The sequence below is a fragment of the Paenibacillus plantiphilus genome (assembly GCF_927798095.1).
Taxonomy (GTDB): Bacteria; Bacillota; Bacilli; order Paenibacillales; family Paenibacillaceae; genus Paenibacillus_Z; species Paenibacillus_Z plantiphilus.
The window spans coordinates 57,672-115,342 of record NZ_CAKMMF010000007.1 but is presented as its reverse complement, the minus strand read 5'-3'; the positions used below and the strand labels follow the sequence as shown (position 1 = coordinate 115,342).

General features: G+C 48.4%; 39 protein-coding genes (1 of these 39 only partly in view). 5 read left to right on the top strand and 34 right to left on the bottom strand.

Going from position 1 to position 57,671, the window contains the following annotated elements; translation table 11 throughout:
* The 13 genes from L6H65_RS08155 to L6H65_RS08095 form a co-directional block, all read right to left on the bottom strand.
* A protein-coding gene (locus L6H65_RS08155; protein WP_236340004.1) for an S-layer homology domain-containing protein crosses the window boundary here: on the bottom strand, positions 1-3,315 show its 5' portion. The gene continues 456 nt to the left of window position 1, outside the view; the window shows 3,315 of its 3,771 coding nt (coding positions 1-3,315); the start codon lies at positions 3,313-3,315; its stop codon lies off the left edge, out of view.
* A 185-nt stretch (positions 3,316-3,500) separates the two neighbouring features.
* Entirely contained in the window at positions 3,501-4,733 is a 1,233-nt protein-coding gene (locus tag L6H65_RS08150; RefSeq protein ID WP_236340003.1) for a Fic family protein, read from the bottom strand.
* Between the two features lie 126 nt (positions 4,734-4,859).
* On the bottom strand, positions 4,860-6,086 hold the full coding sequence (locus tag L6H65_RS08145) for a Ger(x)C family spore germination protein (protein ID WP_236340002.1): 1,227 nt from the start codon (positions 6,084-6,086) through the stop codon (positions 4,860-4,862).
* Positions 6,083-7,552 carry a spore germination protein gene (locus L6H65_RS08140; RefSeq protein ID WP_236340001.1) on the bottom strand — a complete coding sequence of 490 codons (1,470 nt, stop codon included), beginning with the start codon at positions 7,550-7,552 and terminating at the stop codon, positions 6,083-6,085. The genes L6H65_RS08145 and L6H65_RS08140 overlap by 4 nt, the downstream gene beginning before the upstream one ends.
* A gap of 15 nt (positions 7,553-7,567) precedes the next feature.
* Positions 7,568-8,665 carry a GerAB/ArcD/ProY family transporter gene (locus L6H65_RS08135; protein WP_236340000.1) on the bottom strand — a complete coding sequence of 366 codons (1,098 nt, stop codon included), beginning with the start codon at positions 8,663-8,665 and terminating at the stop codon, positions 7,568-7,570.
* Positions 8,666-9,107: 442 nt separating this feature from the next.
* The gene (locus L6H65_RS08130) at positions 9,108-9,791 is read right to left on the bottom strand and encodes a Crp/Fnr family transcriptional regulator (protein WP_236339999.1); all 684 of its coding nucleotides are present in this window, start codon (positions 9,789-9,791) and stop codon (positions 9,108-9,110) included.
* A gap of 127 nt (positions 9,792-9,918) precedes the next feature.
* Positions 9,919-10,356: a GNAT family N-acetyltransferase gene (locus L6H65_RS08125; protein ID WP_236339998.1), complete on the bottom strand. Its 438-nt coding sequence runs from the start codon at positions 10,354-10,356 to the stop codon at positions 9,919-9,921.
* Positions 10,357-10,405: 49 nt separating this feature from the next.
* The gene (locus L6H65_RS08120) at positions 10,406-11,053 is read right to left on the bottom strand and encodes a hypothetical protein (protein ID WP_236339997.1); all 648 of its coding nucleotides are present in this window, start codon (positions 11,051-11,053) and stop codon (positions 10,406-10,408) included.
* A 30-nt stretch (positions 11,054-11,083) separates the two neighbouring features.
* Positions 11,084-11,503, bottom strand: a complete 420-nt coding sequence (locus L6H65_RS08115; protein ID WP_236339996.1) for a hypothetical protein — start codon at positions 11,501-11,503, stop codon at positions 11,084-11,086.
* A gap of 11 nt (positions 11,504-11,514) precedes the next feature.
* Complete coding sequence (locus tag L6H65_RS08110; protein WP_236339995.1) at positions 11,515-15,189, bottom strand: AAA family ATPase; 3,675 nt, start codon at positions 15,187-15,189, stop codon at positions 11,515-11,517.
* Positions 15,190-15,516: 327 nt separating this feature from the next.
* Entirely contained in the window at positions 15,517-17,802 is a 2,286-nt protein-coding gene (locus tag L6H65_RS08105) for a PA14 domain-containing protein (protein WP_236339994.1), read from the bottom strand.
* A 614-nt stretch (positions 17,803-18,416) separates the two neighbouring features.
* On the bottom strand, positions 18,417-19,919 hold the full coding sequence (locus L6H65_RS08100; RefSeq protein ID WP_236339993.1) for a malate:quinone oxidoreductase: 1,503 nt from the start codon (positions 19,917-19,919) through the stop codon (positions 18,417-18,419).
* 297 nt (positions 19,920-20,216) lie between these two features.
* Positions 20,217-20,651: an SRPBCC family protein gene (locus tag L6H65_RS08095; protein ID WP_236339992.1), complete on the bottom strand. Its 435-nt coding sequence runs from the start codon at positions 20,649-20,651 to the stop codon at positions 20,217-20,219.
* Positions 20,652-20,847: 196 nt separating this feature from the next.
* On the opposite strand from L6H65_RS08095, the gene L6H65_RS08090 reads away from it, so the two are divergent.
* The gene (locus L6H65_RS08090; RefSeq protein ID WP_236339991.1) at positions 20,848-21,567 is read left to right on the top strand and encodes a DUF4386 domain-containing protein; all 720 of its coding nucleotides are present in this window, start codon (positions 20,848-20,850) and stop codon (positions 21,565-21,567) included.
* An 8-nt stretch (positions 21,568-21,575) separates the two neighbouring features.
* Here the strand turns inward: L6H65_RS08090 and L6H65_RS08085 are convergent, their stop codons facing one another.
* From L6H65_RS08085 to L6H65_RS08005, 17 genes are all read right to left on the bottom strand, one after another.
* The gene (locus L6H65_RS08085; RefSeq protein WP_236339990.1) at positions 21,576-22,163 is read right to left on the bottom strand and encodes a Crp/Fnr family transcriptional regulator; all 588 of its coding nucleotides are present in this window, start codon (positions 22,161-22,163) and stop codon (positions 21,576-21,578) included.
* 124 nt (positions 22,164-22,287) lie between these two features.
* A complete protein-coding gene (locus L6H65_RS08080) occupies positions 22,288-23,067 on the bottom strand; it encodes a DUF817 domain-containing protein (protein ID WP_236339989.1) in 780 nt (259 codons plus the stop codon).
* Between the two features lie 410 nt (positions 23,068-23,477).
* A complete protein-coding gene (locus L6H65_RS08075; RefSeq protein ID WP_236339988.1) occupies positions 23,478-24,248 on the bottom strand; it encodes a hypothetical protein in 771 nt (256 codons plus the stop codon).
* Complete coding sequence (locus L6H65_RS08070) at positions 24,245-25,387, bottom strand: AAA family ATPase (protein WP_236339987.1); 1,143 nt, start codon at positions 25,385-25,387, stop codon at positions 24,245-24,247. Before L6H65_RS08070 ends, L6H65_RS08075 begins: the two co-directional genes overlap by 4 nt.
* Positions 25,388-25,517: 130 nt before the next feature.
* Positions 25,518-26,015: an adenylyl-sulfate kinase gene (gene cysC / locus L6H65_RS08065; protein WP_236339986.1), complete on the bottom strand. Its 498-nt coding sequence runs from the start codon at positions 26,013-26,015 to the stop codon at positions 25,518-25,520.
* 57 nt (positions 26,016-26,072) lie between these two features.
* On the bottom strand, positions 26,073-27,872 hold the full coding sequence (locus L6H65_RS08060) for a sulfotransferase domain-containing protein (protein WP_236339985.1): 1,800 nt from the start codon (positions 27,870-27,872) through the stop codon (positions 26,073-26,075).
* Between the two features lie 26 nt (positions 27,873-27,898).
* Complete coding sequence (locus L6H65_RS08055; protein WP_236339984.1) at positions 27,899-29,740, bottom strand: acyltransferase family protein; 1,842 nt, start codon at positions 29,738-29,740, stop codon at positions 27,899-27,901.
* A 66-nt stretch (positions 29,741-29,806) separates the two neighbouring features.
* The gene (locus L6H65_RS08050; RefSeq protein ID WP_236339983.1) at positions 29,807-30,880 is read right to left on the bottom strand and encodes a hypothetical protein; all 1,074 of its coding nucleotides are present in this window, start codon (positions 30,878-30,880) and stop codon (positions 29,807-29,809) included.
* Positions 30,881-30,894: 14 nt separating this feature from the next.
* On the bottom strand, positions 30,895-33,900 hold the full coding sequence (locus L6H65_RS08045; protein ID WP_236339982.1) for a sulfotransferase: 3,006 nt from the start codon (positions 33,898-33,900) through the stop codon (positions 30,895-30,897).
* Positions 33,901-33,977: 77 nt separating this feature from the next.
* Entirely contained in the window at positions 33,978-35,108 is a 1,131-nt protein-coding gene (rffA, locus tag L6H65_RS08040) for a dTDP-4-amino-4,6-dideoxygalactose transaminase (RefSeq protein WP_236339981.1), read from the bottom strand.
* Positions 35,109-35,124: 16 nt separating this feature from the next.
* The gene (locus tag L6H65_RS08035) at positions 35,125-36,573 is read right to left on the bottom strand and encodes a hypothetical protein (protein WP_236339980.1); all 1,449 of its coding nucleotides are present in this window, start codon (positions 36,571-36,573) and stop codon (positions 35,125-35,127) included.
* 451 nt (positions 36,574-37,024) lie between these two features.
* Entirely contained in the window at positions 37,025-39,139 is a 2,115-nt protein-coding gene (locus L6H65_RS08030) for a hypothetical protein (protein WP_236339979.1), read from the bottom strand.
* Positions 39,102-41,645: a KR domain-containing protein gene (locus tag L6H65_RS08025; RefSeq protein WP_236339978.1), complete on the bottom strand. Its 2,544-nt coding sequence runs from the start codon at positions 41,643-41,645 to the stop codon at positions 39,102-39,104. Before L6H65_RS08025 ends, L6H65_RS08030 begins: the two co-directional genes overlap by 38 nt.
* A gap of 12 nt (positions 41,646-41,657) precedes the next feature.
* A complete protein-coding gene (locus L6H65_RS08020; RefSeq protein ID WP_236339977.1) occupies positions 41,658-43,019 on the bottom strand; it encodes a cytochrome P450 in 1,362 nt (453 codons plus the stop codon).
* Between the two features lie 40 nt (positions 43,020-43,059).
* On the bottom strand, positions 43,060-44,409 hold the full coding sequence (locus tag L6H65_RS08015) for a cytochrome P450 (RefSeq protein WP_236339976.1): 1,350 nt from the start codon (positions 44,407-44,409) through the stop codon (positions 43,060-43,062).
* Positions 44,410-44,414: 5 nt separating this feature from the next.
* The gene (locus tag L6H65_RS08010; RefSeq protein WP_236339975.1) at positions 44,415-50,432 is read right to left on the bottom strand and encodes an SDR family oxidoreductase; all 6,018 of its coding nucleotides are present in this window, start codon (positions 50,430-50,432) and stop codon (positions 44,415-44,417) included.
* Positions 50,429-52,366: an acyltransferase domain-containing protein gene (locus L6H65_RS08005; RefSeq protein WP_236339974.1), complete on the bottom strand. Its 1,938-nt coding sequence runs from the start codon at positions 52,364-52,366 to the stop codon at positions 50,429-50,431. Before L6H65_RS08005 ends, L6H65_RS08010 begins: the two co-directional genes overlap by 4 nt.
* A gap of 483 nt (positions 52,367-52,849) precedes the next feature.
* On the opposite strand from L6H65_RS08005, the gene L6H65_RS08000 reads away from it, so the two are divergent.
* Complete coding sequence (locus tag L6H65_RS08000; RefSeq protein WP_236339973.1) at positions 52,850-53,173, top strand: ArsR/SmtB family transcription factor; 324 nt, start codon at positions 52,850-52,852, stop codon at positions 53,171-53,173.
* 2 nt (positions 53,174-53,175) lie between these two features.
* Positions 53,176-53,598 carry an SRPBCC family protein gene (locus L6H65_RS07995; protein ID WP_236339972.1) on the top strand — a complete coding sequence of 141 codons (423 nt, stop codon included), beginning with the start codon at positions 53,176-53,178 and terminating at the stop codon, positions 53,596-53,598.
* A 146-nt stretch (positions 53,599-53,744) separates the two neighbouring features.
* Here L6H65_RS07995 and L6H65_RS07990 read toward each other — a convergent pair whose 3' ends face one another.
* From L6H65_RS07990 to L6H65_RS07980, 3 genes are all read right to left on the bottom strand, one after another.
* The gene (locus L6H65_RS07990; RefSeq protein WP_236339971.1) at positions 53,745-54,065 is read right to left on the bottom strand and encodes a putative quinol monooxygenase; all 321 of its coding nucleotides are present in this window, start codon (positions 54,063-54,065) and stop codon (positions 53,745-53,747) included.
* Positions 54,062-55,057: a helix-turn-helix transcriptional regulator gene (locus L6H65_RS07985; RefSeq protein ID WP_236339970.1), complete on the bottom strand. Its 996-nt coding sequence runs from the start codon at positions 55,055-55,057 to the stop codon at positions 54,062-54,064. Before L6H65_RS07985 ends, L6H65_RS07990 begins: the two co-directional genes overlap by 4 nt.
* 78 nt (positions 55,058-55,135) lie before the next feature.
* On the bottom strand, positions 55,136-55,399 hold the full coding sequence (locus tag L6H65_RS07980; protein ID WP_236339969.1) for a DinB family protein: 264 nt from the start codon (positions 55,397-55,399) through the stop codon (positions 55,136-55,138).
* Positions 55,400-55,650: 251 nt separating this feature from the next.
* On the opposite strand from L6H65_RS07980, the gene L6H65_RS07975 reads away from it, so the two are divergent.
* The gene (locus L6H65_RS07975; RefSeq protein WP_236339968.1) at positions 55,651-55,911 is read left to right on the top strand and encodes a hypothetical protein; all 261 of its coding nucleotides are present in this window, start codon (positions 55,651-55,653) and stop codon (positions 55,909-55,911) included.
* A 28-nt stretch (positions 55,912-55,939) separates the two neighbouring features.
* A complete protein-coding gene (locus tag L6H65_RS07970) occupies positions 55,940-56,533 on the top strand; it encodes a YdeI/OmpD-associated family protein (RefSeq protein WP_236340133.1) in 594 nt (197 codons plus the stop codon).
* 131 nt (positions 56,534-56,664) lie between these two features.
* Here L6H65_RS07970 and L6H65_RS07965 read toward each other — a convergent pair whose 3' ends face one another.
* Positions 56,665-57,486 (bottom strand): stalk domain-containing protein, encoded by an 822-nt coding sequence (locus L6H65_RS07965; RefSeq protein ID WP_236339967.1) that lies wholly within the window; start codon positions 57,484-57,486, stop codon positions 56,665-56,667.
* Between the last annotated feature and the right edge of the window lie 185 nt (positions 57,487-57,671).

The window sequence follows — 57,671 nt, the reverse complement described above, 5'->3', positions numbered from 1 at the left end:
GAGTCCTTGCGGAGTAAATTCCGTCTCCGAGGTGCCATTTACAATCCCTTTTCCTGCGGCTTCACAAATGTGTTGCTCTGCCCAATGACCCTTGATGTCACGAAACGTACAAGCTGGACCTTCCCCTTGCGATGGTACACGCTCTGTCTGACGGTGAATCGTCAGGCTGTAGGTCTTGACCGTGCCGTTCTCCGCTTTGACGATCAACTCGAATACATTGTCCCCCTCAGTAAGAGCGACTGTTTTCCCTCCAACAAGTGTTGCTTCTCCTAGAGTTAGAGTGGCTTTGCCATCGGACGAAGCTGCTTCTATCGATATCTCTGCTGCCGATGTTTCAACTCGATAGCTTGTCGTTTCTGCTGCAAATATCGGCGATAACTTCAGTTCATCTCCGCCAGCTTTCACGACAAGCTGTTTGAGATTCGAATTACTAGATAGCTGAACGCTGCCGCTCCCCGCGCTTCTCGCTTTCACTTGTATCGTGCGCGTCACGGGTACTGCAGCATTCCCTGCGCTATCCTGCGCATCATATTGCAAGGTATAAGTGCCTGGAACCTGATTGTCTACGTTCCCTGTAGTCGTAACCGGTAAATTCCCCTCCAAGCTGTCGGCAGCTGTCGCACCAGCATCAACAAAGGGATCACCGGCTGTAAGAACGATTGAAGCAGCACCCGCAAGTGCAATAACCGGAGGCTGCGTATCCACCGTAAACGAATACTCTACCGAGAAGCTGCCCGTATTGCCTGCTGCATCCGTTGCGCTCACGCTCACCGTATGCGCTCCTTCGGTCAATACAGCGCTTGGGGTCCATGACCAGCTGCCGTTGCCTGCTGCCGTTACCGTTGCTGCAGCGTTCCCATCCAGCCTGATCGTCACTATTGTTCCTGCTTCCGCTGTTCCACTGATCGTCGGCGTGCTCGTATTCGCCGCCAGCCCGTTCGCTGGTGTTAGGAATACAGGTGCCACGGGCGGGGTCCCATCGATAATAAAGCTTGCACGCGCTGCATCGAGATTATTATGGTATACATTTCTCACCACATTCCCGGCTACCACTACTTCATACTCCCCATCTTCCACTGTACCGTTCAAACTTAGGGTGAATTCGTGTGCAAGCGGATCAAAGCTTGCCGTATAGTCTGTAAATGCTGCGCCATCCTTCTCCATGCTGATGAGCGGCAGTGCATTCCCTGCATTTATCTGGGCTCCTCCTACAATCCAATATACCGCCTCGTAGACAGACACGGTAACCGTTGCAGGCGGTATATGAAACAGTTGACCATGCGTAAAATTGCCAAATGCGGCAACCGGCTTGGTCGTATCATACTGGACAAGCAATGTGTTGGACTGCGGATTAGCATTGCCCACGGCATCCGTAACAGCCCCTGCCGCTACGGTTACCTTCACTGCTTGTCCGCTGGTCGCCGGGCTAACGGTAGCCGAATACGTCGTCGAGGTTACAGTTGCCACATTCGATACGGTTCCATTCTCGATCTCAATATCATTCTCCGTAAAGCCCTGAACCACCTCACTAAAGACGATGGTTACGGGGAAAGGTGCGTTGACGGCGGCGCCTCCAGCGCTGGAAACGGCTGCCGTCGGTGCGATTGTATCCACTGTAAACGCACGTGCTGCCGAAGCAGCGCTCGAATTCCCTGCTGCGTCTGTCGCTCGCGCCTGCACCGTGTGCGCGCCTTCGCTCAGCGCTGATGACGGCACCCATGTCCAGTCCCCGCTTGCACCCGTCGTTGCCATTCCCGCCGCACTGCCGTCCAGCACAATCGCCACCGTGCTTCCAGTATCAGCCGTTCCACTGATCACAGGCATAGACAGCCCCAGCGCCTGTCCCGCTGTCGGGCTCGTGATGATCGGCACAGACGGCGCGGTTGTATCCTGCACGTCGAATAAGAATGTTTGCTGTTGTGCATGTCCGGCTACCGTATCCTCCGCCGTAATACTCAGTGTATACGTTCCTTCCGGATAGCGTTGATCATCGATCGTCGTTTGCCAGTCAAATGTTTCCTTGTCGCCTGTAGCTGGCATTTCATATACATGATCGGTCACGATTGCATCCGTATCATTTTGTATCACGATGCTAATCTTCAACGGCTCGCCGATGCTTCCATCCCGGACATGACCCGAAACCTGAAGCACATTGCCCGCCGGCTCTGTGTTATAAGTAGTGGAAATAGGCTCGACCCTTAACACAGGCGAGAATGTCTTCAAATATGGGGTGCTGAGCCCTTCCTCAATGCCCCAAATCGTCGAGCTCCAGCCTCCTAAAGTAATCATATCCTTCATATCAGATTTCTGAAGGGCCCCGCCCGCTCCAGGCTTTGTTCCCAAAGTGGTCAGACCCGGATTATCCGTTGCATTCCAATATGAATTGTTGATCGTATAGGAGAAAATACTACCACTATCACCAATCAGGCCCCCGATGTGTCCGGTTCCGGGAGCCTTAATCAACGTCCCCGACGCATAGCTGTTCGTAATCGTATCTCCGTAATACCCTATCAGCCCTCCTACAGAGCTATCAGGATGGCTAGCTTCAATGCGGCCAGTTGCATAGCTGTTGGATATGCCCCCTGCCCACTTAAATCCAACCAGCCCCCCAGCTTTATTTTGGTTGCCAGTCACTTTCACATCGCCGGTTGCATAGCTTTGTGTGACGCTGGAGCCATTGGCCCCAGTTAATCCCCCTGCCTGACCGAAATCGCCGTTTATATGAACATGCGCGTCGCTGTTGGACACAATATTGCTCGATATCCCTGTTAAACCTCCAGCGGAATAACCTTTGCCGGTAATTGTGCCGCTCACAGAAACACGATCCACTGTGGTCCAAGCTTCGGTAGCCCCTGCCAATCCACCAACGTTGGCATTTGAACCACGGCTCGTAATATTCACATTCTCCAACCGCATATTTTTGATCGTTGTTGTGGTGGAACCTGCGTCAGCGGATTGAGCGAACCCAAACAAACCTACCCTATCCGCGGATGAATCGATGGTCAGGTTGCTGATCGTATAGTGACCGCCATCAAAGTTCCCGCCAAAAGGGCTGCTTGAAGTTCCGATCGGTACCCAGTTTGCTATCGGGGACAGATCGATGTCTGCTCCAAGCTTGTAGTGCTTGGACAACAAGCTGCTGCCTCGGATGTTATCCAGATCCTCCGCCGTCAGAATGACGTAGGGATTCCCGGGATTGCCATCCCCCCCGCCGCTGAAAGTATAAGCGGCCTCGGCTCGTAATGGCCAAGCACCCAAAAAAGGCATTCCCGCAAGCAAAACGATTAATAATATGGCTAACTGCTTTTTCAACATTTCATCCCCATTTCTGCTCCTGTATTCACCTTGGCGGGCCACCGCGCCCACGAACGAAATCGATGACCTTTAAAACAATATAACAGAGCCCAATGAAAGAATAATGAAAGATATCCTTTGGCCTTGAATTCATCCTAATAAACAAGCCCCTTACCCTCAGTTTTAGGGGAAGGGGCTTCTAAGATTCAAGAAGACAATATATTTTCAATGCAGTCATCACAAATTTTATATGATTTTGGTTTTCTACTTACTAGCTCAACGTAACCCTCTTGAACTAAATAATCCATAACTTTGTTAATAATATGTCTGGATTTATTGGACAATTCCATTAAATCTTGTACAGATAAAATGATATTATCCGTTACAAATACATGCATGCTAACTATAAAATATAATAGGTCTCTTTCATCTTTATAATTGTTCCATCTATCGCTTATAATATATTCATTGATTCTCTCCAGCTTCATTAAGTTAATTTCGAGATCCTCAATAATACCCCTTTGTCCAGCAGAGAGTAATTCCAGCATATGAATTAAATAAAAAGTCATATCTCCTCGATTTAAAGGAGAAGCTATTTCCTCTAATGCCTTATAATATTTTGCTTTGTCTCTATTCACAGCATAAGAAAATGTTATAGCTGAATACTTCTCTAAATAACGAGATAAATAACTCCCCACAATCAATCGCCCTGTTCGTCCATTGCCATCATAGAATGGATGAATATATTCATAATAATAATGAGCAACCATATACCGATATAGTGGAGGATGTGATTCATTTTGCAAATAATTCACAAGTGCTGCTAATGCCTCAATAATTTTTTTTTCAGAGCTTACACCAATATGAGTGGTAACATGACCATTATTTATTTCAACATGCCCACTTCTAAATAATTCACCGTCTGGATTATCTTCTGATTTAATTTCATCTGCTACCAAATTATCATATAAGCCTCTAAAATCTTGAACATTCTCGAAAGACCCAATTTGATCTATATAGCGATACGTTTTCATTAAGCCTTTAAATCTCTTATTTTTAGGCTCTGGTTTTCCCACCTCATTAAGAGCTTCTTGCAGTTCCTTTTTTGTACTGCGAATTCCTTCGATTTCGTTATTACTTTGGGCCTCATTAATAATTAGCTTATCAAAATAAGGTTTTACTACAAAATCAGGAAGTTTACTAATGAGCAATGAAATTTTGGAACTATTCAATAACACCTCATTATTTAAATTCATTAAGTCATACGTATTTACATAAAACAATTCAAATGATTCTGTAGTATGCTGTCCTTTTCTAAAACCCCTGATCATTAATGCTGTCAGATAGCCGCCATAACTATCTTTTCTTTTATTTAATTCCCTATCAAAAGACTCATGATCCAATTTATAATAAAGTTTAGATAACTTTTCATACTTCACAAAGATCACCCTTCTATTTTTAAAAATTGGACGTTTTTTAAATTATATACCCATTATATCCTCATTTCAAATGAAGTATTCTAAATGGGGCCTCTAACAATGCGCCAGCCCCCGCTTCCTCAAACACTATTCCGATTGACCAGGAATATCTCGAAATAAATTTTCAGATATCATACCGTCACGCATAATTGCAGCCTGTACATCAACAGCCACCTCCGCTTTGACGAACTCATCATCCCAATGCGACTTCACTATCTTGAAGGTTTGATAGTGGTCGCCCATCAATTTCTCGCCGAACCCAAATATATCGACGCCGTATTTCTTCTGTACCTTGGCTACCGTCGCTTCCACATGGCTCTGAATCGCCTTCTCCGTCAGCTTTCGTATTTGTTCGAATCCGGAAATCTTACTTAGCCTGATTGATTCGCATTGGTTCTCGCTAACGGCCCCTTCGACATTGATGCTAATTTTGACCTTAGGACGATTATCGATATAATCTACGTTTAGCTGTGTTGTTGATCTCCCGATTCGTATTTGTGCATACTGGTCTTCTCCGCATTGTACCGTTAATGACGTGTCCTTGATCCGATCTTGGATCCATAGTAAGTCCCGAGTTTCTTCCGTGTTCAAAAATCCGACTAGCTTGGCCCTGCGCATAACAGCCGTCCCGTCGATAACCAATTCGGTAGGCGAATCAGTGCTCTTCCCGGCGTCCACAGATTGCTGCTGCTTCGATGGAAGCTTCATCGTAACGGACGACATTACCGGCTGCCGGCCTTCCGATGTAATGGCCGCAATGAATTGCTTCAAATTCGTGTTCGGTGAGCCTCCCCAATTCGCCTCAACCGAATCAAGACCTCTGCGGAGCTTCACAGTGGATACCCTGATCTCAGGGAAGTAGAGCTTTGAAAATTCCGATGCGGCTACTCGGTGAGAAACAACCAGTTGAATATCGTTTCGAATGTCCTTCATCGATTCAAGAAACTCGAAAAAAAGAAGGCCCTTATCCGTTGCAAGCAGCTTGGCGTCCAAAATAAGCAGCATCATATGGCTTAGCTCCAGCTTACGGGCCGTCTTCCGCTCGATTCGGCCGAAAGCTTCGTCCATCGTATTCCCTTCTGCGTCGATGGAGTACGTTGGCGTGCTTCCTGTGGCACGAGAGGATGCGAACTCCAGCGCATTAATCATCTGTAAATATACATGGTAATTTGCTCCATCTCCGGTAGTCACGGACATGCTGCTTACGATGACGTACTCGTTAGCCGAGCGCATATCCCAGCAGCCAGCTCCAACCAGGCTGAGCATACCAAGTATAAGCACAATAGCCATTTGTCGAACCATTCTTCCTATCATGTCGATGGATCCTCATTCTTAAGCGAGAATCGTACCAGCATATCCCTCTGCTGCCTCCATCGAAACGGAGCAAATGGCTTGAGATAGGGAACGCCAAACGAGTGCAAGCTCGCCAAATGGATGACCAGGGCAACCAAGCCTAAGAAGATGCCATAAATACCTAGTACCGAACTAAGCAACAGCAGGCCGAATCGGATGATTCGAACGGTATTGCTAAATTCATAATGAGGCGTGACCAATCCGCACAACTCTGTTGAAGCGACAACGATCAGAATAATATTCGATACGATTCCGGCTTGGACAGCCGCTTCGCCGAGTATAATTGCCCCGGCTAGAGGAACGGCTTGGCCGATACTTTTCGGCACTCGAGTGCCAGCCTCTCTAAGCACCTCGAATATGAGCGTCATCGCAATAAGCATAAATCCGACCGGAAAGGGCGAGCCTTGTTCTTGTCCACTGATGGAGTAAAGCAAAGTGGTCGGAATCATCTGCGAATGATAATTGATGACGCAGAGATAGAACGCAGGCAGAAACAAAGAGATTAGAAAAGCAGTATGCCGCAGCAGCCGGATCAAATTAGCCAGAATGGGCCGAAAGTAATAGTCGCCAGCGGATATGAAATAATTCCCGTATACCGCCGGGCCAATGAGAACATATGGGCTGCCGTCCACAATGACTGCACAGCGGCCTTCCACCAGCATGGACGCCACCGTATCCGGTCTCTCCACATCCAGCACTGTCGGGAAAAACCAGGAGCCCTTGTCTCCAATCAACTCCTCTACATTCCCGGAATCATAGATTGCTCTCACCTTGATCGCTGTCAGTCGCCGGCGGAACTCGGACACAAGGGATGGGGCAGCCGCGTTCTCCAAATAGACTAAGCTAATTGAAGTACGGGTCTCTTCTCCTGCTGTGAACGGCTCGATTCGAAGAAGCGGATTTCGCAGTCGCCGCCTTAGCAATGAGATGTTCGTATCCATCGCTTCCGTAAATGCATCATCAGACCCGCGGTTGACACGCTGCGACTTCGGTTCTTCGATCGATCGAGCCGCTATGCCGCCAATCTCGATACATAACGCCTTATCGACGCCTTCAGCCAAGAGGATCGCGTCGCCAGCCAACATTCGCTCGGCTGCTTCACGAATGGTTGCTGCATAGACAAAAGGCAGCACGCCTAGCCTTTCTTGTCTCATTTGTTCCAGCTGCGGGAATTGAAGAGGGCTGTTTCCTTGCGAAGCCTCTTCCATAAGCGGAACGAGCAGCTTATCCGACATCGTCTTGGGATCACCCATCGTTTTGAGTATGCATATGAATCCATTCGCCGAACCGATTCGGATCGCCGTAGACTGAAAGTCAGGCGGATTCCCGAACAGCTCGCGCAATTGAAGCAGTGTTTGCTTCGGATCTGTAGGGAGCGCGGAAGTAAATCGGCTCTCTTGCTTGCATTCATTCCATCCTGCCTTCATAGTGACCCACCTTTCTTAACGATGTCTGGCTCTTTTCACTCCCAGTATGATGAATAGCGCTAAAGGAATAATAAGCTGCATCGGAATATGGATGAACATAGGTACGAACGATAGTCCTTCAAGGGTATGCTCTGCAAACGTATCTGCTATTTTGATCGAAAATATAGCTGCCAGGCACGCAATAGGAAATGCAGCCGTGCGGTAGGGTACCCGAAACAAATGCTCGATTCCTTTAAGCGCACCGAACAGGAATAGAGACACCTTCACAAGAATCGTAATCAACATTACGAAGACAACGGCCATCTCCATCCGTTCGAAGAAATAACCGAATGAAACGTCCCGCACCGTAACCAGGAAAGGAAAGTTCGCACGCTCCTTCATCTGTACACCAAGCGATGCCGTCTCCAGAACTGCCGTACCTGCCAGAATCAATCCAGAAATGCCGATGGCGAAGCTGGATGCTTTTCCCACGCGAGAGGCTGGCGCTGTATAGTGCATGAATACGAGACAAACGATCAATTCGCCGAAAGGAAACGTGATTAGCGTTGGGAAGATAGCAGACAACACAGGCATCAGTCCATCCCCCAGCACCGGCTTCAAATAAAAGAACTGATAATCCCGGTCGATCAGAATCAACAGGAACAGGACGAGGATAATGCCCATAATAATTGGGAAAAAGAATTCGGCCGTTCTGAGAATAACGCCGAACCCTAGCCATATCATATAAGCAATGACCATCGAGAATGAAAATGCAAGCACCTCGATTGGCGTATTCTCAAGCACTGCGCTCGATATCAATTCGAGAAAGTCGCGCATGACTCTCGCCGCAACGTATAGAAAATAAACGACATACATAGCGATGATAAAGCTCCCGAGCCAACGCCCAAACGATAATCGAACAAGCTCGAACAAGTCATAGGAAGGCTGTCTAGTTTGCAGCATTCGATAAAATCCGAATAGACCCCATCCGATTACGGTGGCTGCTGCGATCGCGATCCAGGCATTCTGCTTAGCCGACGATCCCACATTCATAACGATGGCGCTTCCCAGATCGAACAATATGATGACTGCGAATAGCTGCACGGGCGAGACAACAAATTTCGCCTCCTTCATTTCGCTACCTCCTGTCGACTAATTCTGGTTCCTCACGGCAATCCCGCGCCAATCTCTCCAAATGCAATAGGATAGTCCAACGATATATATGGCGATTTGGAAATAATTGCTATGCAGTGAAAACACCATGGTCTCATTCTTCTCCAAACCGATCGTGTCAATCAGATAGATGAACGCAAACATGACACAAGTAATCATTAAAAAAACAGCTGTAAGCAGATGGATTCATCTCTCTTTCATGGTAAATGATGTTTATCTCATTGTCCCTCAATGGATCATCGATTATGCAGAGTGATGTCCTAGCTTGCGCCGATATGATTCTCCACGTGTTGACCACGTAAAAGAGGGTATCCTCAAAGCCTTGAATGGCTAAGGGACACCCTCTTCTTCATGGGAAAACGATGTGCAACTGGTGCACTGCTTTGTGGACAAATCATTCAACTCAAATGGTGTCGAGTATATTTCTAAGTCCATCCATGTTACATACGATAATTTTCTTCTGATCATTGCGTATCAATTGCTCGCTTTGTAAGTCAAGCAATAATTTTGTCACTGTTTCGCGTGCCGTTCCCGTCATATCAGCCAAGTGCTGATGCGTCAGCTTCAAATCAATTAACATACCATCCGCAGAAGGTACGCCATGCTGTTCCGTTAGTCGCAGCAGCATACGAGCAATACGCGTGCGCACGTCGAGAATGGTCAAGTCCGTTATTAATTTATTGGCATCACGCAGACGATCTAAAGCTGTTCCCAAAATGCCGATAAGGATTTCAGGCTTGCTTTTTACTAAAGGAATGAAATGACGTTTTTTCAAAATGCATAAGGCAGACTTCTCGATTGTCCTCGCAGAAGCAGAGCGCACTCTTTCCTTCTGCAGCAAAGCCATCTCTCCAAAGTAATCACCCTCTCTAAAAATAGAAAGAATCACATCCCTGGAGTGGTTATCTTGATAAATTTGAATAACTCCAGATATAACCAGATAAAGCTCATCACCTTCATCGCCTTCAAAGAAGATCGATTCGCCTTTTGAATACATGCGCTCGCTGCATAAGTTAGAAATTTCAGCTAAATATTCTTCATCAAGATGCTCGAAAAGCGGGAAATCTCGTAATAACTGCGGATTCATCTTCAGAGCCCTCCAGTACAAGCAATAGTTGTATGTTAATCATAACATACAAGCCCGACCATTGAGCCTGATCACCACGGTCGTATGCAGGGATACTTATGAAGAAATTAGCAGAGAGGCTCTAGCATCAAATATTTATTGACATATAGTTCTTTCCTTCAATAAAACCAAGACTTTCATACACCGGTTTGGCCATATCAGACGAATGCAGCAGAATTTTTCTAATTCCTTGTGACTTCAAATCGTCTATTGCTTCCCTGACAAGTTTGGATGCCATACCTTGACGGCGGTAATTTGGGATTGTGAAAACAGTAGTCATGTATGCAACCAATCCAGAAGGATTATCAAATCGTGGCGCCAATCGACATAAGCAAAAACATACTGAGGATACAACTACTCCATCATCATCAGCAACCCATACAACGAGTGACTTGTCTGACAATGAGGAATCAAAGTAGTTTCTAAATGTTTCATCCATACTACTGTTGTCCTCATGACCTAGCAATATCTTGCGAAATTTAATTAACTGCGGTATATCGGCTGTAATAGCTTTTCGAAACAGCACGATTGACTTTCCTCCCTGTTATGAGTTCCCACAGTCGATAACAGCGCATTTACGGAATCTTCAACGTGTAGACGTTGGCTCCTCCTTCTGGCGCTACATTAAAATAGGCGCTACCGCCTGCTGCGCCGGGAAACTTGATGCCATAGGTGATACCGCCTACACCATCCTTCACGCCCTCAACCTCGACTACGCTTGGAATCGGGATATCCAGCGCTATCGGTTTATTCATAATGCCGATATTGGCCGCAACAACAACATTATTGACTCTCACCGTTACGACATCACCGTCTTCGGCAGCAAAGTCCCATATGAGCATACGACTGGAAGTCGTGCCTTGTTTCATCTCAATTTCAAAATCCCTTGATAACAATTCTATGCCCTCATCCGTGGTTGCCAGCTTTGTGCCCGCTTGCATCCCATTGCCAATGCCATTGGACATCACATCCCGCATCGAGAAGCTTGACCCGTCGCCTAGCACGATAGATGCCGCTATCGCCAGTATTGCTGTGAGCCCAATCCAAAATCGATGCTTCTTGGCCGCCTTCGATGCCTGATCTACCGGTTCTACGATTTCCGAAACAGGCACAACGTAAGGTACTTGCGGTTCATAGCGCTGCTGCTTGTCCCCTTGCAACTCTTGCGATTCGAGCTGTTGATTGTTATTTCGCTCCTTGTCATGACGTCCATTATATTCCATTCGAAATCCCCCCTTGCAAGGCTCTTTATCTTAATTTTCCCTTTGCACAATCGGATTTTTCCAATACAACAAAGACATCAATAGTCGAATCACAACAAACCCAATCAGCGCAAGCGCAATAGCCCATCCTTTGGAGTATAGAGCCTCATCCGCCCATTTGTTCAAGATGACGGTAGCAATATTTATGGCTATGCTCGTATAAATACACATTTGAAGCAGCGGCAGTAAGATCGTAATCTTGCGGTACGGCTTTCCAAAAAAACGGCTGCGCGTTGCCACATACACTAGAAAAGAAATAATGGCAATTCCAAAAAATGGCGCGGATGCTACCGGTATTTCGAACTTTACTATGTTCATTGCACTGCTATACATCATTAAGGGCAGTAGCAGCGTTACTGGAATCATTATAATCATTATTGGATGATACACTATGGCAACCAACCATCTCACGGAGAACCCCCCTATTCTACAAAGTCTTCGGCTGTAATCGTAGACAGTTCCTCAGCTGTCGCTTCGGCCTTGGCGCTTAATCGCATGGCATGAATTCTTATTGCCTTCTCAACCAAATTGCGCACCAGACGTCCATTGCCGGCGCTCATATGCCCATGATAACCCGCCAATATGCCACGCAGCTTATTCTTCGCTTCCTGTACCATGACATAACCCTGCGATTCCACCATGATATGTGAAATCTGCAACAGTTCCTCCAACGAGTAGTCGGAGAACGTAATGATGTTCGGAAATCTGGATCGGAGGCCGGCATTCTGATCGAGGAAGCGTTCCATGTCTTGATCGTAGCCAGCCAAGATTACGACAAGCCTGTCCCGATAATCATCCATTGCTTTCACCAGGGTATCGATCGCTTCCTTGCCATACTGGTCTCCCTCTGCCAACGCGTATGCTTCATCCACGAAGAGCACCCCGCCAAGCGCCCGCTCGATAACTTCCTTCGTCTTGAGCGCTGTCTGGCCGACATAACCGGCGACTAAGCCGGAGCGATCAGTTTCAATAAGAATATCGGTCTTGATCGCGCCTAGCTCCTTCAATCGGCGGGCCAGTATGCGGGCAATCGTCGTCTTGCCCGTACCCGGATTCCCCTTGAATATCATATGTAGCGTCTGTGCCGATGCCTTCTGCAGCCCAAGCTCCTGTCGGCGTTTGGCCACTTCAATCTGGGCGGACAGGCTTCGGACAAAATCCTTGACCGAAGCCTGTCCCACGACCTCATTCAATGCGCCTAGCGCATTCACAGTATCGCCGGCAGAGCTCACTTCCTCCACTATGCCAAAATCGACCGCAATCAGCTCATTAAGCTTGTCCGACGCAATTTCCGGATGCTCCGCCAGCCGCTCTGCCTGCTTGCGAATAGCCCCCTCCAGCGTATTACGGACAAGACGGCCATTGCCTATATCCTTCTTGCCAGATACCTGCTTCTTATCGAAATACATGCGCAGTAATTCGCTCACATTCGAATCAATCACGAAGCCGCGCGACTTAATCATAATGGAAGCGATGCGCTCCATCTCATTGGCCGTATAATCAGGAAATTCAATTTGCAGCGGGAAGCGGGAAGACATACCCGGATTGACGCGAACGAATTTCTCCATATCTTCCGTATAACCGGCTAAGATAACGACAAGATTATCTTTATGCAGCTCAATCAAACGCACGAGAGTATCAATCGCTTCTTTCCCGAAGCCGCCCCCTTGAACGCCATCCTGCGCAAGAGCATAGGCCTCATCAATAAACAATACGCCGCCAAGCGCCGATTCCACCACAATTTTTGTCTTGTTTGCCGTATGGCCTACATACTCCGCCACCAGATCCGAGCGATCGACCTCGACAAGATGTCCTTTCTTCAAATATCCCATTGAACGAAGCATGCCGGCGAGCAGTCGAGCCATTGTTGTCTTGCCGGTTCCCGGATTGCCAGAAAAAATCATATTGATGGTTTGACCGGTATCGACATGAATGCCTGCTTCCTTTCGTCTCCTGTCTACAATCAGCTGCTTCTCCAGCGCTCGGACGAACGACTTGACCTTATCCAAGCCGACAATGGTAGCAAGCTCTTTCTCAATATTAAAGGCTTCCTTCGCTCCGATTCCAAAATCATCACCTGTGAGAAGCTGCAGATTCGCTTCGTTTGACGACAATCTGCCTAGACGCACAGACTGCTTGCGTACAGACTCTTCGAATAAATTGCGAACAAGACGGCCATTGCCGCTGTCGTTACGGCCGGGAATCTGTCTCTGCTCGAATAGTTCCAACAGCCCCTCATGCGCATTCTGTTCAATCGCGAAGCCGTTCGAATTGGCCATCCGCAGTAGAATTTCCAGCATATCAACCGGCGTGTAGTCTGGAAATTCGACGATAAACGGAAATCTCGACCTTAACCCTGGGTTTGACCGCAGGAAGGTTTCCATCTCTTGCGTATATCCTGCGATAATGACAACCAAGTTGTCGCGATGGTCTTCCATGCCTTTCACAATCGTATCAATGGCTTCCAGGCCAAACGTATCATGATCGTTGCGGGCCAATGTGTACGCCTCGTCAATAAACAGCACGCCGCCAATGGCTTCGTTGATTTTGGCCATGGTCTTAGGTGCTGTGGAGCCCACATATTGACCGACCAGATCCTGTCTCGCCACCTCTACCAGTTGACCATGCGACAGCAGGCCCATTGCTTTTAAAATACGGGACACCAGGCGAGCTACCGTCGTTTTACCCGTTCCTGGATTTCCAGTGAACACCATATGAAGCGCCATCGTTACAGTATTGTGGCCTTCCCGTGTCCTGCGCTGATTGATTTGTACAGTCTCAAGCAATTCCTTCATGAATGTCTTTACCGTCTCCAAGCCAGTTAACTGTTGAAGCTCTTGCAGCACATCATCAATGGACTCCGTGCGGACAAATGATTGTGCCCTAATCGGAACCTCTATTGAAGGCGTCTTCACGAAGAAAGAGTCATTCTCAAACTGAATGGTTACCCTTTCATGGAGATGGATCTCGTTTCTTGCACGCATGCCCGTGACCGCCGGTACAAGCTCCTTGTCTATCCAAAGCTGAATAGCCTCTCCAAACGTTCTGTTCATAGTGGCCATTCCTGCCAATGCATGAAGTACGGAAGGAGTAACGTCGATCGATATCTGTGCTTGCTCCGACAAACTCTCTGCCGCCTTCTTCATCAAGTACTCCGCAATTTGCGCTACAGATCGATCATCCAGGGTTAACGAGATTGCCGCCGTCCGAATGCCTTGCAAGATGGATACAGGAATTTGCCCCGTTAGAGCGGCCGGAATTCGGCCATGTTCCTCGCGTTCGGCAATAGGATAATCCAAATAAAAAACTAGAAAATAATTGGCCGCGCTAATTCGCACACCTTCTTTGTTGCGAAAACTGCCCTCGGTTGCAAGCTGTCCGATGAACCCGAGAATTGAAGAATCCGCCTCTTTAAATCCACGGAATATGACTGTGCCCTCCGCCTCTTGAAAAGCAGCAGACATATCGCGAATGAAATTGCCCGAAATTTCGTCCGCTTCATAACGGCTCAGATCGATATCTGCCGCTTGCCCCCTGGAACTTAGCTTATGCGCATGCATTTCCCTGACCAGCAGTTCAAGCGCCGTCATCTTGCCCGTACCTGCGGTGCCCGCCAACAAGATCGCATTGCGTGCTTGTCCCTCGCGTTCATGGATATATCCCTGTGTATAAGCTGCAATCAACTCTGTCACTAAGGATTGCTGCCCAATTACTCTGCCGTTCATTTTCGTTGCTGCTGCACGAAAAATTTCTTCAATTTGTGTGAAGCTCAGCTTAGCTGTTGACGCACTTGAGGGAGGCGCCGGGACCCCTGACGCAGTCGACTGCACGCCCGAATAGCCGCTTGGCGGGGGTGAAACATTGCCTGCTCCAGATGGCGGACTGTAATCCGCCGCCGTATCTCTGCCGGCACTTACCCTTGTATATCTCTGCTGGTCGTTAGCCTGTGCAGACTGCGAGGCTTCCCTGTTTTGATTAGGTGGAGACGCAGACTCTTTAGGGGCGAAAAAGCCATTCTTTCGAATCAATTGAAATAATTGAATTTCCGGAAAAAGAAATCGTAATATTCCTTTTACACTTCTAACTAGAATGCTCATACGTATGCTATCCTCTCTAACGCTGGAGACAGCTCTATTTTTCTACATTGTAACATAATATTTGCCAAAGAAGTTCGTTGTCCGAGACTAATGTACCATTATAATACAGGACTTTGTGAGGATCTTTTTCTAACTGGACCAAGATTGTTGCCGATGGAACGGTCAATCGAATTCGCGCTGCCGCCGGATAAGCTTGTTCCGGACAACGAATTTGGCCAATCACCAAAGTCGTCCAGATAGCCCCGCAATCAGACACTACGAAGAGGCTGTCCCACCAATGGGACAACCTCTCCAGTTGTTTCTTGTCCACCCACTAAGAGGCAGCTTTTATGGCAGGTACAAGCGGTTCGATGGCACAATTTGCTTCGACTGACTGCTGCTTGACCACGACAGTTGAACGACCGCATCGAAGACATTATCATAATATTCCAATTTAATGTTGTATTTCTGTCCGGCTGTCAGTGTGATCGTTCCGCTATTCTCAGTGAGCGCATGATCCGTCCAGTTGTCAATGACCAGCACGTTATTCACATATAACCGCACTCCGTCATCCGTATTGGTATAGAAGGTATAGGTTTCCGTATATTGAGGTTTAATAAGTCCCTTCCAGCGCACGCTGAATGTATCGGGATCAACACCGGATGCAGGGCTGCCCGTACCCCAGTTAAAGTTGATGTTGGCATCGGTGCGTTCTGCCATCGGACTCGTGAAATCCATGTTATTGAAATATGCGCCACGCAGTCCGTTAGCTTCAACTGTAGCGCTGGCCTGGGTGGAATTCGCGCTTTCTTCCGGACCGTCTACAGCGCTGACAACATAATAATAGGTCATATTGTTCGGGACGATATCATAACGGCTTGTTCCCGTTACATTCGAAGCGATTGTCACATAAGGGCCGCCGCTTGTTGTGGAGCGTTTAACATTATAGGCTGTTGCGCCGACGGAAGCGGTCCAGCTCAATGACACAGAGCCCACACCGGCCGTTGCTGTGAGTCCGGTAGGTGCTGCCAGACTAGAGGCAGGCACAGCAGGGTAGAACTGGCGCTTGGCAACCAATCCATAAGACTGACTAGGGCTGGACCAATATAATCTAGTGATTGCGTAATCGGTGTCGTCATAGAATTCCATAACGATGTCATATTTCTGCCCGCCTGTAAGCGAGATGCTTCCAGTGTTGACATTTGAATACGGATTATCGTTCCAATCGTCAATAATCAATTGGCCGTCGACCCACAGTCGAACACCGTCATTTCCAAGCGCCGTAAAATCATAGGTTTCGGAGTACAGCGGCAGCACCTCACCTGACCATCTTACACTAAATGTGTCAGGGTCAACGCCAGCTGCCGGACTGTCCCATCCCCAATCGAAATCAATCTTGCCGTCAACCCTTGTCATTACGAGATCTGTGAGATCCGCATTGTTATAATATTCCGCATAAAGCCCAGTGCCTAAAGGCTGGCTGAAAGGCGCTTGAACCATTCCATATCCATAGGAGCTGTCGCGCCCTGGAACGCCCAGATCATAGGCTGTTTCAATAAGCTTATTCCTGATCTGCACATTCGTATACATAGGATTCTGCTCCATATACAAGGCAGCGATTGCGGCTGCATATGGCGATGCCATTGAGGTACCGGACTTCAACGTATAGGAGTTGCCGATTGCTGTGCTGTATACGGCTGTGCCCGGCGCAGTCAACTCCAGATGAGAACCCTTATTGGAGTCTGTACTCCGCTCATCCGATTTATTTCCATTAGCGACCGCGATTACAGATTCATAACCGCCCGGATAGCGTGTAGGATCATCGCCGCTGGAGTTCGTGCTATTGTTCCCCGCAGCAGCGAACAACAGAATGCCGTTCTCATAGGCGGTATCGCATGCTTCCTCCAATGTCGGTGCATCGGTCGTTCCGCTTAAGCTCATATTGATAATATCGATATCGTTGTCGATGGCCCAATCAATACCGTCGATGACAAACGAATAAAGGCCTAAGCCGTCATCTCCAAGCACTTTGACCGAGTAAAGGTCTACATCTGGTGCAGCACCTACTACTCCAACCGTATTATCGAGTGCCGCGATAATTCCAGCCACATGCGTTCCGTGCCCATGAAGATCGCCATCTGTACTGCTGACCGTGTAATTAATTTTGCCCTGAATGTTCAGATCGTCATGATCGGCTATCCCAGTATCGAATACAGCGACCTTAATATTATCGCCTGTAACGCCATTTGCCCTGCTTTTATTCGCTTGTATGCTGCCGATTCCCCAGTCAGCTACTTGAGCGTCTGCTTGAATAATGCCATCCTCTTCAATCGAAAGAATGGATTTATCAGCAATTAATTCCTCAAGCTCCTTCTGAGTTACGGTCATCGCTTCCGCATTAATATGCTTGAACTTCTTATGGTTCTTATACTTCTTCTTGCTCGCTTTTCGCTCCGCAGCTACCTCGGGCTTGTACTGTACGATGATCCTTTTTTCTTCCGACGGATTTTTCAAGAGCTGCTCGTCCACAAACTTTTGCGGTTCTTTGGCGATTGCCGATGCCGGACCGGCAGCGGCGATGGACAGAGACAGCATTGAGGCGACAACTGTCCATTTCATCAACTTGCTTAACATAATATTCCTCCCTTGCAAAATTGGTAAATACATCATTATATATATCAACCAACTGCCTATTCTGACAATAGGACCGATACATAGCAGTTTCCAATACAATAATTTCCAATTCAAATTAAAAAAGTGAATGTTCATCGATATGATTCATTAAAACCATAACCACATTATCATTAGCAACAAAATGAATAGGAATTTTGGTGCTTTTAATAAAATCAAGAATATAAAGACTCATTTTTATATAAGGATTTTGCTAAAGCTTAGCGAATAGAAATGATTAATTTCCAAATAATTATATAATACAAACGCTTTCACAACGAGAAAGTTATAAGCTATTATTAGATTCTACGCCGTTATTCATTTATATAATTACTTTTATTTACATTTATATTTTTCTAGTGTAAGGAATATGACAAGATTAGAAGGGGATAGAACTATACATTGGGCTTCATTTGCCCAGCGGAGAGTTTCACGTTTATGTCGGGGATACACAGCAAGAATTATCTACCGTTTTGGACAATGGTTACTTCAAGAGTAGTAAAAAAAGCGCAAGTTTGAGGGTCATTTCGCCCTGTCACTCGCGCTTTTTGGTTCATGCTCACCAGTTCATGTTCGGTCTATGCCAAACTTGCTTCTTTGGTATCCGATAAGCCAAGCGCCCGCGCTGTTGAGGTATGAATGTCGTTGATAAGCGCTGGGTTCTGCAACAGTGGCACACCATAAGAAGGAATCATTTCTTTTATTTTTGGCTCCCACGCCTGTAGATGTTGCGGGAAGCATTTCTTCACGATTTCAAGCATGACGGAAACGGCGGTAGAAGCACCCGGAGAAGCGCCCAGCAATGCAGCTATCGAGCCATCAGCGGCACTGATAACTTCCGTACCGAATTGAAGCGTTCCTTTGCCAGCAGCAGTATCTTTAATAATTTGCACTCGCTGGCCCGCCAGCATTAATTCCCAATCCTCGATATTGGCATTCGGGATAAATTCCCGTAAAGCCTCTATTCGCTTTTCCTTCGACAACATAACTTGCTTAATCAGATATGATGTCAATGGAACGTTTTTCACACCTGCTGCCATCATTGTTACAAGATTATGCGGCTTTACGGAAGTTAACAAATCAAACATGGAACCGAATTTCAAAAACTTTGGCGAGAAGCCGGCAAACGGCCCGAAGAACAACGACTCTTTCTTATCGATAACCCTTGTATCAAGATGCGGAACAGACATTGGAGGAGCGCCCACCGAAGCTTGGCCGTATACCTTTGCACGATGCTGCGCAACAATTTCCGGTTTCTTGCACACCATAAATAGTCCGCTTACTGGGAATCCTCCAATTCCTTTTCCTTCAGGAATACCGGATTTTTGCAGTAAATGCAGACTTCCTCCCCCGCCGCCGATAAAGACGAATTTCGCAGTACGGCGTTCGACGGTACCGCTATCGACATTCCGCACCTTCAATTCCCACGAGCCGTCGCTAGCACGTTTAATATCATCAACATTATGTTTGAATTTTATATCGACGTTCTTCTTCTTTAAGTGGTCAAACAATATGCGCGTCAAAGCGCCAAAGTTGACATCCGTTCCAGATTCGATTCTTGTTGCCGCAATAGGTTTATTCAATGTCCGGTCTTTCATCATAAGTGGAATCCATTCCGTCAGTTTGTTCGGATCATCGGAGAATTCCATCCCTTGGAACAGAGGATTGTTAGACAGCGCTTCATACCGTTTCCTTAGAAACGTTACATCTTGTTCCCCTTGCACAAAACTCATATGAGGCACTGGCATGATAAAGTCCTGCGGATTTCGTATCCGCTTGCTGTTTACAAGATAAGACCAAAACTGCCTTGAAACCTGATACTCCTCATTAACTTTTATAGCTTTGCTAATATCTATGGAACCATCTGACTTTCCGACCGTGTAGTTAAGCTCGCAGAGTGAAGAATGCCCCGTTCCCGCATTATTCCATTCGTTAGAGCTTTCCTCTCCTGCGGTTGCGCGCCTCTCCAGCACTGTGATTTCCCAGTCCGGTACTAATTCCTTCAGCAGTGACCCCAAAGTCGCACTCATGATTCCGGCACCAATTAAGATAACATCTGTTTTCGTTTGTCTGTTGCTCATGTTTACCGTCCTTATACCCTAAGATTTGCAGAAAGGATGCAGGCGCTCCAAGTAGGAGCCACAGCAAGCCAGGACTCGACCTCATCACACATCTATTCTGGATCAACTATAATGTGAATCACTATGATTATTAGAATAATAGATTAACTACTATTATATGATAGTTATAAACGATTTAAAAGCCGGTAAATTTCGGGGCGAACGAAAGACACCCGATTAGGCTTAGACATAATGCCGGGCGTACACAGTAAAGCGCATGCCGATGCCGGCATGCGCTTCTAAGGCTGCGAGAGCCTCTTATTCTTCTTTAGTCGTTTCCGCATACTTCTTGAAGTTGTCCAGAATCGCCTGCCATCCGGCTTGCTGCATCTCTACAGCATTGGTCTCTTCCGCTTCGAATGATTCGATGACTTGCGTATCGTTGTCTCGGCGAATAAACGTGATCTTCACTTTTCTGCCGTCGCCAATCGTATAGGAGATACTCTCGTTAACGCTCACCTCATCGTATACTCCGCCGAAATCAAATCCAAAGCTGCCATCCTTGGCTTCCATTCTTGAGACGAATTTACCGCCGACCTTCAGATCATTCTCGGCGTATGGCGTGTGCCAGTCATCGGAAGGTGAGTTCCATTGTGTGATGTGCTTCGGCTCTGTCCAATATTTCCACACACTTTCGACGGGGGAATGAACGATCGCTTCCACTGTTAACGTTACCGGATTACCTGTTCCCATTACACAACCTCCTTGGTGGATAAAAAACACAATTTACCTGCACCTATTATAGCATGAAACGACAGTTAGATTTCTTTTCGATTGCTATAAATGATCCCCCCTCATCATTCACCGTCCCTTCTTGATTTAAGTCAATGACCCGATATGTGCCTCTGATTACAATGAAAATAAATCATGTTATTTAGGAGGCTATCTTATGACGATCTCAGTAAAAGAACGATCCAATCAGCGAAACTCCGCTTTAACCGCCGGCATTTCGCTTATCATCATGGCGATTGCCGGTTTTTTTTCCTATGGCTTTGTCCATGGAAGCCTTGTTGTGCAAGGCGATGCCAGCGCCACATTCAACAACATCGCAGCATCAGATATCCTTTTCAAGGGTGGAATCTTTAGTTGGCTCATCATCCTGATCACTGACATTCTGGCCGCCTGGGCTTTATATGTGTTTCTAGAGCCCCTTCATAGGAGCCTTTCATTACTCGGTGCATGGCTCCGTCTTGTCTATTCGACTATATTGGGAATTGCCATACTGAACTTAATCGTTGTGCTGATTCTCACGAGACATACAAACGATTTCTCCTCATTTACAATCGAACAAATTCAATCCCTTGTGATGTTATTTCTGGAAGCATTCGAATCGATGTGGTCAATTGGCTTGATCGTTTTTGGCGGGCATCTGTTGGTTGTGGGCTATGTGGCTTTACAATCTGAGGGCATTCCTAAAGTCATCAGCATTTTATTGCTGCTGGCATCCGTCGGCTACATCGCCATTCACCTGGGCGAAACGTTTCTTCCACACTATGATGGCGCAATTGCCATACTTAATCTTGCCTTTTTTATACCCATGGTTGCAGGAGAGCTAGGCTTTGGCATATGGCTGCTGCTCAGAGGAGGCAAACTCCCCAAAGGCGCATGACAGCTTTCCTACACATCATTGGTATGGACCCGTTTCTTAATTCTGCTTAATGACTCTGGCGTAATGCCAAGATAACTCGCCAGTTGATACTGGGGTACACGATGGACTAGCTGCGGCCTTTTTCGCAATAGCGCTTTGTAGCGTTCTTCGGGCGCTGAAGCGATAAATGAAGTCCATTCATCGTGTACCTCACCCAGGTTTTCTTCAACCATCTTGCGCACCATCGTTTCCAACTGAGCGTGTTTGTGAAACATGCTGCTCTCGGCATCAAGATCGCCAACAACCAATATACAGTCCTCTAGACATGTGAGGGTGTACGCAGATGACTTATCTTGTTGATGACGATTGAATATCGAGACCGCCTGCTCTTCGGTATAGAAATTGGAGGTCACTTCTTTTCCCGTCGTTCCATCTATCGAGTACTGCCTCACACATCCCTTCAACACGAAATAACATTGTGCAGGGACATCCCCTTGTCTTAGGAGCACCGTTCCCTTTTTAAATTCTTCAATAAGGATATCTTCAGCAATAGCCTGTTGTTCCTCATCGTTAAGCGATGTAAATTGAGTCATATACTTGAACAATATGCTTTTCATTATTCTCTCCTTTCATCGCGCACATGAGGTTGTTATGGCTAATCTCAGCCTCCTCATTCCTGAATCTTCCAAAGCAGAGCTCTGCGCATTCGCTCGAAGGAACTGCCAAATTACTACACTTGGATCAATGCGAATCGTTCGTTGTTCGACTAGCTTTAACATGTTTAAGCTGGGCCACGATGATGACGCTAATGATGACGAGAAGGAACCACGAGCTGATCTTACTGAAACTAACAAGCTTCCAGCTTTCGTGCTGATCAGGGTATTTCCAAGCACCCAACAATGTGGCTATGTTCTCCGCTAACCAGATGAAGACACCTACAATGATAAAAGCAAGTGTTAAGGGCATTCGATACGTTATCGACCGTACACGATATATGATCCAGGTTTTCCAGAAAACGATGCATACGAGCGCCATCAGCCACCAACGAAAATCGGGAATAAAATGATGGGTGAAAAAGTTCAAATAGATGGCTCCGCCAAGCAGCATCGAAGACGCAATCCCAGGCCAGCCGGTCATGTCCATCCGAAGTCTCCGCCACACCTGGCACATGAAGCTTGCTACACTTGCATACATAAATCCGCTATAAAGCGGGACACCGAGCAGCTTCGTATACCCAGGCTCAGGGTATGCCCATGACCCCATCCATACCTTATATAGCTCCAGCACCAAACCAATAAAGTGAAATACACAGATGACTTTAATTTCATCGCGTGTCTCTAATCCGCTGCGGTACATGAGGTATTGCACGCCAAGCAATACGAGCAGGATCGCATCATAACGATGTATCCAAGGCACCTCTATTACGCTAGAGAGAGCTAACGTTCCAAAGATAGCAACAGGAAATATGCAGCTCATAGCCTGATGATAGCCGAAATGCAGTAGTTGTATGATCGGTTTCAATACGTTTATCTCCTCTCCCTATCTCATTAATGTACAATTCATCTGTATAAATGACATCATCAAATTTTGAAGAGAGCGCCCAAGCGTGTCCTCTTCGGCTGTATCCATATCCTGACTTACAAATAGTTCGGAAACACACCTGGAATCGGGAAATCATGTATTCATATTTTCCTTCCGACAAATTATTGAGGGCACCCCGCTACAGGATGCCCTCTTCTAGAAAACAGGCTTATAACTCCACCTTTTTCTGTGTCTATTTTCAATTATCCTATAATTCCAAGCACATAGGTATTGCTTCCTCTATAGCTTGAAGTTCTATCTTATTTCACCAATTCCATTTTTAATGTCATTTGAGATAAGGTTTTCCGTGCTATCTGCAATGGCAAGTTTTATCGGTATTACTAAACTCCTTACTCGAAATCTATAACTTCAATTAATCCTAAGTCCAGCAATATTAAACATAGCAGACTTAAGAGTCTATACTTCTGATTTATTATATAATGTTCTTCCTGAAGATTAAAAATAAATAAATTTGTATCTGAGAAATGATCTAAACTATACTCGGCTACGCCTAATTGTTTCAATGCATTTTCCATTTCTGTAACTGCCATTTTAATAGAGTCCTCTGTAATCTTACTTTGGTTTATCTTTTGATTATTTAAATACTGTTTTAGTTCATCACCTGTTTCAAATGATAGTTCAAAAGAATTCTCAATGAAATTAGAGGCAACAAAACTTTCTACACACGGATAGCTTAGTAGTAATAAGCCCTGTCTAAAAAAACCATTGTTTTCTCTTGAACTACTCAAAGACCTAATTAAGTCTCTTATTAGAACAGAATCGGTATTTGATTTAACATCTCTATCAAAAACATAGAAGATTGCAGCACGGTCTACTGGAAATTGGTATTCTTCGATTAGTTTTTCAAACATAGAATCCAAGAATTCATCAGTCTCTTTAATAAATGAGATCGCAGATTCTTTAGTGTTAATAACGAATACTGAAGATTGAATTCCTTCTTGTTCGTTGAACTTCCCATACTTAAGCATACGATCTAACTTTTCATATTGAAAATTAAAAATCCGAGTAAAAATTTTATGCAATAAGTAAAATTCAGTTCTCAAGCCCTCGACAATAAGCAGCACTTTCCCTATGTTTTTATCCTTATTGATTTTAATCAAACTTCATCATTCCTGTATACTGGAATTCCTCCAAAAACCCCGCTCGTGTACATCTTCTCAAGATTCTGAGCTACTCGCGGCTGCTCAGTTGAGAATCTTTTTAAAGTACTCCCTTCAATACCCTTAAAATCTACGGCATATATCTGATCTGGTCTTAGAAGTGTATTAGAAAGTAAATTTGTCGAGTGAGATACTATGAAGAGTTGCGCGTTCTTAGAGTTCTTCATAAAGTAATGAATCAGTAGTTCTTCTAAAAAATTATGAAGACCACTACTGAACTCATCGACGATTAACATTCCTCCATTTCTAACGACATGAAAGAAGGGTGGCAATAGTCGTAACAACTTCTGATTTCCCAATGACTCCAAAGGAAACGGTATGGGTTCTCCAACCCCTTCACGCTTGAAAAAAATATCCTTTTCTTCAAGTGTTTCTATCCTTGTAATTTTACCGGAACTTGAGTTCGAATATTCAATTCTTTGATTAAAATTAAATTGCTTAAAGAAATTATTTATTTCATCTGCTCCTTGGCTTTCCAGATACTCTTCAATTTCTAAGTCTAACTTTCCCGGGGAGAAGATCGTTTCCTTATACCCATCCATGTAGACTGAGTGCATTAGAAAATCAAACCATTCCTTTAATACACTCTGATTTCTAAACTTTGTATTAAAGTAAATTTCTCTTAGCAGTAACGTATTTGCGTCAATATCGTTATAAATATTGTTTTCGGTTATTTCTGATTTAGCGCTCTGCCCAATTCGATTTAAAACAATATTATCTTGAATAGATAAAGTTTCTACAAAGCTTTTCTTATCTACCGCATACTCAATGTAATATTTAATTAGGGTATTCGAAAATTCAAATTCATACTCTAAACTCAATGATTTTTCAGATGAAAATAAACATCTTTCCAACCCCATATTAACTTTTCTTTCAGCAAATAACAGGTCAAATAAAACTTTTAACGCACGAATTGCATTTGTTTTACCTGATGCATTTGCACCCACAAAGAAAGTTCCTTTTAATGTATTGTTATGTACGTTTGTGTTTGATAACACTTTATATCCTGTTACACTTAAATCCACTGTAGTTTTAGTTTTAAATGAGCGATAGTTGTTCATCGTTATTGTCCGTAACATTAGCTGTCACTCCCTTCTCAAACTATTTTACCCCACTTCGTAAAAAATATGCACACATTTTTATTCTATCGTAATTTTTTTACCGCACAATCCATCCCGCTACAGGATGCCCTCTTCCTTCATCAGTCCATCAATTGACAACAAGCTCCATAATCTTCGCCACACATCGACCCAGAGAAAGCTTATTCGTTTCTACGATTACATCTGGATCAAGAGGCTCTTCATACGGTGAATCGATCCCTGTAAAATGTTTAATTTCACCGGATCGCGCTTTGCGATATAGACCTTTGGGGTCCCTTTGCTCGCAAACCTCCAATGGACATTGAACGTATACCTCAATGAAGGATTCCCCCACCAGAGAACGAACTTTATTGCGAGTTGCCCGGTAGGGCGAGATTGAAGCAACGATTACATGATGGTTTGCATCCAGCAGAATTTTGGCAATCTCACCCATTCTTCTGCCAGCTTCAATCCGGTCCTCCTCACTGAATTGAAGGTCTTGGTTAATCCCCTTTCGCAGAACATCGCCATCGAGAATATAACCATTTGCAAGCAGCGGTTTCAGCGCATTCGCAATCGACGTTTTACCTGAACCAGAAAGTCCAGTCAGCCATATCAATTGTTTCACTATATTCATTCCCCTAATTATTACTTCGTTCGTATACTCCTGCCAGCGAAAAAGTGTTTAGCGGCCCCAATCATACTTCTCGCCAATCAGCTCAAACAATTGCCGGTTCGGTTCTTCGAAATACTCGTACAACCACTTCAAAGTTTCAGCGGGTATGTCGCTCGTATAATCACCCTTATTCAGCTGCTTAAATTCCGTCAGCCCCCATGCCGGCATGCCTAAAAACTCCCACGCCCTTTGGCAGCATTCGGCGGTTTCCTGAAACAATCTTTCACTGTTCATAATGAGGAGCTGTTCAGGGGGAAAATACTGCAGCCATCTCTCCAACTGCTCCGCGTATAGACCACGTTTCAAATAAGAGAAGTGGATACAGTTTGCGCTCCTGTAGCTGGGGTCCTGCACCATTCTTTCGTATTCATCCTGCACTCTGGCGCTCTCGGCGAGCAATGCCTCTGGGAAAGACAGTTGCTCGAATCCCTTTCTTACCATCATCTGATAATGGGAATAGGCCCTGTCAACAGGATTCCGCAGCAATACAATCAATTTCATGTCCGGCAGCAGCTCACGCACCCTGCTTGGTGTTTGGGGATGAAACAAGTAGTAGGGACTAGCCTCCCCCGTTATATCATGTGCGGACAGATCGGATGGAAAATGCTTCTTGTACCAATCAAAGCCGTGATCATACTGCTCGTCAAAATAATGAATTTCCTTAACTACAGCCGCTTTCATGTTCGGATGCTGAGTCAAGTAATGGTATAAGGAGGTGGTCCCTCCTTTCTGTGTCCCGATAATCAGAAAGGCCGGCTTGGTTGTCGTGTTATCAAATAATACCGTTTGAGCAGATCTCACCATCTCAATTCCACGTTTACTGTTTACGAACTGAACATGCCGGATGATACTTTCATAATCGGCTCCCGGTGGAGCGATCGCCAGGCAACGCTGCGCGTCGCGGCTTGCTTCTTCTTGCATGCCAAGCTCTAGATAAACGGATGAGCGTAATATTTTCACCGAAAATTCGCTATAGCCGTGTTCAAGCGCCTCATTGAAATGCTTCAATGCTTGTTTAAAGTCCAGTTGCTGTTGGCTTCTGCAGCCCATCCGGTAATTGTATTCAGGGATATATGCGTTCGTCATGCAGCTCTTCTCATAGGCAGTAACCACATCGCGTGAAGCCCCGCTTAGCTTAATCTGTCCATCTTCAAGCCAGATGGCCTGATCGCATATTTGTTGTGCCTGCTCGCCCGAATGACTAACGAATACAATCGTTTTGCCTTCGCTCTTCAGCCGCAGTATTTCATTCATGCACTTCTTCTGAAATTCAAAATCGCCGACCGCCAGAATTTCATCCATGAGCAGAATATCCGGCTCCATATGAATGGCAACGGAAAAGCCGAGCCTCATATACATGCCGGAGGAATAGTTTCGTACTGGCATATCGATGTACGGCTCAAGCTCAGAGAACGCAATAATACTATCCAGCTTGGACTGAATTTGCTTGCGGGTAAATCCGAGAACAGAGCCGTTAAAAAAAATATTTTCCCGGCCAGTGAAATCAGGATGGAAACCGGCACCAAGCTCAAGCAGTGTTGAAATTTTACCGTTTATTTTCACTTCGCCGGAGGTGGGATGCAGAATTCTGCAGATCAGTTTCAGAAGCGTGCTTTTACCAGATCCGTTCTTGCCAATTAAAGCTACGCTGGACCCAGGCGGCAGCTCCAAATGAATATCGCGAAGCACCCACATTTCCGTGGACGGCTGCGGATCGGGATTGAAGATTTTGTCCTTTATTGTATTCCTCTTCCCGCTTAGTTTGTTGAACTTCTTATATACATGATGCAATTCAATTGCGTTCTTCATGGTGGATTCTCTCCTGCTTATGCCCATTATACCTCCTCAACCACATTTCGCTGCAGCAACGAAAAGAGGGCCACTATTGCCGTATTCAATACAACCAGCACGAGGATCATTGGAAGCAGCCCTCCGAAATCCGGCCATTGTCCATACAAGAACAGGTCCCGATAGGCATGTATAATAGGGGTCATTGGATTATAATCGAATATCCATCTGAATGATTCCGGGATGAACGACACTGGGAATAGAACCGGCGTCAGATAAAACAAAATCGTTATGCCTACTTGAAGAATATGCTCCAGATCACGCAAGTAAGCAGTTCCCAACGAGGCCAGCATTACAATAGGTGCAATAAGCAGCGATTGTATGAGCAGAACGATAGGAAAGGCAAACAGCGCCGTTGTTAATGGAACCCCGCTGAGCCAAAGCGCCGGAATCAGAATGGCCAGTGTCAATAGATAGTTTATCAAATTGCTGCCAATGACCGCTAACGGAAGTATTTCTCTTGGAAAATACACCTTCTTCAACAGCTCGGCGTTGTTGATGATGCTTCGCGCACCTTGCGTAATCGCCTGCGAGAAGTAATTCCATGGCAGCAGCGCGACCAATATAAACATAGGGAAATTGGGAATATCCGATTTCATAATCGATGAGAATATAAAGCTGTATATGCCTAACATAAGCAGCGGATTCAGGAATGTCCAGAAGAAGCCCAGCACAGACCCCTTGTATCTTGCCCGCAGGTCTTTCACTACCATATTCCGGAACATCTCTCGATAATCATATATTTCCTTGATATGTGCCAGCAGCTCCCTCACCTTCGGCATGCGAAAGGAAAGCTTCATCACCTTCCGCAGCGCATAACCGCTCCCTCGCCAAACCACGTATAGCAGAAAGGACATCAGAAGGACGATTGCTGTGACAACAGGTACATACAACCAAGGATTGCCGTGGACAATGTCCCATGGACGTATTTGGTATAGGAGTTCAAAGAAAACCAAATGACTTAAATACAGGCTAAAAACCGACGAACTGATGAAAGTAAGCAGCCGTGCAGAGCCTGCAGAAATGAAATCGAAACGGATTTGTTTGCACCAAACAAATAATGCTGCAGCTATAATCAATACAGGGAAAGAGGTATAGTTGCTGAAATAATTTTCCAAATGAGCGAACTGGCTTGTCATCCAATAATTACCTAGCACAATGATTAGATACGCCCCGCAGCCACAAGCATACAAGAGCCGTCTCCTACTAACCGCTACACGGGTAACAGATAAATAATAACCAAGCAGAAAATAACCGATATAGCCGGTTAAATAAGGAATCTCAACTCCCAGCCCCCAGCCTGCCATACCGGCAATGGTTGCTACATTGGGAGCCACGAAGCACGCTGCGCAAGCATATAAAATCATCGTTTCAGAAGCATGCTTAACAACTATGCGAAGCAGCGGAGTGATGGAATAAAGAGCAATGAGCATGTACACAAACCACAGGTGATAGTGAATGCTATTCCCGATCAAGCCTCTGATGAAGGCATCCCACTCAAAACGATGGAGCTCATGCCGAATCCCCCACAAATAGTAAACAAAGCTCCATATTACAAACAGCGGAATTACGCTGCCTAATCTTTTCATATAAAACTGCTTGGCCGTCTCGGTTCTGCCCGGGTCAAGTAGAAACATCCCGCTGATCATAACAAAAATTGGGACACTCCACCTGACAGCAGCATTAATGAAATTGGCCGTCCACCAAAACCGTTCTTCTCCTATAATATGCAAGATTCCCATTGTCGGCGCTGTCACATGAATGAGCACAACACCGATTATAGCCGCGATCCGAAGAACATCGGGATATAGCAATCTGGATTTTACCATGATGCGCTTCTCCTAACCCTATTTCATCACTTCAAGCATGTGCAAGGTCCGTTACCTGCCCCGATCCTATTTGCGGTTCAAGACCCGCTTCAACAGCTTTTTCCCTTGCTGGATGACATTCCGGGCAACAAGCTGGACACTCACATACTTCTCAAAGTACTCGTTGCTTTCAGCAAACGGATTTTCCACACGGTACGGAAGCTCCGGGACGTCGCGGTAGACGATGCGGGAATTGCGTTTAATCGTCTCACCGCTCTGAAACAGATCATACGACCACTGCTCCTTGCCAAGGCTCGATTGATCCGCCTCTTCCAGCTGCCTGACATAGTTGTCACGCAAGTTATAGACACAATTGGTCAAGTCAGGAACATACTTTCTGATCATGCCTTCGTTCGCGCCTGAATCGAATCCGGAATAGTGGAAAAACCGCAATCTTTCCCCATTCACTCGGTATGTACCCGAGAACACCAGCTTGCGCTTGGATAAATTCCAAGGGGCGACATTATACCCCGGGTGCTTCAATATATGAACATCGAAATAACATGGCGCGAGATCAATCCACTTCTGGTCGGTGAATATTCCTCTCGGTATATCGTCATAGCAGAACATGGACAACCGGCTGGCCCACCATGCTGCAAAACGCTCCGCTTCCTCCGATCTGGAAATCGCCAGAAACCCCAGGTTGAACACCCCGTGCTGCAGCGCGCTAAGCTCATTGTCCATAACAGCGTCCATAATATCCTCTGGATGGCATAGATGCGGCGTCAGCACAATCGCATGCTCATGCAGGGCATCCTTCAACTCGGCAAGCTCATCATACACTTCAATATCCGGGTCCAAATAAACAAAATGATTCTCATCGGCATAATGCTTCAGCAAGTAAATGAACAGCTGCCCTTTAACTGCTGTGGCCGCCTCGACAATAGAATGCTTGAATATAAATTTATCGAAATGCTCGAAACCGAGATCCTTAGCCAGCACCACCTCGTCAAAAAAAGGATACGCCTTGGCCGCAGGGTGAATCTCCCGCTCAAGCAAACAAACGATGACACGAGCATCTGGGTTTGTTCTTTTAACAGATTGCGCCAATACCATCGCTTTCGGCAAATAATTGGCACAAATCGATGTCGTAATAATCATAATGAGAGCTCCTCTTAATCAAATGATAAGTGATTGTATTCCAGCACATATCGCGCTCGATCTCCCGACACATAGCCCAAGACTTCCCCTGTATTGAACAGAAGCGCCCGCAATTGTTCTTCACCTTGCAGCACCTTGCCCAGCTCGGGATGCGCATGGATGGTAGCCGCAATATTCCCGCTTAGAGGCGATGTGAGCACAGGAACACCTGCAGCAATGGATTCCTGCAGCGTATACGAATAGCTCTCCGGCACAATCGACCATAGCAGCACTAAATCGATGTCATGCTTGGCGAGAAGATCAGGCGCGGCCATCTTCCCGTCTTTTATAAAAGAATACGGGTGCATGACAACATGCTCGGAATAATTCTCCTGGGAGCCAACGTGATGAAATTCATATAACTGCCTCAGCTCATTGTCCTTGTACAGCCGTTCCCATAGCTGCCAGCCCTTATTGTCCATCCTGTAGCCCAGATAAGCGAGCCTTATTTTCCGATGAACAGGCGTTGGCTTGTGGACAATGGATTGTTCCGTGAAATTCAGGTGGCCCTTGACCGTTAATTTATGATGAACAGTATCGCCATACACAGCCGCAACCGTCTCTCTGACAAAATGAGACGGCACTACAACATGATCCGCCTGTGCCAATACAGCTTGGATCGCCTGCCTCCATTCGGAGAGCTGTACACTGTGCCGGCAGCTCAAGCAAATCGGGGCTACACCGCCGGACGAAGCTGCAATGTCGGGAATGCAAGATCTTCGCTGGCTTACCTGCATAATACTAACCGCTGATTTCGGTTCAAACTGCATATGATAGCTGGAGCAAAGTGTAAAAAAGTCGTGCATATAGAGGATGTGCAAGAAAGAGTGCTGCTGTTGGACGCTGCGGCATAAGGTTGTGTAGTCGCTTATTTGCCAGTTCAACAAATGGTGCGTATAGAGCGTCGTTAGTTGGATATGAAGCTTAGAGAGCCATTCGACGATATCCATGATGGCATGGAAGCCTCTAAATTGCCCGTCTGCAACGACCCCATAGTAAGCGCCGTTCTTCGTATCCAGCAACGAATAGCTTTGACCCGGGAAAATTTGAATAACACCTACATCATGGCGGACAAGATGCAAGGACTGTTCATAAATATATTTTTCCGTGCCGCCCATCGATCCCAAATAATTGGTATGGGAAATGACGATCGCATACTTCTTATCTATTAATTTGCCGGGTAAACCATCCGAGCGATTACGTCTGTTCCGCTGGACGGCATACCATTGCAGCGTAATCTTGGCCAGCCTCTTCACACTTCGTTTAGATCGTCTTGCCGCATCTCCCAGCCACCTTAAAGGTATCGTAACTCTCCACGACAACGACCCTGAGAATAAAGCAAGCTCCCTTCGATAGCGTTCGATCTCCTGATCTCTCTGCCTATGCAGGAGCAGCTCATTCATCAGCAGCTGGTCCTTTATTTGCAGCTGATCCTGCAGCTCCGCAATTTCAAGCTGCCTACTATGCAGCTGCCGGTTAAGAAGCCCGTGCTCGGCTTCAAGCGTTTCCTTATCGCGACAGAGCAGCTCCAGCGTATCCAGCTGCTTCTCAAGCTGATCGACAACCAAGCGGAGCGTCTCTTCCTGTTCTACATTGGCCATTTGAAGCTGTTCCATTTGCGTTTTCGAATGCTTCTCGGCCTGATCGGCAGCCAAACGAAGAGCCGCTTTCTCTGTATCCGCCATTTGGAGTCGCCCGATTTGCTGCTGAAGCCTCTTAATTACCACTTCATCAATCTGAAACGAGCAATCGATGTCGATGAGCAAGGTCGCACTTCCTTGCAGCGGCGGCAGGTTGTTTATGAACAGGTAGGGCTCCGCGCCAACACTTATTCCTAGCAACTTATTCGTTCCCTCATCATAATCGCTTAATGCGAGACAATTGACATACTCCATGCTGCCGCTCTTCAGCAGGTCTGCCTCTTCTTTTCCTTGTACAAGCAGTATTCGGGAAAATTGAATATATGGAAGCTCTTTAATGAAGTTTATCCGCAGAGCGGCTCCGAGCTCTTCCTTCAACTCAATCTGATAGGAGGCCATTGTCCTGGAAGCGCTAACAGTAATATACGTCGACTTCTCTTCCGTAAACTGCGCGTCGGCCCCGGCCCAATAAATTTGCATGCGATAAGCTCGCTTATGGTTCAACAGTTGAGCTGACTGTACCAAGCTCTCATAAGTGCTGCGTACAGCTTCATGAAGCATTTCACCGTTTAATTCGTTCTCGTCCCTCTCTCCGCTCAATCCTATTTGATAAATGTGTTTAACGATGGGAGGGACCGATTGCAGCTGAAACATTTCGTTTGTCGCAAAAGTGCCATGCCTTAATGTGCGGTTAGGCAGGGAGCTCATTCTATCCCGAGCCTCTTCATCGAATGGGATATTCAGAAAATGGCTGATTGCTTTGCCCGTTTCGACAGGCTGTTCAACTAAACGGTCATAGCTTACAATGATTCGTTTCTCGTCACGAGTGTGGTACAGACTGGACAAGACATGCAGCGTCCAAAGGGCAAAGGACTTCTCGTTAGTAAACCGATCCCGCTTCTGAAGAGAGGCTGCTACATTGAGCGGATTTCGCAAACATAGTATATATGAGGGGACAATATTCAATTCTTCAAAGATCGGCTTCCATAACGGCAGCAATAGACAGGTGCGCGGGTCCTTGAACCCCCATATCCGATGCTGCGAGAAATCTCTCGCAATAATAGCCTTCAGCTGCTCTCGGCTCGCAGCCGCCTCTTCAGACTGCCACCATTCTGCAGGCAATGGTTCTGTTGTATCCCAAGAGGAGGATAGACTGGCTAGCAGCTTCTCGTGAATATCCACGATCTCCGCATGCTCCCAGAAGCCCTCAGGATTGTCCTCACGCGGACCGATCATCTGCTCCTCGGAGCCTAGACAAACACCCAATGCTCTCACTGTCTTCGCTAGTAAGGAGGTGCCGCTTCTATGCATGCCCAGAATAATGATTGCTGTGTTCTTCATCGTTGTTGTACCTCCCGCGCAGCGACCTGCTAGTTCCTTTCAATCGTCCTGCTTATATAGCTCTACTTCACACACTCTCAGACTGAAAAATATTGCTTGATCAGTCTCGCCGTATAATGAATGTCTTCTTGCTGCAAACCGAAATACATAGGGAGCCTTACAATCCGCTCGCTTTCAGTTGTCGTATGAATGTCCGCTCCATTAAAGGTTCCATACCTTCGCCCCATGGCGGAACTATGCAGGGGTACGTAATGAAATGCCGTAGAGACCCCATTCTGCTTTAAGTATGACATTATTCCGTTCCTAACCGCTTGATTTTCAACTTTGACATAGAAGATATGACCGTTATGCTTCGCATCTCCAGGGATAGCTGGGAGCATAAGCTTATTGTCATGCATGCACTCCTCTAGTGCATGATAGTAGGTGTGCCAGCTTCTTAATCGATCCGCCTGAATAGAATCGGCTAATAATAATTGCGGGTACAAGAATGCCGCATTCAGCTCGCTTAATAAGTATGAAGAGCCGATGTCGATCCATGTGTATTTATCGATTGATCCTTGCAAATATCGGGTTCGGTTTGTTCCCTTTTCCCTTATGACCTCCGCCCGTTCAACAAATCTTACATCATTTATAATCAATGCTCCGCCTTCGCCGCAATGGTAATTTTTTGACTCGTGAAAGCTGAAGCAGCTCAGATGTCCAATCGTGCCCACGTATTTGTCTCGATACTTGCTCATTAAGGCGTGGGCTGCATCCTCGATAACAATTAGATTGTATTGATGGGCAAGCTTCATAATCATGTCCATCTCACAGGAGACGCCAGCATAGTGAACGGGGACAATCGCCTTGGTTCTGTGCGTTATAGCCTTCTCAATCAACATCTCATTCATATTCATCGTATCTGGTCGAATATCTACGAATACGAGCTTAGCGCCACGGAGGACAAAAGCATTCGCTGTGGAGACGAATGTAAAAGAGGGGACAATAATCTCATCACCTTCGGCAATATCCAACAGGATGGCAGCCATCTCAAGCGCATGCGTACAAGATGTGGTTAATAGCGCCCTGCTGCAGCCTAACGTATCTTCCAACCATCTACTGCAAAGCTCGGTAAAGGGGCCGTCTCCCGCGAACCTCCCCGTTTCCATCGTTTTTCGAATATAGGCATCTTCTTCTCCAGTAATTAGCGGCTTGTTAAAAGGGATCATTGTAGCGTATCTCCGTTCATCTCGTTGTCGATTCTAAGGTGCGCAGAACAGTATAATTCGGAGGCAGCGCTTCTACCGCTATGGCCTCATAATTGTTACTCAGGTATTCCCACAGGATCGGGTGCGTATTCCGAAAACGCAGCTCGTCCCTTCCATCCAACGCATTATCGCCGAGAATAACCAAGGCTGTATTGTTCAGCTTTAATTCCTCAATCTGCTGGTGCTGCCTATCTTCGGTTTCGGGGAACAGCAAATAAATATCCCACAATGGCGACTTAAGATCCAATATGGGGTACAACGTAGGCGTATGCGGAGCAATAAAGAGACTCTCACCCTGCTTGAGATATTCATCTTGGATATGCTGTACGGTTGTAATTAAGTTGGCGCTATATGCATCTATCCACAGCTCATTATTCGCTTGCGTGAACTTCACAAAAGCATTCGGAGGCGCCTGTATTTGTTGATATAATGGTTGCACCCTGCCTATGGACAAGAAGGAGACAACCAACATGACGGTCATACATAAGATCCATTTAACCCTGCTAAGCTTGAAATACTGTAACGTCCAGAAACAAGCCCCCAGCAGCAACGGGTAAATACCTTGAGCCAAGTGCCCTAAATCGGCGCGTGAAAAAGCGACATAAGCATACGGAATGCCTACGAATGCCGAAGCGGCAAGATATATATTTGTTTTTTTTGAAGCAAAACTATGGATAGCCCCTGCTGCAGGAAAAAGGAGTACGAGGAGAAATAAGAAGCCCACAATAAGTCCGCTAACGATTTCCATCGTATGCAGATGCGCAAAGTCAACTCTCCATGGCCATGGAATCGGAAGAGGAATATTGGTGTCGCCTAATTGGAATAGCCAGATGATCAACTCTACAAAGCGCTTAAAAAACCCCGGAACAAAAGCAAACATAAGAAGCATCGGAGAATACCCGATCAAGATGCCGACTCCTATGCTGCCCATTTTCTTAACGGAATTCGTTCTGTCTATTTTGAAGAAGATATACACAGATGCAAGAGCAACGGAGACACCTGCATATAAGCCATGATTACTGCCGAAAAAAGCGGCAAGACCTACAACTATTCCACTGTATACATATCGCACAGGCTTAGGGTTGTCCAGCAAGAGAATGACCATATACACCGCAATCATACTGATGCTGATATCGAACATTTTGTGTCTGGGATACACCCATAACATCAAGAGAGTCCCTATGATCAATAAATATCCCCATGATTTAGTCACATGCCTCACAGCAAGCAAAGCACATGTCAGTCCAATCCACAGAAATAACAGAGCAGCAATTCTAAGCGTGAGTATATTAGTGTTTCCAAATATCTTAAACCAGAGGGCCGCCCAATAATATCTACCCGGATCATAGGACTGGAAATCCAAGAATGGCACTTCTCCAATTGATGTATGAGCGGCGCCGTACCAGAGATAGCCTTCATCCGCCAAGTTAATGCCAATATGGCCCTGTATAATAAATGTAAATCCTATCAAGAACAACGATAACCCGCTTGCGTAGATCCAGTCCGGGATCTTGTTCATAGCTGCACATCCGCTCTTTGAAGTGACAATCACGAGTTAATGATCGATAGATTATATTATAGCATTCCCTTGATGAGTAGGGAGAGGTGTTATGAAAAGTGTTATATAGGTCGCATCCTGCGAGAAGGGTATTCGATTTGCCACAAAAAAAATCCCCTATGCGCTCATAGGAGATCACAAACTGTTCATACCATAGCGATGCGGACATAAGTGCGAAGCAGCTAAAACAGTCAGGATTATCGTAATTGCCCTCTCTGTCCCCATAGCATGGCAATCATTCAGCAGTTCCTTTGCTCTCTGGACATAAGAGCTCTCGTATTTCTTCTCTTCAACGCCATTTATAATGGTAAACAATATATCACAACTTCGTATTTACAATTAGCTGAGGCTTGCCCAATGGCTCTGATAACGATGCCAGCCCCTGCGCAAGCAGGAGAAGCGTATCCCCAAAAGAATTTAAATAATCTTGCAGGATGGACGCTGCCAGATTTCCTTGTCCGTTTCGAATCAGCATGACTGTAAGAGGGTGAAAGTCCCGTAACGTAATCATCAGCCGCTGCCGATTATCTGTCATGATCCCCCATACCCGTTGTTGGGTCTTCCCTTTGCTCCTTGCGCTCATAAAGCGAATCGCGGTGGACCAAGGCGGCATCTGTCCCAAGCTAGAGAACAATTCGTCTCCTTTGACCCTCGTCTGCAGCCCCTTTACCTGCTCCGTTACCCAATCTCCCGCGTCTCGCATAGGATATGGGCTTGCCACGAACAAGCGGCTGGCTTTGGTACTAAAGCTCTTGCCTTGAAGGGCCAAATGAAACTTCTTTCGAAAAATAAGGCCTGCCTCCGCTAACCGTTCATTGATTCCCGTCATGATCGTTGGAAACGAATTTAGTCTTGCGGATCGAAGATGGATCAGTTGGGCCAGCTGTTCCAACAGGCCTTGCGGGAGATCATCAGGACGGATGGACGTCATATACAGCCGTTCCTTGGGATCACGTTCCGTGACATCAACAGGTATCAGTAGCGCCGGCGGGCATTGGCGCTCCTTCTCCATCCTTTGCCGCCATAATCGAGCTGCCGACCGTGCTTCTTTAGGATCGGAAAGGCAAGCAAGCGCTTGCTCGACATCCATACTGGGCCTATAGGTTTTGGCGTGCAGCAGCCTCGCTAGCAGGAGCAGGTCATTGATCGTTATTTTGATACCCTGCTGATTCATAAGCTGGAGGGGAGTCGTGATCGACTTCAACGCAATGCCGCCAAGCTCGGCGGACACCTCGTGGACCAACTTATCCGTATGGGGCGCCTCCCGCTCCTTGTTATCAGCATCCCGTTCTAGCTGGACGGTTTGCACCCTATCGGGACGTGCAGCTAACACAGCAAGTGGGTGAGAATCCTCTTGACGGTCAGCTGGCGCATCGAGAAACGACGGCGCCTTTGCAGAAGCAACAACAGTATCCTCCAGCTCGTCGAGCCCCTTGGTGATCGAAATGGTGAAATTCGCAATATAATGCGCAACCCTGGAAGCCCATAGTCCATCGAATAGAATATGGGAAAAGTCGAATACCATCCCCCGCTCGGTACGGATCAAAGTAAGCGGCTGATCATTGCCTCCTCGCTGCGTCTGCCTTATCGAACTGAGATTCCGTGAAGCATCATGGATATTCCAATTGATCACAACAGGGGCGCTAGCCAGCACCTCAAGCTTATCTAGCACCTCTGGACTGTACCGCTTCCGAACATCATGCTGATAGCGCCGCAGTATTCGCGGAAGGGACGGATTGAGCGATACAGGTCCTTCATCAGGCAACTCGCCGATATATTCCGCATAACCGCGAATTTCTTCCTTCGAAATCATTCGGTATGAACCCGTTGCCCTCCCCTGATCTGGCACATATACAGGGATGAGTACGTAACGGTTCCCTTTCCAAACGGCAATGTTAAGCTTGTCGACCGAAATCGGAACTGGGACATCCCCATGCCGGCCCGGTCTAAGCGATTGAAGAAGGCTCATCTGGCGCTGGTACGCGGGCAGAGCCTTCTCCCGACGTCTGATGTGCGCCTGAAGGGCAGCATCATAACCCGAACGCGCAAATAACTGGGCGCAGCGCTGCCTGCGCTCCTCTAATGCCCGCTCATACGCCCGAACGTAGGCAGCCAAATCAGCGAACATATCCGCGCTTGGCTCGATGGTGATGCGGCCGATTGGCCCATCCGGCCCATGCGGCGATGCGCCCGATTGGCCGGATAGCACGCTGCTCGCCAGATCGCGAGCATACATGCGATTGTCCCATTCGCATGCCAGAAGATCCGCATAATGGTGCAGGAGCTGCGCCACCGTGAATATGCACCCTGCCAGGAGCGAGGTTTCCCCATAAAGCGCCGGGCCAGGGTAGGCGCATTCCACGCTGAAGCGTGCCGTGTCATCACGGAGCGCCTTCTTAGCGAACGCTTGAAACAAAGGTTCGTTCTTCCTCATAGCTGCCACTGTCACTCCCAAGGAAGGTAATATGCTCCATGCAGACGATGCCTTGCCCGACTTCGTTCGCCGCATACCAATACTGGTCACCACCCGACATATAATGTCTGGAATCGGATGTCGGCCAGAGGCGAATGCAGCTTATCGATAGCTGGGAAAGTTGTTCGCGGGCGGCAGTCGGGTTGCTTTGCCAGCTTAGCCATGCAGCGCGGAGCATATTCTCCAATACGTTTACAGGCAACTGCAAGCCGGGCAGATGCGGCACCGTCCATAACCTGGAGCTCGGACAATCGGGTACTTCTAACCGGGTCCCGCCATCCGAGGCTGGAACAGGCCGCGCATGCGAGAATACATGCCCTGACCACGTCCAGGACGTTGCCGACGACAGGCTCGGGGCATCCGACCCCCTCCTCGGAATGGATGACAGGATTTCGTCGGTGCGCAACTGCTCCGCTTGTTGTGCTTGTGCCGCATGCTCCATTTTGGCGTATGCCAATTGGAAGCTCCCTAGCCTTATCGGGGCGTCTGGCCCCGGCTTGTCCAGCGTAACGTTCACGATCCACTGATCCCCGTTCCACTGGCCCGTCGCTTTCTTCTCCAGAACAAATGGCTCCTCTTCCTTACCGAAGCATAGAGCTTGCAGGTTGAAGCGCACTTGGTTCAGCGAAGCCAGCTGCATATCCAGCCAACCTTCGGGAACGACCCATTCGGCTAACGATATGCCGTATTCCAGCAGCACGCTGACCGGAATCATCGGTTCTCCGTCGAGCCGCACATCGTCCACGAAAGCCGCTGTTCGGCGATCAATGCGGCTTATGCTGTGAATGGAATGGAACAAGCGGAAATGCATGACCTCGCCGAGAAAAAACACTTGGGAATGGATACGTTCAATACCCGGCGCTTCGATAATGGAGCAAGGCAGAAAGCCGTTGACCTGCATCGGGACGAGCGCTTTCCCTACCTTCCCCATATAGATGCATTCCCCGATCGTGCCGGACAGCAAATTTTTATGCCAATGGTAGATGCCCTCTTCGACATTAATGGCGGAAGCGTACTTCAAGGCGGCACGATAATTCGTAATAAGCCCAAGGCGGTCCCATGTCGGCCAACAAATGGTCTGAACCGGTAAAATCGATGCTGCAGATGCCCAGAACCCCAATCGCGTCAGCGCTTCATTCGCGGCAGAGTAATCGATCTGTCCAACCATACCTCCCCATCTGCCGGACAATGAGCCAACGCTGCAGAAGAAAGCCAGCTTCTTGCCTTGCAGCGCACCCGCCAAATGGATAAATCCGTTCACCTTAATACGAATCGTCGCCATGCAGTCCTGCAGCCGCTTCTGATTGAAACGAACCGTCTCTTCGATGCCGGCATTGTGGATGACGCCGCAGAGGCCCGGGCCAAGCTCTTCGACCAGCCCCGCAACTTGATACGCATCAGTGAAATCGCAGGGAACGTAATCGATCCGCAGTCCCTCGCTCTTCACTTGCTCCATATGGCGGACAAGCTGACGCTGCCGATCCATCCGTTCGAATTGCTTCCGCAGGACCGCGACGCTTTCTCCTTGCGCGATGCTCCGCAATCGGTCATATTGAAATCTCTTGAACTGGTCTTCCGTAAACGCAACATATTGTTCATCGTCTGACGGCAATGCGTCTCTGCCTGTCACGACCACGCGGCATCCATGATGGCGGGCCAATTGCTGCGCCAGCGCGAATCCGATGCCCCTGGAGCCGCCCGAGATGAGCACGGTGTCATGCTCGTCCAAGCTCAGAACGGGACTATGAAGCGGCGCGTGCTCCGCATACAAGCCGTAGCGAACGCCCTCCTGATAGCCGACCTCGAATACCCCCCAATTGTAGAGCTCATGGACAAGCAACCGGCCGAGCTCCGTCTTATCTAGCGGTCCAACGTCGATAACTTTGGCATTGCAATTGGGGATTTCCCTTGGCAGGCTCTTCGCAAGCCCGGCCCAGATGCCGCCTAGCGGCTGCTTCAACGATGATTCCCCGTACCCCATTTTGCCGCCCATTTGCGTCACCGCAATATAGAACAGCCTTCTGGCATCGGTTTCTTCCGCCCATTCCTGGTAGAAAGCGCGTATTACGCGGAACGTACGGGCGAATGCAGACTCCCATTGGTGACCATCAGATAAGGAGAAGGCCTCTTCCATATTGAAGTCGATCATGCCGTCCAAGCGGCCGATCTCCTTCTTCAGCTCCTGCAACTGCGCATCATCCATATCCTCGATGAGATCATAATGATAAACATATGCGCCATAAGCGTGCAGGCTATTCGCGACACGTGTGATGTCTTCCGAAGCGCCGCCGATGAGCAGTATTTTTTTGCCGACCAATGCTGCCGGCTGCGGCTCTGCCGAAGCAAGCTCGATTGGCCGCCATTCGTATCGTTTGACAGGCAGAATCGAACCGTCCTCCGGATAGGAAATGACCGGCGGATCGATCGGATTCATGCTGTGATTAGGTTGTATATGGATCAAACTCACCTTCCTTGCCGCCTACGGCTTTCTTCTTTTAATCCGAATTTTGAGCCCATGGTGCGGATGCAAGATGGCGGTATTAGCCGGAGCGACGAATGAATTCGGAGCCAGATCGACCTGATAGCGCCGGACGATCATCGGAATCGACAACATGAGCTGATGCATGGCAACGTTCATCCCGACGCATTGGCGAGGCCCGTGCCCGAACGGCATATAGGCAAATTTGTGCTGGCGTTTCTCCCAGCCCGAACTGAACCGCTCCGGATTAAAGCCTTCGGGATTGTCCCAAAATTCGGGATGCCGATGCATCATGTACGGCGAAACGATCATCGACGAACCGCCTGGAATGTGATATTGACCTAGCTCATCCTCTTCGATCGCATCCCGTGGGAATCCCCACACAGGCGGATACAGCCTGAGCGCTTCCATAATGGCCATCCGCGTATAAGGAAGCTTGCTCACATCCTCCATCACAGGCACTCGGTCGCCCAATACAAGATCCACTTCCTCTTCCAGCTGCCGCCGGACATCGGGATGTGCGGACAAGGCGTACAGGATCCAAGTGAATACGGCCGCAGTCGTATCGTGCCCCGCTAGAAAAATCGTCGTCACCTCATCGAATACTTCCTGATCGTTCAGCCGATTCTCCGCCTGTTCCTTCAAGAGCATGGCGACGACATCATTGCCCTCGATCTTGCCGCTCTTATGCTCGTCGATGACCCGCTGCACGATCGTCACCAAATGGCGCTTCACCTTGCGCGTCTTGCGATGGTAAGGTGTAGGAACCCACTTGGGAACCAATTCGTTGAGGGATCCAATATCCTGGATCAACGAAGCCACGCCGGACTGTATCGCAGGAACGATATCCTTTGAGTAAATACTCAGATCATGGTTGAATACCATGCATCCCAACTGGCGCAGTACCAGTTGGACCATTTCGACATGCCCGTCTACAACTTGCTGCTGCTCTGCGATTGAATCCCACTGCTGCAGCATAATTTCAGTGCTTTCGGTAATCGTCTGTGTATAGCTGTCTATGCTTTGGGGCCGAAAAGCCGGCTGCAGCAGGCGGCGGTTCTTCAGCCAGGTATCCCCATCATTGGTGAGCAATCCTTTGCCGAAAAAGCGTTCAAACGTTTTGTACAGCCTGCCACGGGTATAATTCTGATGGTTGTCTTGCAAAATATGCTTGAGATATTCCGGGTGCACTGGAAGATAGCTGTACACATTGCCGAAGCGAAAACGCACCAAATCCCCGTACTCGTTCCAAGCGTCCGTCATCAGCGCATAAGGATTGCGGCGAAAAGCATTCAAGCTGCCGAACAGGGATCGAGTGGCCGGTCCAGGCGGCTCCAGCCGCACATTGGTCTCATTTAACATCGTGATCTCTCCTAGAATGAGTTCTATGGCACATGGCCGCTTACCCTCTGCGCTGCAGCCGCACGCGAAGCCCGTGGTTAGGATGGAGCGTTAATGATGGGCTTGGGGCAACCGTTCCGCTCGGTTCCATATGGACTCGGAATCGTTGTACGATCATCGGCAGCGTAAGGTGCATTTGCTGCATGGCGGAATGCATGCCGATGCATTGATGCTGGCCTGCTCCGAATGGGATAAAGGCGCATCGATGCTGTTCTTTTATCTGTGGCTCCAGGAAGCGGTCCGGGTTGAACGCTTCCGGATTTTCCCAAAATGCCGGATGGCGATGTACCAGGTAAGGGTTCACCATCACCGTAGAGCCTGCCGGAATTCTGCACCCTCCGATCATGTCGTCTTCGATCGGGTCACGAGTTAGTATCCATACCGGCGGATACAAACGCAGCACTTCCTGGATGACCCGCTTCGTGTATTCCAGTTCGGGCAGATCATCGACAGTAGGAGTCCGGCCATTCAATACGTCACGGGCTTCCTCGTACATCCGCTGCTGCACCTCCGGGTAGACGGAGAGGACATACATCGCCCAGCTAAGCGCAGCCGTGGTCGTATCCGTTCCAACGAACAGCAGTGTCAGCAGCTCGTAATGAACCTGCTCCAAGGTCAGGCTGCCGTTCGACTGTTGCGCCAAGAGCGCCGAGACGACATCCCTCGCTCCGCTATTCGCGCCTTGGTGCTCCCTGATAACGCCCGCAACCATTCGGTCGAACAAGCGGCGGACTTCCTTCAATTGCAAATTTTTCGGCGTAGGAACCCATTCTGGCAGCAGCACGTTCTGGATAAGCTGCAGAGAACCTTCGTGGGCATAAGGAATGAAATCGTCCGCATATGGGCTCAAATCGGTGCTATAGAGCGATTGGCCGAACGTCGTCAGCACGAGCTGAAACAAGTCGAACGCCGCATCGAATGGCCGGTCATCTTTCGCATTAAGGTCCCACGTCTCCAGCATTCGCAGAGCGCCTTGAATCGCGGCCTCCGCATAATTCGTGACATAGTTTCGTTGGAACGAAGGCTGCATCGTGCGCCGATGCTTCTTCCACTCCTCGCCTTCAATCGAAACAAGACCCTTGCCGATGATGCGTTCGAAGTTTTTGAAAAATTTGCCCCGGCTATAGTTATTATGATTGTCCACCAGCACATGCTGGGCATGGTCCGGATGGGTTACGACATAAACGGGGTACGGACCCAGACGCATGCGGTACAGATCGCCGTACCGTTGCCAATAGTCGATGAGCATACCGGTAGGATTCCGCCGAAATGCCGTCAAGCTCCCCAGCATAGACCGTTCCTTAGGACCTGCTGGATTGTTGCCAATGGGATTGTGCAATTGATTACTCATTCCGATCACCTCGTCATGACGAGCCGAGCTCGGGTTTGCCGCAGAAGGTCCATCTCCTGCAACGATACGAACTCGCCTGTCGTTTGATGTACATAACCAAGCACGGTTCCCGCTACATCGTGCATTTGCAGCAGGATGCCTCCATCCGGCTTGACGGCTACGAACCGATTGCTGCCGTCGCTCTCCAAATCGATATGGCGCGGCGTTGCGTACAAGTCGATCCCCGCATATTCCTTGGCCAAGGCGCAATCGCTCTTGGATTCGTACAGATCGATTCTGCGAATGCTCGCAGGAGCCGCAAGCGGCAGATAGTCCCCTTCGACCAAGCCGAGCACCGCTACGCGTGCAAGCCCGTCCAACATGATGCTAGGGACCAGGAAGCTGGAGAAGATCGGATCATCGTGATCGACTCCGAGCCGATAGACCGCCCTTTTTCCAAGGGGGTGCTGCCTTGTGTTGGCCGTCGATACGAACATATCCGTCAGCAATACCGGCGCCTTCTCGAAATGGTAGGGATCTGGAAGATACAGCTCTCCTGCGTGATCCCAGTGCTTCCAGTAAGGCGCGGCAGGCACCTCGGAACTCATGACCACCTTCGCTTCGAAATGCAGCTTGTCCCGTTGCAGCATAATGCCGCTTGGACTGACGAGATCGGTCATGATCTTGACTTGAATGAGCGTCTGATTCGAACCGCGATGCAGCACTTTAGCTTGAATTTTCTTCTTCGCCGGTTTGCTTGCATCATATACGCGAAGGAAATGGTGGAACACGACATCCTCGAACGCGATCACATGCAGCTCCGGGAGCAGGCTCTTCGCCGCTTCTGCCGCAAGCTCTGGAACGAATGTACCCGGCAAAGTTGCATGGCCGTTCACGACATGATGCTGCAAATAGGCGTCCTTATCCAAATCAAAGATGCGTTCGAAATGGACCTCCTTGGCAGTTCTGCTCTTTTCTTGACCAAGATAAAAGGTCCCTCGCTCTACGCAAGCTGCAGCTGCAGTTGACCCCTCGGCTCCTCCCGTCCTCTGGCTTTGGGCAGCCTGCGAGCAAGCCTCGAAGAAGTTTGGAATGACGCGAGTGATCGCGTTCTTCTCGGCATCACCCAGATGGAACGTCGCGGCATCGCGCGTTGCCATGCTGATTTCCCGAATAAAGTGATGGATGCCCTCTTCTGTGCCCATGCTCGTGAATAACGCGCTTTTCTCCAGAAACGCTTTCGTGAGCGGATTCGCTCCAAGACCTACGCTCTTCCACAAGGTCCAGCCGATCGTGAACTCGTCCGTTCCTTCGGTCTGCCGCACGTAGGCTGCCGCCGTCGACAAGAAGTTGTTGGCCGCCGCATAATCCGTCTCGCCAAGCTGTCCGGTTAATCCGATGAAGGAGCCGAAGTTGCACCACATCCCAGGAGGTTTTCCCATAAGGACATGCTTCAAATTAAGATAGCCTTGAATCTTAATGTCGCGAATCGCTTGGAAATCGCTGAGCTGCTTGGCAGGCGTCGCAGCCGACCGGTTCAATCCCGCAGCGTTGACCAGCAAGTCAATCGGCCGCTTGTAGATCCGCTGAATCTCTTCGAACGCTTCCGCCAGCGCTTGGCGGTCTAAGACATCGCATGCAAGGTAACGAACCTTGCCTTCTCCGCACAATTGCTCCATTTCGCGTATGTTGCGGTACGTTTGGCGCGCTTCAAGCAAGCGGTCGAACTCCTTGTTCAACTGGCCGATCGATTTGGCTTTGTGCAGCAGCTTTTGTTCGCTAAGATATGCCTTGCGGCGCGCTCCGAAGACTTCGTCGGTGCCTTCGAACGTTTCCTTCGGATAGCCGTCCAGCTTGTTGCGGCCGATTATGACCATATGCGGACGGAAGTGACGGGCGACCGCTTTCATAAGCTCCGCTGTAATGCCTCTTGCTCCCGCAGTCGCAACGACCAAGGATTCCGAGCTGATGGACGATAGGCCATCCTGGGGCAAGATGCCCGGTATCGGTTCCACGATGGGTGTCTTCCGCTGACCATTCGCATATACCGCAATCGGAAGAAGCTGCTTCAGGCGACTCTCCTCCTCCGCCTGCCGAACCGCCGATTCGATCCCATTCGCATCGGAGTATACGGCATAGATGCGGCTATCCGGAAGCTCCAGCGCCGCGCTCTTGATCAAGCCGGAGAACAAGCCGCTGTATGGATGCAGCTGCCCGAAAGGAAGCGCCTCAAGAAATAGGGCAACGAGTGAGCTGTTTCCCTGCTGCATGCGGTCGAAGCAGCATTTCAACGCAAGGAAAGTCAAATCATGAAGCCTAACAAGCGATTTCGGTTCTTGATGCAGACAATCCGATACCGGCGCCGACAAGGAGAGATTCGATAGGACCCGAATGTGCGAAGGCTTTCGTTCCAATTGCTGAAGCAGTTTCGACACGGTCTCTTCGCTAAGCTCCGCCAAGTAGTGTACGTTGCGGGCAGGGGCCGGCACAGGCGACAAGGACAACACGATGGACGCTTGATTCGCATAAACGGCCGCCAGTTCGGGACGATCGGTAACGATGCAAGTATCAGGAGCGATGAACGGCTCCCGATCCCTGATGATTTCCGCCTTAACCGGAGCCAAACTTGCCGCGTAACGCTGCAGCTCCAGCGGCTGCCCGTTCGCCCAGTTCTCCTCGTCGAAGAAAGCGGACGGAATTCTTGCTTCCTCCGTCCGAACGGGAACAGAGTCAGCTTGACGGTCTTCGATAATGGCCGCCCCCTGCTGCCCGCCGGTCAGGCGAAGTCTTGCCGCCTCAGCTTGGTTATCCAAGTGGCAAAGGACGTCGACTTGACCGTTCCTGCTCTTGCGCACAATCGCCTTCAGCAGGCCAACGGCCCCCTCAGCTCCCAAGTAGTTCCCGGCTCGGTTCCCGATTCCGCAATCCACCGTTGCACTTGAGCGGTCGATCTCCTGTTCAAGATCGTCATCCAAATAGCCGAGAACGGGAAGCCCCGTCTCCAGTACGGAGCTCTCTCGAACCAACGCGAACATGAAACAGCCTTCGGCCAAGGCCAAATCCGGCAAGTTCAAATGCTCTCGCATCGCTTGGATCATCTCTGGCGTCGTATTGCCGTGCACGCCTCCCACCAGCGCCATGGTCAGTTCACCGCTGCGGAGATATCGGCTCGCAATCTCGATTGCGCTGAACGTCGATTCGAATCCGGTATCGATGGCCATATTGCAGCCTTTCAGATCGAAATAATTCGCGACCCTTGCCGGAATGACGTTTGGCATAATGCCTGGGAAAGAATCCTCATTGGATTCGACGACCAGCCGTTTGACCTCCGCCTCCAACTGCTCCAGTACCGAATTCGTCAGCCTCGAAGCCACCCTCGCGCCGAGCTTGCTCTTGATATCGTCCAGATAGCAGCGCATGCCATACAGCGTGGAGTGCCTTGTCAGTCCCATATGGCCCAAGATCACGCCGGTTTCTCTACGGTGCTGCTCCCAGAAGTCGCCTAGCTTATCGCGAAGCTGGTGCGAGCACTCAAGCACCATCAATTGGCATCGGTCCAGCGTACGAAGCGTCTTCGGCGGCATCTTTACCTTTTGGAAGGGCGGCAGCGGATAATGCTCGCCGAACGATACCCCTGGCGCGGCCCCTTGCCCTTTGACCCAGGCTTCGATTTGCTCGTCACCCGATAGTCCCGGCACATGCGCCGACCAGCCGACGATCGCAATTCGCTCCTTCGGAGCAGATGCCGATTTCGTTGCGTAACGATCCGTCTCCTTGTATTCTTCGACGATCATATGGGCGTTCGTTCCCCCAAAGCCAAACCCTGATATGGCAGCGTTACGTCTGGAATCCGGCTGTGTTTTCCAAGCGACAGGCTGTTTCGGAATGATCAGATTGGAAGTCTCCACCCCAAAGAGCTCAGGCGAAGATTCGTATTGATATTGGGGAGGAATCAATCCTTTTTGCAACCCGAGCAGCACCTGGATAACCGAGATGACGCCCGCTGCCCAGCCGGTATGCCCGATTAACGACTTATTGGACGTAACACAGATCGGTTTGTCCGACATCAAGTGCTCTCTCAAGGAAGTGAACTCCGTCAAATCGCCAGCGGGCGTTCCCGTTGCGTGGGCAACGACCCAGTCGATATCCTCCAGGTTAACGTCCTGCTGCAACAGCGCGCGGTCGATTGCGATGCCCTGACCGTCTGGACTCGGCGCATAAATGGCTTTCCCTTTGCCATCCGAAGAAGTGCCTACCGCCTTGACGACCGCAAGGATGTTGTCCCCGTCCGACTTCGCCCGGCTAAGCCTCTTCAGCACAACGACGCCTGCGCCGTCGGAGAATAGAACGCCGTCCGCCGCCTTGTCCAGCGGGCGCACTTGCCCGCTTGTAGACAGCCCGTGCAGCTTCGAGAACAATACAGAGCTTCTGGGCCCCAAGGCGAACGATCCGCCGCAAACGGCAATGTCGTGCTTGCCGGACAGCAGTCCTTTCATTCCGATATCGATCGCATACAAAGAAGAGGAGCAGGCCGTATCCACCATCAACAGCTCCGTACCCTCCGGCAAAATGTCCTGCATCGCAAGCTCGCCTACCCGATGAGATAACAGCTCGGAGACATCAAGTGCCCCGCGAGCATACTCCTGCTCTAGCACCTCGGAAGCCTGTTCGATGAACGCCTTCTTCTCTTCCGCAGAACCTCCCACCTGTCCCATTACGTTCGCCAGATGATGCATCGTGCTGTTGATCACCATGGATTCTTCCAAATTCTGATTTCCATCCGGCGTATAACCGACGACAAAAGAGTGCTTATCCGTATTCCGGCGTTTGACGCCCTCCAGTGCTTGATACAGCGAATGGCGAAGCCACACCGTGGTCAGCTCACGGCTGCCCAGCTCCGCGCCTCCTTCTTCCTGCAGCGCACGAGCGGGAACAAAATCGGTAATAAAACCCGATGTGTTCTGATAAGACTTGTCTTCCGCGCTTGCATCGTTCGAGAAAAAGGACAGGTTTTCCCACCGGTCGCTGGGAATGTAGCGGAACATGCTTTTTCCATCCATCAACACCTGCCAAAATTCTTCCGAATCATTGGCGCCCGGTGCAACCATTCCCATGCCCACGATCGCAATCGCATCACCGTCTTCTTCTTCGATTTCCGTGGCCGTGGTCGTATCCGCAGCTATGGTCTCTCCCTGGATGTCTGCAGCTGTGGAATCCTGCTGGATGTCCGCGGGAGCTTCTAACGCCTTAGCGACAGCAGCCTCCGTATTTCGCGGAGAAAGAATATAGCCGCCGGAGGACATGCCTCCATCCGTCAGGATCATTTGACCCGATATGAACCGGGATTGGTCCGACGCCAAGAACAGAACCAAATCTGCCAAATCCTCTTCCGTACCGATCCGTCCTAGCGGCGTTGCGGCGATAATACGCTCGCGCATCTCTTCGAACCGCGGAAATCTGCGCGCAACGGCGTTATCGAGAAGATTGGCGGAAGCCGTATTGACGCGAATTCCATAAGGGCCGTATTCGTATGCCAAATACCGCGTTAACGACTCTAGCGCCGCCTTCGATGTTCCGACCGTCACATAGTCTGCCGCCACCTGCGTGGAACCCGTCGAAGAGAGATTGACGATGCTTCCCCCTCCGCGCTTCTCCATCAGCTTTGCTGCGCGGCGCGCACACCATAGGCTGCCCTTCAAATTGGTGTTTAAGGAACGGTCGAATGCTTCGTCGTCCGCTTCGTCCAACGTTGTGAACGTCCCTGAGGCCGCATTATTGACCAGAATATCCAAATAGCCGTATTCCTTCTCTATGTGGTCGAACATCTTGTCCACTTGCTGCTCGATGGCTACGGATCCCCTTATCAGATCGACTTTGGCGCCCAGCGCTTCCAATTCAAGCTTCGTTTGTTTGGCTTCATCAAGCGAATGGAAGAAGTTGATCAGGACGTGCGCTCCTCGTTCGGCAAGCTTGCGGGCAATGATTTTCCCCACGCCTTTGGCTCCTCCGGTTACCAGCGCCAGCTTGCCATGCAAATCGGTCATACCAATACAGCCTCCTTGCCTTGCTCCTGAAAAACGAAATCGGCGATTTTCCCAAGCGTTGGATAATCACTCAGACGGAAATTGAGCGGGCGCTCCGGCAACCCGTATTGCTCGCTAATTCGCGCCATCAATTCGGTCTGTTTCACCGAATCCACCCCAAGCTCCGCTTCCAACGCAGCGTCCTCGGTAAACACTTCCTCCGGGTATTCCAAAGCTTCCGCATAGATCGCAACCAGTTCCCGAAGCAACGTGTCTCGCGTGGCGACCGTAGCTGGCGCATCCGTGACGACCGTAACCGGCGTATCCGCGACGACGGGAGCCGAAGCAGCCGTGACGAAGACCGGAGCTTCCTTCGATGGGCCACGGTTGTCCGCAGCTCCTTCCGTCAATACAGCATGAATAAAATCAACGATGGCGCCCAACGTTTGAACCTCGCTCATCCGGAAGTTCGCAGGCAGCGGAGGCAGCTCGAATTTCTGGCTCACTCGTGCCATGAGCTCCGTTTGTTTCACGGAATCTACGCCGAGCTCCGCTTCCAATGCCACATGCTCCTCGAACACTTCCTCGGGATATTCCAGCTCGGACGCATAGATCGCGATGACATCCTGCAAAAGCTGCTCGCGGCTAACGGGGACGGCACGAGATTGATTCGTTGCGGTTGTGGTTGTGGTTGCTGTTGCTGTTGCGGTTTCCATTGCCGTTGCCGTCGCGATCAAATGATCGTTAGATGGGTTCGATTGATTGCTTGAGGAGATCGAACGATCACTTGATGGGCTCGAATGTTCGGCTGCCTGAGGCGCACCTTGTCCTTTCTCCGAAGCGGACTGTTTATGCAGGAAGCGCTTGAGCTCTTCTCGGATATAACGTTGAATTTCCGGCCCTCGGGTTGTCCAGAACAACTCCACAAGCCGCTCTTCATTCGGCAGTTGATTCATCGCTTGCAAACCTCCTAATTTCTCAATGTTATCTAATGCTTGCTGGAAGGATTCGTATTCTGAGGGGTTAGGAAGTAAACAAGGTACAACATGAACTTCCCCTTCGTTGTAGAGAATATTAGCAACAAGATTGCTGAGCGTGTCTTTCGCGCCGCACTCCACGAAAGCACGAATCCCTTCGGCGTAGAGGCTTTGAATCGCTGCGGGGAACTGCACCGGTTCAATCAAATGCTCGGCAAGACAGCTTGTCAGCTTGTCGTCATCGGTGTAGTAGCGTCCGAGAATCGGGGAATATACCGGTGTGCGAAGAGAAGCTTGATGACGTTGAATGGACCCCATTCGTTCGCTAAAGTAATGAACAGCAGGCTGCAGCAACGGATTATGAAAAGGATACGGGGAGTCGAGAATCGTTGTGCGGAGCTTAATTGCTTCACTGAGCTTCTGGATGATGCTGATTTGTTCTTCAAGGCCGGAAATGACAACCTGCTTGCGGTGGTTTTCCACGGAAATGACGGTGTATTCATTACGCAGCAGCGCCACCAGGTGACCGGCATGCTCCGCATCCGTGTTCAAGGCGGCCATCCTGCCGTTCACGTTCCCAAGCTGCTTCAATGCATGGATGCGATGGCAGACAATCTCCGCACCTTGACGAACGGTGAAAGCGCCGGAACAGACGAGCGCAGCGATCTCGCCAAAGCTATGTCCGACCAGGACGGCCGGTTGAAATCCTCGGGCTTCCATAATTCGATAACTGGCTACTGCAATGCCGTACAGTGCTGCCTGAAGCAGATCTCCGTGATTCGTCAACATCTCTTGGATGTCCCGTTTGCGAGATTCGAAGATCACATCGGATACCGAGCTTCCCAGCATAAGCCGAGTGACTTCGTCTATCTCCGAGAATACCTCGTCAACCTCGGAATAGAATTTCCTAATCTCGCTTAACGCGCCTTCATAATAGGCCCCCTGTCCGGGAAATAATACGGCAAATCGGTGTGGCAATAATAACCCCTCCTCTTTAAATCTAGTAAAAATAGTGCGATTTATACAAAAGTTTTATTCAAAGCATAATTATACACATTTTTTTGCAGGTGACTACAATACAAAATGTATAACCTAATGAATTCATAATTAGCCGAAACGCATGCTCCAAAAACCGTCTCAATGAACCTCCTTATTTCTGAATTTCCATCTTTATCGCAACCCTCCACTTACTTTATTTACCACAAATAATACAGAACACATGTTCCTATGTCAATGCTTATAATGAACTAAATTCGCTGACTTCGGTTTTCATGCGGGAGCTAAAAGATGTTGTTGACATGACACCAAATGGTGTCGTATTATCAAAGCAACACCAAATGGTGTCGTATTAGGAGTTAGTCCTTTGGGACGAGGGTGAGGTGGTGGTGAAATTAACGGCTGTCCCTTCGTACCATCAATAGATTTTTACTATACAGAAAATAATAGGTTGGAGGGGGTGCGATGAGCGAGAACAACCAGTTGCGGGATGTGTTTCACGCGATTGCAGATCCCACTAGACGCCGATTGATTCGTCTGTTAGCTGAGGCAGAGGAGATACCGCTCCATGAGTTAACGGCGCAGTTTCCAATGGGTCGTACAGCGGTATCCAAGCATCTGACAATCCTTAGAGAGGCCGGACTGGTACTTGACCGAAGGGTCGGCAGAGAAACGCGATTCAGGCTGAACGCCTCTCCACTCAGAGAAATTGAGGATTGGTTGGCAATCTACAACAAGTTCTGGGGTACAAATTTATTGCGCTTGAACCAACTATTAGAGGAGGAATAACAATGAGTTTAGCATTATCCCTGGATTTTCAGTACACGACAACGATCGAGAAGCTTTGGTCCGCCTTAACCGATTCAAGCAAGCTTGCCAAGTGGGTGGCCAACATCCATACCGGCGAGGGGATGGATAATGATTTTGAGCCCGTCGTAGGACACCGGTTTCAGTTTCGCACGCAGCCGTCCGAATATTGGGATGGCATTATTGACGGAGAAGTGCTTACCGTGGACGCACCTAACCGGATCTCCTACACTTGGGCCAGTGGAGAGGAGAAGCACACAGTCACCTGGACGCTGCAGGATTTAGGAGACGGCAAGGTTAACCTTCATCTCGATCAAACTGGATTCTCCAATGTTCATGGTCTTGAAGGCGCTAAATATGGCTGGAGCAAATGGTGCGGCGATCTGGACAAGGTATTGGCACAATAACTGCATTCGATACAAAAACAGCCTCCACATACTAAACGTATAGCAGAATTTTAATTCAAACAAATTGAAAACCTTCCATTTGAAGCAAAATAGAATGAATGCTTCAAATGGAAGGTTTTTTCATGATTAAGTGGGTTGTGGAAACGTTATACGCCCAATCCCTTACCGCCCACCGGGCGTATTCGAATCGGCTCGACGCCTGCGATTAAAGGCTTCGCTTGCTGAATGACGGACAGCACTTGTTCGTTCTTGAGAGAGTCGGCATGAGCTTGGGCATCGTGCCATAGCTCGGTGACCCAGATCACATCAGGATCATCTACGGATTCATTGATAATATAGAGCTCGCAGCCCTCCATATCATTCAGGCTCCGAGAAGCCTCCAGCATTAATGAAACGAGTTCCTCACGTTTCCCAGAGTGAGCCGTCAATTTACCGAACATGGCAAACTTGTTCATCTCATTATTCATCCTCTCTTATCACCCATTTTTATTTGCATCGCTCCGTAGTGCTTAAACATTTCCAGGCTGACCTCCGCCATTCTATCGATCAACATTTGCGGCTCAAGTATATCAAGAGACCTCCCATATGGAAGAAGAAAGTAAGGCACGTATGTCATTAACGACAGCTCCTCTAGCTGAAAGAGAGCTTCGCCGGGCTGCTTTCGTTCGATTAGCGCATGTCCAAATAGCCAATGCTTGCATAGTTCGTTAAGCGCGTGCTCGTGTCCCTGGAGCCTTACGACGACTTGCATCTTGGTGTCGAGCGAACTCGGGAGTAAAGAGCGCAAGAGGAAATCCCTCGTGGAAAATGCAGAGGGGCGTTCGAAGCGGGTATCCGCCGCTTCCAAATGGACGATGCGATCCACGCGGAAGCTTCGAATCTCTTGCCGCAAACGGCAAAATCCGACAACGTACCACATCCCTTTCCAATGCACGATGCCGTAGGGATCAAGGACTCGATTGCTAGCAGCTAATTCCGATCCTTTGGCATAGTCCATGTTCAGCGACTCTCCTCGGGCTGCAGCCTCCTCTAAGCGTTTAAGCAACTCAAGCTCGCGCGCGTCTGCGGGTGTCTGGATGACGGCAAGCCCGCTGCTATGTCTGTTTATCCATTCGAGCTGCTCTTCATTGGTGTACCGCTTCAGCTTATCGACCGCTCGCTCAAGCGCATCCGTGAACGGATAGCCCGCTTCTCGGGCGAATACGGCCGCATGCACGAGCGCCATCTGCTCTTCGGAATCGAAGAGCAGCGGGGAATCGATAAACTCGCCGAGCAGCCGGTAGCCACCGTTAGGGCCGGAATCAGCAATAATCGGAGCCCCGCTCGCGCACAGGGAATCCATGCATCGGTATACAGTGCGAACATGAATCTCCAGTTCGTCCGCAAGCTGTTGCGCCGTCACACGCTTCCCCGAACGAAGCAGCCATAGAATGGACAGCATATTATCCGCTTTGGACATGCCGTTCTTCACTCCCTAAGCCGTTTTTTTGAAAACGCATTTAACCTGCCACTTTCAATAGCTCCATTGTAAAGGGATTCAAACTAAAGGAGCAATCCCCTTCTCGATCCAAGTATCGTAAGTCGGGCCGCAGACATTAGGCAATCGAAGACCGGCCTGGCGCATGAGAACAGTCATCTGTCCGCGATGATGAGATTGGTGCATGATCACATAACGAAGGGAACTTCCGTTCAGCCAAGCTTCCTTCTGAATCGTAACCGATTCGCGCAAAGTTTCGTCATTCCACTGCGTTCGAACCGCATGCAGCAAATCCCTGCTTATCCGCCGATCCCGCTCCCCCATTTCATTATTGGCTTAAGCACTACAAGTATACAAATAAATCACTGACAGCTACGGTCAGTGATTTATCCCTGGCAAAACAAATTTTGAAGTGGGTAGGCAAGATAGACTTCAACTACACAAGTGTATACTCAGCTACGCGGTGAACGCCGCGTTGCGTAACGGGCAGCATAACGCGGCTTCCAAACAAAGGAAACGCGCTGCTCCATGTAGAACTATTTAGGATCCACTATGTTCCATTGAGGAGGGGGATCTTGAACAAGTTTGTAGTCCATATCGTTGTAAGTGCCTTATGTATTTTAGTACCGATCGTTGTGCTAGTGTATGGTTATTGGGATATTCATCAACCTAAAGTAGGGCCTGTAGGAGATGGAAAACCAAATTACCCTACGCTGCCTCAATTGCTGCCAATTATAATTTGTTTTCTTCTTGGAGTTGGGAACTTACCTATTGCCATTATGCGTTACAGACAGAACAAAAGGGCCTCACATGAGGACAGAAAGAATGAAGACTAACTACGCTATTGAAGAGGGGCATTCCTTGATGACAACTAGCAGAATGAATCCTAAGGTCGATGGATTTTTAAACAAAGCTAAAAGGTGGAAGGCAGAATTTGAGACATTGCGAGATATCGTCCTTGACTGCGAGCTAACCGAGGAAGTTAAATGGATGCATCCTTGTTACACGTTTGAGTCCAAAAACATCGTTTTAATACATGGATTTAAAGAATATTGTGCGCTTCTGTTTCACAAAGGCGCCTTGTTAAAGGATCCCCATGGGATTCTAATCCAACAAACGGAGAATGTACAGGCGGCGCGCCAGATTCGGTTCACCAATGTTCAAGAAATAGTTGAAATGGACGCCACCTTGAAGGCCTATATTTATGAAGCCATTGAAGTTGAAAAAGCCGGGCTGGAAGTGAATTATAAGAAGACGACAGCATTCATAATTCCTGAAGAATTTCAAATTAAACTCAATGAAATTCCTGCCTTGAAAACCGCCTTTGAAGCATTGACGCCGGGACGGCAAAGAGCTTACCTTCATTATTTTTCGGAACCCAAACAATCCAAAACTCGGGAGTCAAGGATTGAAAAGTATATCCGTCAAATTCTGGACGGAAAGGGATTAAATGATTAGTTCAAGAAATTGGATTCGTTCATATTTCGCGGATCCCGGTTCCCCCAACTTTTCCAACAAGATGTCTGCAACAGCAAGCTTTGAAAAAAGGACATCCTGCGGTCAGGATGTCCTCCAGCTTTCGCTAATGCTCATTTCTTCTCCATAAACCGCCCCTGTTTGAGCTCAAAAACTTTCATCGTGGTTCGGGAATCACCATCATCCACTAGCTCGTTGTTCTCTAAAGCGGCGTTCAGCTCAGTCTGCCAGTAGTATAGTTCTCCGTTATCGTCATTGAACTGATAGCTGCCCATAGTAAGATGATAGTTATCTTGAAATACAGATCGTTCCTTGAGCGTGCCTTTCCAAGCCTCCGTCCATTCTCCTGTATCACTCATGTACATAAGATGAGCCTCGCGAACATCAAGACCTGTTCCACCTGTCCGGGTAACAATGTTATACAAAGGATTCATTCCATCCGCACGGAAGTGCGCGGCACCCCAAGATTCGACATGCCACGGTTGCTCAAAGATTAGTTTATATGAACCGTTGGACTGCTTGTCAAAGATGAAGAAATCTCCAAGGTGAACACCTCCATCAGTTCGTGCAAGCACCTCTGGTTCAGGATCCCGGTCGAGATTCGCTTCCTCTACGAATAAACCTCCGAAATAGTAATCCTTTTTCTTACCTTGCTCCCGTATCCAATCCGCAACTTCATCCTTTGTGGCTCCTGTTTGAATGTTTACCGAATGGGTTTTATGATCCCATGTTACGCGGCCTCCCATCGCCTCCGCCAAATCCCGGACAGGTGCAACTACTTTCCCGTTGTCTAGTTTAATCTCATTATTAAGGCTGACCGATTTCCCATTAATAAACAAGCCAACTGAATCGCTTGCAACTGCCGTCCCAGCAAAGATTGCACACAATCCTAAAACTGGAATAAACCCTCTCCATTTTCTTTTGACATTCATCATATTATCTCCTTAGGTTTAACCTGATCATTTCTTCCAATATAGACGCTCTAGGTGAAACGAATGTTTCATAGCTTTCTGCAGTCCTTTCTGGAGGTTTCAACGCCACGAAAAAATATGCAATTATTAAAAATATTTTTCTTGCCCGATAATCGCTATCCTGCTATTATGAAGTGGTATTCATTTTG

Coding starts and splice junctions, on each gene's coding strand:
- L6H65_RS08145 (WP_236340002.1), bottom strand. CDS start 6,086: ATGATAGGAAGAATGGTTCGACAAATGGCTATTGTGCTTATACTTGGT.
- L6H65_RS08140 (WP_236340001.1), bottom strand. CDS start 7,552: ATGAAGGCAGGATGGAATGAATGCAAGCAAGAGAGCCGATTTACTTCC.
- L6H65_RS08135 (WP_236340000.1), bottom strand. CDS start 8,665: ATGAAGGAGGCGAAATTTGTTGTCTCGCCCGTGCAGCTATTCGCAGTC.
- L6H65_RS08130 (WP_236339999.1), bottom strand. CDS start 9,791: ATGAATCCGCAGTTATTACGAGATTTCCCGCTTTTCGAGCATCTTGAT.
- L6H65_RS08120 (WP_236339997.1), bottom strand. CDS start 11,053: ATGGAATATAATGGACGTCATGACAAGGAGCGAAATAACAATCAACAG.
- L6H65_RS08110 (WP_236339995.1), bottom strand. CDS start 15,189: ATGAGCATTCTAGTTAGAAGTGTAAAAGGAATATTACGATTTCTTTTT.
- L6H65_RS08105 (WP_236339994.1), bottom strand. CDS start 17,802: ATGTTAAGCAAGTTGATGAAATGGACAGTTGTCGCCTCAATGCTGTCT.
- L6H65_RS08100 (WP_236339993.1), bottom strand. CDS start 19,919: ATGAGCAACAGACAAACGAAAACAGATGTTATCTTAATTGGTGCCGGA.
- L6H65_RS08095 (WP_236339992.1), bottom strand. CDS start 20,651: ATGGGAACAGGTAATCCGGTAACGTTAACAGTGGAAGCGATCGTTCAT.
- L6H65_RS08090 (WP_236339991.1), top strand. CDS start 20,848: ATGACGATCTCAGTAAAAGAACGATCCAATCAGCGAAACTCCGCTTTA.
- L6H65_RS08085 (WP_236339990.1), bottom strand. CDS start 22,163: ATGAAAAGCATATTGTTCAAGTATATGACTCAATTTACATCGCTTAAC.
- L6H65_RS08070 (WP_236339987.1), bottom strand. CDS start 25,387: ATGTTACGGACAATAACGATGAACAACTATCGCTCATTTAAAACTAAA.
- L6H65_RS08060 (WP_236339985.1), bottom strand. CDS start 27,872: ATGAAGAACGCAATTGAATTGCATCATGTATATAAGAAGTTCAACAAA.
- L6H65_RS08055 (WP_236339984.1), bottom strand. CDS start 29,740: ATGGTAAAATCCAGATTGCTATATCCCGATGTTCTTCGGATCGCGGCT.
- L6H65_RS08050 (WP_236339983.1), bottom strand. CDS start 30,880: ATGATTATTACGACATCGATTTGTGCCAATTATTTGCCGAAAGCGATG.
- L6H65_RS08045 (WP_236339982.1), bottom strand. CDS start 33,900: ATGAAGAACACAGCAATCATTATTCTGGGCATGCATAGAAGCGGCACC.
- rffA (WP_236339981.1), bottom strand. CDS start 35,108: ATGATCCCTTTTAACAAGCCGCTAATTACTGGAGAAGAAGATGCCTAT.
- L6H65_RS08030 (WP_236339979.1), bottom strand. CDS start 39,139: ATGAGGAAGAACGAACCTTTGTTTCAAGCGTTCGCTAAGAAGGCGCTC.
- L6H65_RS08020 (WP_236339977.1), bottom strand. CDS start 43,019: ATGTTAAATGAGACCAATGTGCGGCTGGAGCCGCCTGGACCGGCCACT.
- L6H65_RS08015 (WP_236339976.1), bottom strand. CDS start 44,409: ATGAGTAATCAATTGCACAATCCCATTGGCAACAATCCAGCAGGTCCT.
- L6H65_RS08010 (WP_236339975.1), bottom strand. CDS start 50,432: ATGACCGATTTGCATGGCAAGCTGGCGCTGGTAACCGGAGGAGCCAAA.
- L6H65_RS08000 (WP_236339973.1), top strand. CDS start 52,850: ATGAGCGAGAACAACCAGTTGCGGGATGTGTTTCACGCGATTGCAGAT.
- L6H65_RS07995 (WP_236339972.1), top strand. CDS start 53,176: ATGAGTTTAGCATTATCCCTGGATTTTCAGTACACGACAACGATCGAG.
- L6H65_RS07990 (WP_236339971.1), bottom strand. CDS start 54,065: ATGAATAATGAGATGAACAAGTTTGCCATGTTCGGTAAATTGACGGCT.
- L6H65_RS07985 (WP_236339970.1), bottom strand. CDS start 55,057: ATGTCCAAAGCGGATAATATGCTGTCCATTCTATGGCTGCTTCGTTCG.
- L6H65_RS07980 (WP_236339969.1), bottom strand. CDS start 55,399: ATGGGGGAGCGGGATCGGCGGATAAGCAGGGATTTGCTGCATGCGGTT.
- L6H65_RS07970 (WP_236340133.1), top strand. CDS start 55,940: ATGACAACTAGCAGAATGAATCCTAAGGTCGATGGATTTTTAAACAAA.
- L6H65_RS07965 (WP_236339967.1), bottom strand. CDS start 57,486: ATGATGAATGTCAAAAGAAAATGGAGAGGGTTTATTCCAGTTTTAGGA.